Origin of the sequence: Amycolatopsis sp. NPDC049252 (assembly GCF_043197175.1) — a bacterium.
GTDB lineage: Bacteria > Actinomycetota > Actinomycetes > Mycobacteriales > Pseudonocardiaceae > Amycolatopsis.
The window spans coordinates 1-56,036 of record NZ_JBICSQ010000037.1 but is presented as its reverse complement, the minus strand read 5'-3'; the positions used below and the strand labels follow the sequence as shown (position 1 = coordinate 56,036).

At 72.0% G+C, this 56,036-nt stretch carries 51 protein-coding genes and 2 pseudogenes (1 of these 53 running past the window's edge); 24 read left to right on the top strand and 29 right to left on the bottom strand.

Annotated features, from left to right (window positions below):
• The 3 genes in view from ACGFMK_RS30250 to ACGFMK_RS30240 are tightly spaced (at most 9 nt apart) and all read right to left on the bottom strand, a layout consistent with a single transcriptional unit that may run on beyond the window.
• Positions 1 to 3,890: the 5' portion of a hypothetical protein gene (locus tag ACGFMK_RS30250; RefSeq protein WP_392770215.1), read on the bottom strand. 589 nt of this gene lie to the left of the window's left edge; only the first 3,890 of its 4,479 coding nucleotides appear in the window; its start codon is at positions 3,888 to 3,890; its stop codon lies beyond the left edge, outside the window.
• Positions 3,891 to 3,899: 9 nt separating this feature from the next.
• Entirely contained in the window at positions 3,900 to 4,700 is an 801-nt protein-coding gene (locus ACGFMK_RS30245) for a hypothetical protein (protein WP_392770212.1), read from the bottom strand.
• Positions 4,700 to 6,181 carry a hypothetical protein gene (locus tag ACGFMK_RS30240; RefSeq protein ID WP_392770210.1) on the bottom strand — a complete coding sequence of 494 codons (1,482 nt, stop codon included), beginning with the start codon at positions 6,179 to 6,181 and terminating at the stop codon, positions 4,700 to 4,702. The genes ACGFMK_RS30245 and ACGFMK_RS30240 overlap by 1 nt, the downstream gene beginning before the upstream one ends.
• 62 nt (positions 6,182 to 6,243) lie before the next feature.
• On the opposite strand from ACGFMK_RS30240, the gene ACGFMK_RS30235 reads away from it, so the two are divergent.
• From ACGFMK_RS30235 to ACGFMK_RS30225, 3 genes and pseudogenes are all read left to right on the top strand, one after another.
• Positions 6,244 to 6,681, top strand: a complete 438-nt coding sequence (locus ACGFMK_RS30235; RefSeq protein ID WP_392770207.1) for a PPOX class F420-dependent oxidoreductase — start codon at positions 6,244 to 6,246, stop codon at positions 6,679 to 6,681.
• A 60-nt stretch (positions 6,682 to 6,741) separates the two neighbouring features.
• Complete coding sequence (gene hemF, locus ACGFMK_RS30230; protein ID WP_392770205.1) at positions 6,742 to 7,686, top strand: oxygen-dependent coproporphyrinogen oxidase; 945 nt, start codon at positions 6,742 to 6,744, stop codon at positions 7,684 to 7,686.
• A gap of 365 nt (positions 7,687 to 8,051) precedes the next feature.
• Positions 8,052 to 10,073 (top strand): annotated as a pseudogene (locus ACGFMK_RS30225) (PQQ-dependent sugar dehydrogenase); the annotation flags it as partial.
• Between the two features lie 58 nt (positions 10,074 to 10,131).
• On the opposite strand, the gene ACGFMK_RS30220 reads toward ACGFMK_RS30225, so the two are convergent.
• Positions 10,132 to 10,506, bottom strand: a complete 375-nt coding sequence (locus tag ACGFMK_RS30220; RefSeq protein WP_392770202.1) for a hypothetical protein — start codon at positions 10,504 to 10,506, stop codon at positions 10,132 to 10,134.
• A 106-nt stretch (positions 10,507 to 10,612) separates the two neighbouring features.
• On the opposite strand from ACGFMK_RS30220, the gene ACGFMK_RS30215 reads away from it, so the two are divergent.
• Entirely contained in the window at positions 10,613 to 11,746 is a 1,134-nt protein-coding gene (locus ACGFMK_RS30215; protein WP_392770201.1) for a hypothetical protein, read from the top strand.
• On the opposite strand, the gene ACGFMK_RS30210 is transcribed toward ACGFMK_RS30215, so the two are convergent.
• Positions 11,721 to 12,329, bottom strand: a complete 609-nt coding sequence (locus ACGFMK_RS30210) for a TetR/AcrR family transcriptional regulator (RefSeq protein ID WP_392770198.1) — start codon at positions 12,327 to 12,329, stop codon at positions 11,721 to 11,723. The two genes, ACGFMK_RS30215 and ACGFMK_RS30210, sit on opposite strands and share 26 nt — an antisense overlap.
• A 74-nt stretch (positions 12,330 to 12,403) precedes the next feature.
• Here ACGFMK_RS30210 and ACGFMK_RS30205 point away from each other — a divergent pair, with 74 nt between their 5' ends.
• From ACGFMK_RS30205 to ACGFMK_RS30190, 4 genes are all read left to right on the top strand, one after another.
• On the top strand, positions 12,404 to 13,279 hold the full coding sequence (locus ACGFMK_RS30205; protein ID WP_392770196.1) for a sterol desaturase family protein: 876 nt from the start codon (positions 12,404 to 12,406) through the stop codon (positions 13,277 to 13,279).
• A gap of 95 nt (positions 13,280 to 13,374) precedes the next feature.
• Positions 13,375 to 13,746, top strand: a complete 372-nt coding sequence (locus tag ACGFMK_RS30200; RefSeq protein ID WP_392770193.1) for a hypothetical protein — start codon at positions 13,375 to 13,377, stop codon at positions 13,744 to 13,746.
• Positions 13,727 to 14,929: a caspase family protein gene (locus ACGFMK_RS30195; protein WP_392770190.1), complete on the top strand. Its 1,203-nt coding sequence runs from the start codon at positions 13,727 to 13,729 to the stop codon at positions 14,927 to 14,929. The genes ACGFMK_RS30200 and ACGFMK_RS30195 overlap by 20 nt, the downstream gene beginning before the upstream one ends.
• Positions 14,930 to 14,934: 5 nt before the next feature.
• Positions 14,935 to 15,858, top strand: a complete 924-nt coding sequence (locus tag ACGFMK_RS30190) for a transporter substrate-binding domain-containing protein (RefSeq protein ID WP_392770187.1) — start codon at positions 14,935 to 14,937, stop codon at positions 15,856 to 15,858.
• 64 nt (positions 15,859 to 15,922) lie between these two features.
• Here ACGFMK_RS30190 and ACGFMK_RS30185 read toward each other — a convergent pair whose 3' ends face one another.
• The gene (locus ACGFMK_RS30185; RefSeq protein ID WP_392770185.1) at positions 15,923 to 16,966 is read right to left on the bottom strand and encodes a glucosyl-3-phosphoglycerate synthase; all 1,044 of its coding nucleotides are present in this window, start codon (positions 16,964 to 16,966) and stop codon (positions 15,923 to 15,925) included.
• A gap of 182 nt (positions 16,967 to 17,148) precedes the next feature.
• On the opposite strand from ACGFMK_RS30185, the gene ACGFMK_RS30180 reads away from it, so the two are divergent.
• Positions 17,149 to 17,559 (top strand): DUF6086 family protein, encoded by a 411-nt coding sequence (locus ACGFMK_RS30180; RefSeq protein ID WP_392770183.1) that lies wholly within the window; start codon positions 17,149 to 17,151, stop codon positions 17,557 to 17,559.
• Complete coding sequence (locus ACGFMK_RS30175; protein WP_392770181.1) at positions 17,556 to 18,416, top strand: hypothetical protein; 861 nt, start codon at positions 17,556 to 17,558, stop codon at positions 18,414 to 18,416. The genes ACGFMK_RS30180 and ACGFMK_RS30175 overlap by 4 nt, the downstream gene beginning before the upstream one ends.
• On the opposite strand, the gene whiA is transcribed toward ACGFMK_RS30175, so the two are convergent.
• From whiA to uvrC, 4 genes are read right to left on the bottom strand one after another with little or no spacing between them, the layout of a single operon-like run.
• On the bottom strand, positions 18,379 to 19,374 hold the full coding sequence (gene whiA / locus ACGFMK_RS30170; RefSeq protein WP_392770180.1) for a DNA-binding protein WhiA: 996 nt from the start codon (positions 19,372 to 19,374) through the stop codon (positions 18,379 to 18,381). The genes ACGFMK_RS30175 and whiA overlap by 38 nt on opposite strands.
• Complete coding sequence (gene yvcK, locus ACGFMK_RS30165) at positions 19,374 to 20,366, bottom strand: uridine diphosphate-N-acetylglucosamine-binding protein YvcK (protein ID WP_392770283.1); 993 nt, start codon at positions 20,364 to 20,366, stop codon at positions 19,374 to 19,376. Before yvcK ends, whiA begins: the two co-directional genes overlap by 1 nt.
• Position 20,367: 1 nt before the next feature.
• On the bottom strand, positions 20,368 to 21,225 hold the full coding sequence (gene rapZ, locus ACGFMK_RS30160) for an RNase adapter RapZ (protein ID WP_003101350.1): 858 nt from the start codon (positions 21,223 to 21,225) through the stop codon (positions 20,368 to 20,370).
• Between the two features lie 42 nt (positions 21,226 to 21,267).
• Positions 21,268 to 23,241, bottom strand: coding sequence for an excinuclease ABC subunit UvrC (uvrC, locus tag ACGFMK_RS30155; protein ID WP_392770177.1), 1,974 nt, complete (start codon positions 23,239 to 23,241; stop codon positions 21,268 to 21,270).
• A 165-nt stretch (positions 23,242 to 23,406) separates the two neighbouring features.
• Between uvrC and ACGFMK_RS30150 the strand changes: the two genes are divergently transcribed.
• Positions 23,407 to 24,129 carry a S1 family peptidase gene (locus tag ACGFMK_RS30150; protein WP_392770175.1) on the top strand — a complete coding sequence of 241 codons (723 nt, stop codon included), beginning with the start codon at positions 23,407 to 23,409 and terminating at the stop codon, positions 24,127 to 24,129.
• A gap of 73 nt (positions 24,130 to 24,202) precedes the next feature.
• Positions 24,203 to 24,979: an exodeoxyribonuclease III gene (locus ACGFMK_RS30145; protein ID WP_392770173.1), complete on the top strand. Its 777-nt coding sequence runs from the start codon at positions 24,203 to 24,205 to the stop codon at positions 24,977 to 24,979.
• A gap of 83 nt (positions 24,980 to 25,062) precedes the next feature.
• Here ACGFMK_RS30145 and ACGFMK_RS30140 read toward each other — a convergent pair whose 3' ends face one another.
• The 5 genes from ACGFMK_RS30140 to rpe all read right to left on the bottom strand — a co-directional run bounded on the left by ACGFMK_RS30140 (position 25,063) and on the right by rpe (position 28,737).
• A complete protein-coding gene (locus ACGFMK_RS30140; RefSeq protein WP_392770281.1) occupies positions 25,063 to 25,458 on the bottom strand; it encodes a PH domain-containing protein in 396 nt (131 codons plus the stop codon).
• A 50-nt stretch (positions 25,459 to 25,508) separates the two neighbouring features.
• Complete coding sequence (gene ribH / locus ACGFMK_RS30135) at positions 25,509 to 26,015, bottom strand: 6,7-dimethyl-8-ribityllumazine synthase (RefSeq protein ID WP_392770171.1); 507 nt, start codon at positions 26,013 to 26,015, stop codon at positions 25,509 to 25,511.
• The gene (locus ACGFMK_RS30130; protein WP_392770278.1) at positions 26,012 to 27,331 is read right to left on the bottom strand and encodes a bifunctional 3,4-dihydroxy-2-butanone-4-phosphate synthase/GTP cyclohydrolase II; all 1,320 of its coding nucleotides are present in this window, start codon (positions 27,329 to 27,331) and stop codon (positions 26,012 to 26,014) included. The genes ribH and ACGFMK_RS30130 overlap by 4 nt, the downstream gene beginning before the upstream one ends.
• Before the next feature lie 11 nt (positions 27,332 to 27,342).
• Entirely contained in the window at positions 27,343 to 27,978 is a 636-nt protein-coding gene (locus ACGFMK_RS30125) for a riboflavin synthase (protein WP_392770168.1), read from the bottom strand.
• Positions 27,979 to 28,065: 87 nt separating this feature from the next.
• The gene (gene rpe / locus ACGFMK_RS30120; protein ID WP_392770275.1) at positions 28,066 to 28,737 is read right to left on the bottom strand and encodes a ribulose-phosphate 3-epimerase; all 672 of its coding nucleotides are present in this window, start codon (positions 28,735 to 28,737) and stop codon (positions 28,066 to 28,068) included.
• 120 nt (positions 28,738 to 28,857) lie between these two features.
• Here rpe and ACGFMK_RS30115 point away from each other — a divergent pair, with 120 nt between their 5' ends.
• From ACGFMK_RS30115 to ACGFMK_RS30095, 5 genes are all read left to right on the top strand, one after another.
• Positions 28,858 to 30,057 carry a sensor histidine kinase gene (locus ACGFMK_RS30115; RefSeq protein WP_392770165.1) on the top strand — a complete coding sequence of 400 codons (1,200 nt, stop codon included), beginning with the start codon at positions 28,858 to 28,860 and terminating at the stop codon, positions 30,055 to 30,057.
• A complete protein-coding gene (locus ACGFMK_RS30110; protein ID WP_392770162.1) occupies positions 30,054 to 30,713 on the top strand; it encodes a response regulator in 660 nt (219 codons plus the stop codon). Before ACGFMK_RS30115 ends, ACGFMK_RS30110 begins: the two co-directional genes overlap by 4 nt.
• Before the next feature lie 157 nt (positions 30,714 to 30,870).
• On the top strand, positions 30,871 to 32,262 hold the full coding sequence (phoA, locus tag ACGFMK_RS30105) for an alkaline phosphatase (protein WP_392770161.1): 1,392 nt from the start codon (positions 30,871 to 30,873) through the stop codon (positions 32,260 to 32,262).
• 118 nt (positions 32,263 to 32,380) lie between these two features.
• Positions 32,381 to 33,490, top strand: coding sequence for a serine hydrolase domain-containing protein (locus ACGFMK_RS30100; protein ID WP_392770159.1), 1,110 nt, complete (start codon positions 32,381 to 32,383; stop codon positions 33,488 to 33,490).
• A gap of 35 nt (positions 33,491 to 33,525) precedes the next feature.
• The gene (locus ACGFMK_RS30095; protein ID WP_392770156.1) at positions 33,526 to 34,650 is read left to right on the top strand and encodes a serine hydrolase domain-containing protein; all 1,125 of its coding nucleotides are present in this window, start codon (positions 33,526 to 33,528) and stop codon (positions 34,648 to 34,650) included.
• A gap of 52 nt (positions 34,651 to 34,702) precedes the next feature.
• On the opposite strand, the gene ACGFMK_RS30090 is transcribed toward ACGFMK_RS30095, so the two are convergent.
• The 4 genes from ACGFMK_RS30090 to ggt form a co-directional block, all read right to left on the bottom strand.
• The gene (locus tag ACGFMK_RS30090) at positions 34,703 to 35,200 is read right to left on the bottom strand and encodes a flavoprotein (protein ID WP_392770153.1); all 498 of its coding nucleotides are present in this window, start codon (positions 35,198 to 35,200) and stop codon (positions 34,703 to 34,705) included.
• Positions 35,197 to 36,621 (bottom strand): RsmB/NOP family class I SAM-dependent RNA methyltransferase, encoded by a 1,425-nt coding sequence (locus ACGFMK_RS30085; protein WP_392770150.1) that lies wholly within the window; start codon positions 36,619 to 36,621, stop codon positions 35,197 to 35,199. Before ACGFMK_RS30085 ends, ACGFMK_RS30090 begins: the two co-directional genes overlap by 4 nt.
• Positions 36,618 to 37,544, bottom strand: coding sequence for a methionyl-tRNA formyltransferase (fmt, locus tag ACGFMK_RS30080; RefSeq protein WP_392770147.1), 927 nt, complete (start codon positions 37,542 to 37,544; stop codon positions 36,618 to 36,620). The genes ACGFMK_RS30085 and fmt overlap by 4 nt, the downstream gene beginning before the upstream one ends.
• A gap of 607 nt (positions 37,545 to 38,151) precedes the next feature.
• Entirely contained in the window at positions 38,152 to 39,951 is a 1,800-nt protein-coding gene (gene ggt / locus ACGFMK_RS30075) for a gamma-glutamyltransferase (RefSeq protein WP_392770144.1), read from the bottom strand.
• 210 nt (positions 39,952 to 40,161) lie between these two features.
• Between ggt and ACGFMK_RS30070 the strand changes: the two genes are divergently transcribed.
• Positions 40,162 to 40,980 carry a GH25 family lysozyme gene (locus tag ACGFMK_RS30070; protein WP_392770142.1) on the top strand — a complete coding sequence of 273 codons (819 nt, stop codon included), beginning with the start codon at positions 40,162 to 40,164 and terminating at the stop codon, positions 40,978 to 40,980.
• Between the two features lie 369 nt (positions 40,981 to 41,349).
• Positions 41,350 to 41,757: pseudogene (locus tag ACGFMK_RS30065) on the top strand (substrate-binding domain-containing protein); the annotation flags it as partial.
• Positions 41,758 to 41,838: 81 nt separating this feature from the next.
• Here the strand turns inward: ACGFMK_RS30065 and ACGFMK_RS30060 are convergent.
• From ACGFMK_RS30060 to ACGFMK_RS30030, 7 genes are read right to left on the bottom strand one after another with little or no spacing between them, the layout of a single operon-like run.
• Positions 41,839 to 42,564: a GvpL/GvpF family gas vesicle protein gene (locus tag ACGFMK_RS30060; RefSeq protein WP_392770139.1), complete on the bottom strand. Its 726-nt coding sequence runs from the start codon at positions 42,562 to 42,564 to the stop codon at positions 41,839 to 41,841.
• Positions 42,561 to 42,938 (bottom strand): gas vesicle protein GvpJ, encoded by a 378-nt coding sequence (gene gvpJ, locus ACGFMK_RS30055; protein ID WP_392770137.1) that lies wholly within the window; start codon positions 42,936 to 42,938, stop codon positions 42,561 to 42,563. Before gvpJ (ACGFMK_RS30055) ends, ACGFMK_RS30060 begins: the two co-directional genes overlap by 4 nt.
• Positions 42,935 to 43,204 (bottom strand): gas vesicle protein K, encoded by a 270-nt coding sequence (locus ACGFMK_RS30050; protein ID WP_392770134.1) that lies wholly within the window; start codon positions 43,202 to 43,204, stop codon positions 42,935 to 42,937. Before ACGFMK_RS30050 ends, gvpJ (ACGFMK_RS30055) begins: the two co-directional genes overlap by 4 nt.
• A 12-nt stretch (positions 43,205 to 43,216) precedes the next feature.
• Positions 43,217 to 43,402 carry a gas vesicle protein GvpJ gene (gene gvpJ, locus ACGFMK_RS30045; RefSeq protein WP_392770132.1) on the bottom strand — a complete coding sequence of 62 codons (186 nt, stop codon included), beginning with the start codon at positions 43,400 to 43,402 and terminating at the stop codon, positions 43,217 to 43,219.
• A complete protein-coding gene (locus tag ACGFMK_RS30040) occupies positions 43,399 to 44,337 on the bottom strand; it encodes a GvpL/GvpF family gas vesicle protein (RefSeq protein ID WP_392770129.1) in 939 nt (312 codons plus the stop codon). The genes gvpJ (ACGFMK_RS30045) and ACGFMK_RS30040 overlap by 4 nt, the downstream gene beginning before the upstream one ends.
• Positions 44,334 to 44,684: a gas vesicle protein gene (locus ACGFMK_RS30035; protein WP_392770126.1), complete on the bottom strand. Its 351-nt coding sequence runs from the start codon at positions 44,682 to 44,684 to the stop codon at positions 44,334 to 44,336. The genes ACGFMK_RS30040 and ACGFMK_RS30035 overlap by 4 nt, the downstream gene beginning before the upstream one ends.
• Positions 44,685 to 44,705: 21 nt before the next feature.
• Complete coding sequence (locus tag ACGFMK_RS30030) at positions 44,706 to 45,047, bottom strand: gas vesicle protein (protein ID WP_392770123.1); 342 nt, start codon at positions 45,045 to 45,047, stop codon at positions 44,706 to 44,708.
• Between the two features lie 538 nt (positions 45,048 to 45,585).
• Between ACGFMK_RS30030 and ACGFMK_RS30025 the strand changes: the two genes are divergently transcribed.
• A complete protein-coding gene (locus tag ACGFMK_RS30025; protein WP_392770120.1) occupies positions 45,586 to 46,338 on the top strand; it encodes an alpha/beta fold hydrolase in 753 nt (250 codons plus the stop codon).
• A 221-nt stretch (positions 46,339 to 46,559) separates the two neighbouring features.
• A complete protein-coding gene (locus tag ACGFMK_RS30020) occupies positions 46,560 to 47,888 on the top strand; it encodes a jacalin-like lectin (protein ID WP_392770118.1) in 1,329 nt (442 codons plus the stop codon).
• A gap of 295 nt (positions 47,889 to 48,183) precedes the next feature.
• On the opposite strand, the gene ACGFMK_RS30015 is transcribed toward ACGFMK_RS30020, so the two are convergent.
• Positions 48,184 to 48,963: a class I SAM-dependent methyltransferase gene (locus tag ACGFMK_RS30015; RefSeq protein ID WP_392770117.1), complete on the bottom strand. Its 780-nt coding sequence runs from the start codon at positions 48,961 to 48,963 to the stop codon at positions 48,184 to 48,186.
• A 628-nt stretch (positions 48,964 to 49,591) separates the two neighbouring features.
• On the opposite strand from ACGFMK_RS30015, the gene ACGFMK_RS30010 reads away from it, so the two are divergent.
• The 3 genes from ACGFMK_RS30010 to ACGFMK_RS30000 are packed head-to-tail and all read left to right on the top strand — an operon-like array spanning position 49,592 to position 53,216.
• A complete protein-coding gene (locus ACGFMK_RS30010) occupies positions 49,592 to 51,334 on the top strand; it encodes a non-ribosomal peptide synthetase (RefSeq protein WP_392770115.1) in 1,743 nt (580 codons plus the stop codon).
• Positions 51,331 to 52,038 carry a thioesterase II family protein gene (locus ACGFMK_RS30005; RefSeq protein WP_392770113.1) on the top strand — a complete coding sequence of 236 codons (708 nt, stop codon included), beginning with the start codon at positions 51,331 to 51,333 and terminating at the stop codon, positions 52,036 to 52,038. Before ACGFMK_RS30010 ends, ACGFMK_RS30005 begins: the two co-directional genes overlap by 4 nt.
• Positions 52,038 to 53,216, top strand: coding sequence for a cytochrome P450 (locus ACGFMK_RS30000; RefSeq protein ID WP_392770272.1), 1,179 nt, complete (start codon positions 52,038 to 52,040; stop codon positions 53,214 to 53,216). Before ACGFMK_RS30005 ends, ACGFMK_RS30000 begins: the two co-directional genes overlap by 1 nt.
• A 181-nt stretch (positions 53,217 to 53,397) precedes the next feature.
• Here ACGFMK_RS30000 and ACGFMK_RS29995 read toward each other — a convergent pair whose 3' ends face one another.
• Positions 53,398 to 55,512, bottom strand: coding sequence for a primosomal protein N' (locus ACGFMK_RS29995; protein WP_392770111.1), 2,115 nt, complete (start codon positions 55,510 to 55,512; stop codon positions 53,398 to 53,400).
• A 116-nt stretch (positions 55,513 to 55,628) separates the two neighbouring features.
• Positions 55,629 to 56,036: methionine adenosyltransferase domain-containing protein (locus ACGFMK_RS29990; protein ID WP_392770108.1), on the bottom strand; the 408-nt coding region annotated here is incomplete at its 5' end.

The window sequence follows — 56,036 nt, the reverse complement described above, 5'->3', positions numbered from 1 at the left end:
TCGCGGCCGTCGGCGGTCTTGCCCACCGCGGCCTCGTCGACGACCTCGCCGAGCTTCTCGGTGAGCGCGTTGTCCTCCAGCTCGGTGAACCGGATGCGCAGGAACTCCTGCCCGGACCAGTCGCCGAGGCCGTCGGGCAGCCGCGAGACCCGCTGGGCCGAGCGCAGCTGCCGGAGCGCGCCGTCGACCATGCCCTGCAGGCGGGTGATGATGCCGCCGCGGTGCCGGTCGATCTGCGCGAGGTCGTCGGTGAGCGACCGCAGCCGCGGCCGCAGCGCCTCCGCCCACTCGGCGGCGTGCGCGGGCAGCTGGTCGCGCTTGACCGAGATGACCTGCTGGCGCACCGGCGTGCTCAGCTTCTCGAAGCGCTTCTCCGTCGCGTACTGGGCCAGCTGGTCCGCGGCTTCGCGCACCCGGCGGTCGCCCGCGTCGGCGGCGTCCTGCGCTTCGGTGAGCGTCGCGTTGAGCCGGGTGTGCTGGGCGCGCGCGGTGTCGACGTCGCCGTCGTAGGCGTCCGCGTCCTTGTCGGTGACCAGGTGGGCCAGGGAGTCGGCGAGCAGCGAGAACCCGGACGCGGAGTTCCGCGCGGAGTCCAGCGTCTCCTCGGCCGCCGCGCGGCGTTCCTGCAGCTCTTCCCACTTCCGCGCGGCGACGGAGACCTCCAGCCCGGCGGCGTCGATCAGCCCCAGGCCGTGCTCGATGTCGCGCGGCTTTTCCCCGTTGACGCCGTTCTGCAACGGCAGCGCGTCCAGTTCGGCGCGCCGCGTCGAGACGAGCCCGATCGCTTCCGTGCGTTCGTCTTCCAGGCTGTCGACGACCCGGCGGGCGCGCGCGAGGGCCGCCGCGCGGGCGGACGCGTCGGAGCCGTCGGGCGTCTCCAGCAGCTCGGCGGCGGCCGCGCGGACGGCCTCGTCCAGGGACTCGACGGCCGAGCCCGCAGCGGCTTCGGCCGACTCGGCCTGCTCCAGCTCGGCCCGCAGGTCGCTGCCGACCTCGACCTTCGCGTACGACTCGGACGCCGACAGGTAGGTCCGGCGCAGGGCGTCGACCGGCTCGGACGGCACCGGGCCGTCACCCGCATCGGCCGCGCCCGGCACCTCGGCGAGCTCGGCGCGGGCGGTGGTCGCCGTCCGGCGGTGCCCGTCGGCCGTGCGCTGCTCCTCCCCCGCCTGTTCCCGCAGCCGCGCGGCCTTGCCCGCGGCGTCGGACGCCTGCAGGTCGGCCCGCTCGGCCACCTCGGTGGCCCGCTCGACGTCCTCGGTCCACTCCGCGATCCGGGCGCTCCGCGTGGCGAGCTCGCCCAGCTTCCGCGCCCGCTCCTCGGCCTCGGCCGCCGCGGCCCGCAGCTCCGGGACGCGCTCGCGCAGCGACGCCGTCTTTTCGCTCAACCGCGCGAATTCCGCCTCGGCCTGCGCCAGCGCCGTGCGTGCGGTCTCGCGCGCGGTGCGGGCGGCTTGGGCCTGCTCGGCGAGCGTCGCGATCGCGCCGGGCGGGTAGTCCTCGCGCCAGGTCGTGAGCTTCCACGTCAGCGCGCCGTCCGCGGACAGCTTGGCGGACAACGTTTCCAGCCGCCGTTGCCGCTCGGTGTTGCGCCGGGCGACGGCTTCCCGCTCCGCGTCCGCGGCTTCTTCGTCGTACATCGCGGGGTTCGGCGGCACGAGGAACTCGACGCCGGGCGCGGCCGCCGCCTCGGCCAGCAGGGCCTCGGTGGTGCCGACGGCGATGATCGCGCTCGGCAGCAGCCGGCGCTTGGTCAGCACCTCACGCGCCCGGCCGGCGTGGGCGGCGTCGTTGAGCAGGACGCCGGAAACCAGCTGCGGCAGGTTTTCCAGCACCTCGGCGCGCCGGGCGGCGTCCAGTTTGGACAGATAACGCCAGCCGGACCACGCGGTGATCCCGGCTTCCTCCAGGGCGTCCAGCGCGGCCTGGACGTCCTGCGGTGGCGGCAGCAGCCCGCCGGAGCCGAGCGCGGACAGGGCCCGCTCGTCGGCGGACTCCTCCATCCGCAGCGCGGTCTGCTCCTTCTCGACGGACGCGCTCGCCTCGCGCAGCCGTTCCAGCAGCACCGGAAGGTCGCTCTCGAGGGCGACGTCGTCCGCGCCGAGCAGCTCGACCAAGCGGCCCTCGGCGGCGAGCGCGTCGGTGCGCCGGTGGGCGCGGTCGAGGTCCTCGGTGGCGCGCTCGAAGCGGTCCTGGGTGGTCCCGGCGAGCTGGTGGGCCTCGTTCACGGCCCGTTGCGCCGCTTGGAGATCCGCCGCGACGCGGTCGAGTTCCTGCTCACGCCGGGTCAGCTCGGCCGCCGCGGCTTCGGCGGCGGTCCGGGCCGCCCGCGAGGTGTCCGCGACGTCGGCGCCCGAGGGCAGCAGCCCGCCGCGGACGGCGTTCTGGACCTCTTCGCGCAGCTCGGTGATCCGCGTGGTCAGGCCGCGGGCCTCGGCGCGCCGGGACGCCGCGAGGTTGGCGGCCTCGTCGCGTTCGGTCTGTGCCTTCTCGGCTTCGGCGCGCAACGCGCCCGCGTGCGCCTCGGCCTTGTCGGCCTGGCGCTGGGCGTCCTGCGCCAGCGACTGCAGGCCCCTGGCCAGCGCGGCCGCGGCGGTGTTGCGTGCCTGCAGGGCCGGGCGCGCCTTCTCCTCGCGGCTGCCGACGAGCTCACGCAGGTCCTTCGCCTTACGGGCGGCGTTGAGCTGGTTGAGCACGGTCGCCGTCTCACGCCAGGCCTCGGCCGCCGTCTTCGCTTCGGCCAGCTCGGCGTCGACCCGCTTGCGGGCCTCCTGGGCCTCGTCCAAGCGCAGCACGGCGACCAGGCGGCGCAGCTCGGTGACCCCGGCCGCCAGACGCCGGTGGTCGCCCTCGGCGAGCTTCTCGGCGGTCTTGACCTCGGAGACGTGGTCCTCGAGCCCGGACAGCCGCGCGTTCTCCAGCTCGTTGCGCGCGACGACCCGGCCGGCCAGCGCGGCCATGTCGGCCTTCGCGGCTTCGGCGATCTTCCGCGACGCCGCGGCGACACCCTCTTCGGCGGCCAGCGGCCCCAGCAGATCGAGCGCGCCGGCGACGAAGTCGCGTTCCGACAACAGATCCCCGCGCTGGGCGAGGTTGTGCGAGTAGGTCGAGACGACCTCGGCGAGGTCCTTCGGCTCGTCTTCGGAGACTACGGCGCGCAGCAGGAACTCGACGAACGCCTCGTCGGTGCCGAACGCGAACGCGTCCGCCGCCTCGCCTTCGCCCGCGTTCATCGCGCGCTGGTAGCGGAACAGCTCGGTGTCGAGGCCGAGGGTGTCGAGGCGGCCGGTCCACTCGTGGTGGCGGCGGGTCCAGGACAGCTCCAGCTCGGGCTCGGCCAGCTGGGCCGCGGCGAGCTTGTCGTGGAAGCCGGACATGGTGAGCAGCCGGCCCTCCGCCGTCATCGGCAGGGAATCGAGGCCCAGCGCCGAGGTCGGGCGGAAGCAGTACCAGGAATCGGCCAGGTTCTCGGAGTCGGCGGAGACGACGTGGCCGCGCCACTCGGAGACCTTGCCGGTGATGATCCGGTGGCCGGTCTCGACGTGCAGCCACTCCAGCACGACGTGCGAGACGTCCTTGGCGGCGACGAACTTCTCGAGCACCTTCGTGCTGGTGGTGCCGACGACCTGGCGGCGGCCGGGCAGCATCACCGAGAAGATCAGCTTGATGAGGACGGACTTGCCGCCGCCGTTCTCCAGGAACAGCACGCTCGCCGGCGACGGGCGGCGCAGCTCGGCCGGGCCGGTCGCGTGGATGCCGGCGCTGAACAGCGCGTCCTGCTGGGGCGCGGTGATCTTGGCGCCGACGCCGCTGAAGTCGAGCACGACGTCCTGGTAGCGGGCACCCGCCGGGCCCACGGAATGCAGGCGGACCCGCGAAAGCTCGTACATCTACTCCCCTTAGAGCGTGTCGGAGGACGTCGCGCGCAGCGTGCCCCCGTCGTTCGCGACGGCCACGACGTCCAGCGCGAGCAGGTCGTCGAAGGCGGCGTCGGCGGCGAGTTCGCGGACCTGGATCTGGTAGCGCGGTGTGGTGCGGTAGGTGCCGCCCTGTTCGTCGCTCACCGGGACCAGGAAGCCCTGCTCGGCGAGGAACCGCAGCGCTCGCGACACCATGCCGCGGGTGGTGTCGGCGGCGAGGCGGCCGTCCTTGGTGGCGGCCGCGGCCGGCCGCCGGGTGTAAGCGCGCCACGCCTGTTCCAGCTCGGGCGCGTCGGCCAGGGGATCGTTGTTGGCCTCGGCCTGGGCGGCGCGTTCGTCGAGCATGCGGGCGGCTTCGCGGACCATCGCGTCGACCTGTTCGACGCTGACGCGGCCGATGTAGGTGTCGTTGGCGAGGTCGTCCGGGCGCGGGTAGCCGAGCGCGGCGGCGGCGAGGTGGATGAGGCCGTGCAGCACCTTCTCGGTGTCGCGGCGCTCGCGGATCTTGGCCTGGCGGGCGTAGGAGTCCATCTTGATCTCGAAGACGGACTCGTCGGTGGCCGCGAGCACCGCGCCGGCCTGCTGGTTGACCTCGAGGACCATCAGCCCGAGCCCGGAGGCGACGGCGTGGGTGAGCGCCTTGAACGCGTTGTCCTCGCCGTAGCGGCGCACGAGGTCGCCGTAGACGACGTCGCGGGCGGGCAGCTGTTTGGGCCGCATGCCGAAGGCGACCAGCCGGGCCGCGGCTTCGGCGTCCACGCTGCTGTGGGACAGCGCCATCAGGCGACCTCCTCGTTCTCTTCTTCGTCGGCGCGCTCGACGGCCGCGGTGGACAGGAGCAGGTCGGCGCCGCCGAAGTCCGGGTCGTCGAGCAGCGTGCCGTCGTCGACGGCGAGCAGCACCGAGCGGTCCCCCTGGCGCCGGGCGGCGCCGATCCCGGGACTGTATGCGTGGACCGCGCGCAGCGCGACCAGGGCCGGGAGCCCGGGCTGGCGGCTGCGGCGGGCCTCTTCGAGCAGGCCGGACAGCCGTCGGGGCACCTCGGGCAGGTGGAGCAGCTCGTCGGCGCGGCGCCAGACGTCGTCGCCGAACTTGTCGGTGACGTCGGCGGGCATCAGCTCCGGCTCCGGGATCTCGCCGACGAGCTGGTCGCGCTCGGGCGCGGGCCGCAGGAGCAGCGACACGAGCGACGACAGGGACGGCACGACCGGCGCGGAGATGCCCGCGACGGCGTGGAAGAAGTGCTCGGCCGGGGTGACGGCGTCGGCCAGCGGCAGGCCCAGGGTGGGCACCAGGAGCTGGCCGAACAGGTCGAGCGTCGCGCGCTGCGGCGGGCCGGAGAACTGCTGGCGGTCCTGCTCGGCGCGGAACACCGCGCCGGCGTCGGCCAGCCGGGACTGCAGGCGCGTGTGCCGGCGGATGCAGTCGCCGACGATGTCGACGAGCTCGGCCGCGCGGCGCTTGCGGTCGAGGTCCTCGGTCTCGTCGCGAGCGGTGGTGATGTTCTTGAGGATGGCGTTCTCGGCGCGGAAGCGGGCTTCGATGTGGCTCAGCGCGCTGTCGAGCAGCTCCGGGACCTCGCGTTCCCAGTCGACGGACCGGACGTCGCGGCGGGTCGCGTCGAGCTTCGCGCGCAGCACCTCGCCGTACTGGACGGTCCGGTAGCGGGCCTGCTCGGCGGCCAGCTTCGCGTCGGCGAGCCGGCCGCGGTTGATCAGGTTCTCGAGCTTCACCTCGGCGGCGATCTGCGCCGATTCGACGTCGGTGTCGAGGGCGCCGACGAGCACGTTGATCGCCTCGTCGGTGGCGCGCAGGTAGACCTCGCCGTCCGGGGCGGCCAGCTCGACGAGCAGCTTGAAGTCGAACTGGCGGCGCTGGTAGCCGCCCGGCCCCATCGAGCCGTAAACCCGGCGGAACCCGCGGTCGGTGGTGCCGACGTTGATCAGGTTGTCGAGCACCCACTTCGCGACGCGGACGTGCTCCTCCGGCATCCGCGACGGCGCCTGGGCCGCGATGAACGGCAGCAGCCGGTCGATGACCTCGTCGTGGCCGGCGCCGGTGTCGAAGTCCATGGCGATGGTGACCTGGTCGATCGTGTGCAGCGCGATCTCGGCCATCTGGTAGATCGTGGCGTCGGCCCAGTCGAGCTTCGCCTTCCGCGCGTCGAGGTCGTGCAGCGGCGCGGTGCAGGCCAGCGCCTTGAGGCGGCGCGTCAGCCCCTCGTCGGCCAGGCCCTGGCCCCCGGTCTCGTCGTCTCGCACAGCAGGCCAGGCTAGTCGGCCACCCTCTGCACACGCTCGGGTGACAGGTTAACGTCGCTCTCATGCGTGAGATGAGCCGTGAAGAGTGGTGGCAGTTCGCTTCCGAAGGCACCCGTACGGGCATGCTCGGCCTGGTCCGGAAGGACGGCGCCCCGATCGTGACGCCGATCTGGTTCCTGCTGAACGAAGGGCCGGACGGTGACGAGCTGGTCTTCAACACCGGCACCGAGACGCTGAAGGGCAAGGCCATCACGCGCGACGGGCGGATCTCGCTGGCCGTCGACGACCAGCGCCCGCCCTTCTCCTACGTCCAGTTCACCGCCGAGGCGCGGCTGACCCACGACCACGACGAGATGCTCGAGTGGGCGACACGGATCGGCGGCCGGTACATGGGCGCCGACCGCGCCGAGGAGTACGGCAAGCGCAACGCCGTCCCCGAGGAGGCACTCGTCCGGGCGAAGATCACGAAGGTGATCGCCCGGGCCGAGATCGCCGGCTGACCTCCCGGATTCCCGCCCCCACCTGCGGATCGCTGCTAATCTCGCGGTGGGGGTGGGTTCATGCTTTCAGGTGGGGACAGCAGACGCGAAGCCGTGACGGCGATGGTGAGCGCCGGGCAGCGGGAACTGGTGGCCGAGCTGGAACGGCTGGACGGCGGGGCCCGCTTCGGCCGGTCCGGCTGGGAGCGGCCCGGCGGGGGCGGCGGGCAGGCGCGGCTGCTGGAGGACGGCGACGTCTTCGAGCGGGCCGGCGTCAACTGCTCGGCGGTGCACGGCGAACGCCTGCCCGAGCTGGTCGCGCGCCAGCACGGGCTGGATCCGGAAAGCGGGTTCTTCGCGACCGGGCTGTCGGTGGTGATCCACCCGCGCAACCCGTACGTGCCGGCGTTCCACGCCAACTTCCGGTACTTCGAGTCCGGTGACACGTGGTGGTTCGGCGGCGGCGCGGACCTGACGCCGTGCTACGGATTCGCGGACGACGCGGCGCACTTCCACCGCACCCTCAAGGCGTACTGCGACACCTTCGACCCGGCCTTCCACGCGCAGGCCAAGCGCGCCTGCGACGAGTACTTCACGCTGCCGCACCGCGGCGAGACGCGCGGCGTCGGCGGCATCTTCTTCGACCACCTGCACCCCGAGGGCCCGGACGGCTGGCACCGCGCGGTGGCCTTCACCGCGGCGGGCATCGCCGCGATCGCGCCCGCGTACCTGCCGATCGTGCGGCGCCGCAAGGACCTCCCCCACGGCGAGCGCGAGCGGCAGTGGCAGCTCTACCGCCGCGGCCGCTACGTCGAGTTCAACCTGGTGCACGACCGCGGCACCCGGTTCGGGCTGCAGACCGGCGGTTACGTCGAGGCGATCCTGATGGCGCTGCCGCCGCTGGCGCGCTGGGAGTTCGAGCTGACGCCGGAGCCGGGCAGTCCCGAGGCGGCGCTCGCGGACTTCCTCGTGCCGCGGGACTGGGCGGGCGAAACCGCCGTCCCGGAGACCCGAGTCGCAGGCTGACAAGAGGTTCGCTGTTCCCGGGCACGGCTCCCCGAGCCGCACTTTCGCCGGGAAAGACGCGCGCTCCGGCCCCCGAGGCCGAGCTTTCGTCGAGAAAGACGAGTTTGGTGGAACCGGGGTTTCAGAATGTGGCGCGAGGGCCGGGCGCTTCCGGTGAGGCGCGCAACCCCGCCGCGCTGGGCCGTCCGGGGCATTCGGCCCGCTGAGCGGGAAGCCGGTTTACACCGTGGGTGAGGGCGTCTGTCCGGTATTGACACGACCCGCTCGCAGGGTGTGTGATCTGTCCCATAGATAGGAAACTTTCCTAACTATTCCTGGGAGGTCCCGTGACACCCCGCCCTTCGTGGCGCGCGGCCCTGGCCGGTATCGCCGTCGCGGCGCTCGCCGGCACCGCGATGTCGCCGGTAAGCGCTTACGCCGCAGCAGCTGTGGACTACGAATCCGAGAGCGCCGTGATCTCCCAAGGCGTCGTCGAATCGAACCACGCCGGGTACTCCGGCACCGGGTTCGTCAACTTCGACAACGTCGCCGGGAGCTACGTCGAGTACTCCGTGAACGCCGCGCAGGCGGGCACGCACACGCTGACCTTCCGCTACGCCAACGGAACCGCCGACAACCGGCCGGTGAAGCTGGTCGTCGACGGCGGCGACAAGGGCACCGTCGACTTCCCCGCCACCGGCGCCTGGACGACGTGGAAGACCGTCACCGCGACCGTGCAGCTGACCGCCGGGGTCAACAAGGTCCGGACCACCGCGACCACCGCCAACGGCGGGCCGAACGCGGACAAGCTCACCGACACCTTCACCGCGCCGACGGACAGCGAACCGCCCTCGCCGCCGTCGAACCTCGCGGCGAGCAACATCCTGCCGACCGCCGCGACGTTCACCTGGACCGCCGCGACCGACAACGTCGGCGTCGTGCGCTACGAGCTCAACCGCGGCGGCAACATCCTCAAGACCGTCGACGGGAACACCACTTCGGCGACCGTGGACAACCTGACGCCGAACACCGCCTACGACATCTCGGTGGGCGCGTACGACGCCGCGGGCAACCCGTCGCAGCAGAGCAACGTCGTCGCCTTCACCACCCCGCCGAGCAACGACACGACACCGCCGAGCGTGCCGGGCAACCTGCGCTCCACCGGTGTCACCGCGAACAGCGTTTCCTTGGCGTGGAACGCTTCCACGGACAACGGCGGCACGATCACGGCCTACGACGTCTTCCAGGGCGCCACGAAGGTCGCGTCGACGACGTCGCTCACCTCGACGGTCACGAACCTGAACCCGAACACGTCCTACACCTTCACGGTCAAGGCGCGGGACCCGAACGGGAACAGCTCGGCCGCCAGCAACGCGGTGACCGTCAAGACCAGCGCTCCGGGCGGCGCCGGGGGCATCCCGGAGTACGACAAGGACATCGCGAAGGTCGACCTCGGCTGGGCGGTGGACTTCCTGCCGAACGGCAACGCGCTGGTGACCGAGCGGGACCGGTTCGAGATCCTGCTCGTGACGCCGTCGGGCCAGAAGACCACGCTGGGCAAGGTGCCGGGCGCGGTGACCACCACCGGCGAAGGCGGCGTCCTCGGCCTGGCGATCTCGCCGAACTGGGCGAGCGACCACGCGATCTACGTCTACCACACGGCTTCCGGCGACAACCGGATCGTGAAGATGACTTACGACGGCACCACGTTGTCCTCGACGTCGACGCCGGTGCTGACCGGGATCGCGAAGAACCGCTACCACAACGGCGGCCGGATCAGGTTCGGCCCGGACGGCAAGCTCTACGCCACCGTCGGCGACGCGAAGAACAGCGACAACGCGCAGAACAAGAGCTCGCTCAACGGGAAGATCCTGCGGCTCAACAGCGACGGTTCGGCGCCGAGCGACAACCCGTTCTACGCCACCGGCGGCAACGCGCGGTACGTCTGGAGCTACGGCCACCGCAACCCGCAGGGCCTGGCCTGGGACTCGCGCGGTCAGCTGTGGGCGGCGGAGTTCGGCGAGAGCAGCCAGGACGAGCTCAACCTGATCCAGAAGGGCGGCAACTTCGGCTGGCCGAGCTGTGAAGGCACGCAGGGCAGCTGCAGCGGCTTCATCGCGCCGAAGAAGACGTGGCCGACTTCGCAGGCCGGGCCGTCCGGCGTGGAGATCGTCAACGACTGGATCTACATCGCCGGCGTCACCGGCGAGCAGCTGTTCGCGACGCAGATCAACGCGGCGGGCACCGGCATCGGCACGGTGTCGACGCTGTTCTCCGGCCGCTGGGGCCGGCTGCGCTCGGTGACGAAAACGCCGGACGGCGGGCTCTGGCTGACGTCCACGAACAACGACAAGAACGGCGGCACGCCGACGGTCCTGGACAACGTGATCGTCCGGCTGAAGTTCCCCGCCGCCCGCTGACCGCGGCTGGGGTGACCGGAGCGGCGCCGGTCACCCCAGCCGCGCTTCACCCCAGCTCGGCGGTGACCCGCTTGAGATGGGCGTCCACGTCGAAGCCGTGCTCCTCCAGCCGGCGGCGGGCGAGCAGGCGTTCGTCGGCGGTGAACAGCGGCTCGTACTCCGGCCGGAGCATCGTCGCCTCGGAGCTGCGGGCGAGCTGGTTCTTCTCCCAGAGCAAGGCGAAGCCGCCCGCGGTCCCGGCGCCGCGCAGCAGCCGCCGCGCGGTTTCGACACCACCGTGCTCGCGGACCATGCGTTCGAATTGGAGCGGCCGGTAGCCGTAGTCGGTGGCGAGGACGCGGCAGCCGTCGAGCAGGTCATCCGTGAACCGCCGGGCCAGCCGCCGGTCGGCGACGGGGGCGGTTTCGGGCAAGTCGGACATTCGACACCTCTCGACGGGACCTCTATCCCCTTTGAGTCGCGCGGGAACCCGGTTTCGCTACGCCGTGACGCCGGAAACCGTCGGTCCCTTCTGCAAAGGTGACCCCATGCGCACGGTGGTCCACGGCGAGGTACATGTCCACTATGGACAGATCTATGTGCACAGCGAAGGGGGTGATCCGTTCGAAGGCGACCTGACGGCGTGTTTCGCCGGGCAGCGCAACGGTCTGTGCGGCGCCGCGGTCCCCGGCACGTTGTGGCTGGTCACCGGACTGCACACCGGGAACGTCGGGTTCACCGCCGAGGTGCACGACACCGAGCCCCGGCCGCCTGGTTCCGGCTGGGAGGACGTCGTCGAGGCACCGTTGCGCGTGGTGGGCGCGGCCCGGATCGTGACCTGGGGCGGTGAGGACTGGTGGGACCTCGAACTGCCGCCGGGTGACTACCGCGTGCGCTACAGCGGATCCGGGATGGACGCGGGCCGCGACCGCGACACCCGGATGGACGGCGAACCTCCGCTGGACCGCTACCTGCTCCAGTTCTGGCCCGCCCCACCGGCGCCTGACATCGTTGTCCGGCAGCGCAGCGCGATCGCCGCGTACTGGCACGGTTTCGCGCGGGAGCAGCCGACGCCCGAGGCCCACGCGGCGGCCAAGGCGCGCGTCCGGGAGGCGCGTGAGCGCGAGGAAGTGGAGGCCCGCGCGAAGGCACAGCACGAGCGGCTGCTGCGGGAGTGGGGCGGTTCGCTGCCGCCCGAACGCATCCTGAACCTGCCGCACACCCTGCGTGAACTGGCCAAACAGGACCGCGGGTTCGTCGCGGACGCGACGAGCGCCGCGCCGGAAGTGCAGCACGCACTGGCGCGCCGGCTGGCCCGGCACGCGTTCTCGGTGGCCGGCCTGGACGCCGTCGCCTGGATCGCCAACGGGTTGCGCGCGCTCGACGAGGGCCGCGCGCTGCCGCCGCCGTTCGACGACCGGACGGCCGCGTGGGATCGCCTGCTGTCGGATCCCGACGTGCCGCACACCTTGGTCCGCACCCCGGACGGGCGGCACGACAACGCGTTGCAGCAGGCCATGGCGTTCCCGGCGCTCTTCGCCGCGGCGAAGCCGGATCCGTTGCCGGCGTTGAGCGAGACGCTGTCGGCGGCCTTGGTGACCTACGGCGGTGACAGCGCGGCGCTCTTCGCCTGGGCGCGGGAGGCACTCGCCGAGCTCACCAGCCGAACAGGCGGTCCATGATCCGGGCGCAGCGGGCGGTCATCGCCGTCGCGTCCTCGTCCGGGCGGTCGATCCACCAGCTGATCAGCGAGTCGACCACACCGGTCCAGACCTGCGCGATGGCTTCGATGTCGACCGGGTCGGCCAGGCCCCGGGACGTCATCAGCTGCGTCGCGCCGAGGAGGGCGAACGCGTCCAGCCGGCGCCGGTAGTCGCCGGCCGCGGCGGCGATGTCGCCGCTGCCCGGCACGGTCGCGTCGCGCAGGAGGCGCCAGGCGTACCGGTCGTGGTCGAAGGTCGTGAAGATCGCCGAAAGCACCTTGAGCGGCATCTGCTCGGGCTCGCCGCCGGAGGCCATGGTCGTCGCGACGCCCTCGGTCAGCCGGTCGCCCGCGCGGTGCAGGCAGGCGAGGTACAGGCCGTCCTTCGAGCCGAAGTACTGGTACAGCAAGGGTTTCGTGACGCCGACCCGGCGCGCGATCTCGACCATCGACGCACCCGCGTACCCCGCCCGGCCGAACTCCTCGGTCCCGGCGACGACGAGCTGTGCCTCGCGCTCTTCGCGGGGCATGCCCTTGGTCCCGACCGGTCTTGACTCCGTCACGGTCCAGACCCTACCGTGCGTGAAGTGACCCAAAGGTAAGTTACCATCGGGTCAGATCCGCTCTAGGAGGCGATGTGGCCGAGTTCCTGGCGCACCTGCGCGACCCGGTGCTGTTCGCGGTGCCGGTGTTCCTGCTGTTCGTGACGATCGAGATCGTCGCCGTGCACGTGCTCGGCCACGACGACGACGTCATCGGCTACAGCCCCGCCGACACCCGCACGAGCATGCTGATGGGCACGGTCGCGGTCGGCGTCAACGGGGTGTTCCGGCTGGTGATGCTGATCGTCTTCGCGGCGTTGTTCGAGCTCGCGCCGGTGCAGCTCGACCCGCGCGACTGGTGGACGTGGGTGCTCATGCTGCTGGGCCAGGAGCTGGTGTTCTACGCCTACCACCGGGCGAGCCACCGCGTCCGGCTGCTGTGGGCCGGGCACCAGGTCCACCACTCGAGTGAGCACTACAACTTCTCGACGGCCCTGCGCCAGAAGTGGACCCCGTACTTCCAGCTGCCGTTCTGGTCGGTGCTGGCGCTGTGCGGGATCCCGCCGTGGATGATCCTGACCGGCCTGTCGATCGACCTGGTGTACCAGTTCTTCGTGCACACCGAGAAGATCGGCAAGCTGCCGCGCTGGTTCGAGTACGTCTTCAACACCCCGTCCCACCACCGCGTCCACCACGGCAGCGACGCGGAATACCTGGATGCCAACTACGGCGGGATCTTCATCGTGTGGGACAGGCTGTTCGGCAGTTTCGTACCGGAGGGCAAGCGCCCGACTTACGGGCTGACGAAGAACATCGCCACGTACAACCTCCTGAAGGTCGGCTTCCACGAGTACGGCTCGATCCTGCGGGACCTGCGCGGGGCCCGGAATTGGCGCGAGCGCACGGGTTTCGTGCTCGGACCGCCCGGCTGGCAGCCCGCCGCAACCCGCGCGCTCGCGAACGCCGAGTGACCGCGCGGGTGTAACACCGTGGTCGGCCGTCCGACTGGAGGAGGTGCACCCCGCCGGAACCACGGCGGGCTCCGTCGAGACGATCCGGGAGCACAGTGACGATCGCCATCACCTTCGAGGGCCGCACCGGCCCCGACGACCTCCCCGGATGGCTGGCCCTGGAAGAGGAGCTGCGCGGCCGGCTCCGGACGATGCCCGGCCAGGCGGCGCCCGAGACCATGGGCTGGGACGTGGTCGTCGCGGCGGCGGTCGCCGCGGTGCCGGTTCTGGTGCGCTCGATCTGCGCCTACCTGGTCGAACGCGACCGGCTGCGGCTGGGCGACCTGCGCCTGTCCTACACCGAAGACGGCCGGGAGACGAGCGTCGACCTCACCCGGGTCACCGAACCGGCCGAGCTGACGCGAATCCTCCTGGCGCACCGGTCGGTGACCATCACCGGGGACGGCGATGCGCCTTCCCATTCCTGAGTCCTCGTACGCCGTCCTCATCGGCACGACCACGTACTCGGGCTCGTTCGCCGAGCGCCCGCTGCCCGCCGTGGCCGGCAACGTCACCGACCTGGCGGCCGTGCTCACCGATGAGCAGTACGGCGGCTTCCTCGCGGAGAACTGCACGTCGGTGCTGGACGAGGACGACCGCAACGTGATCCTGCGGACGGTCCGCGCCGCCGCGGCCCGGGCCACCGACGTCCTGCTGGTCTACCTCAGCGGGCACGCCGCGCCCAAGGAGCTGTCGAGCAACGAGCTCCTCCTGCCCCTGCCGGGCAGCGACGACCTGGGCGAGGACTTCTGGTGGAACCACGCCCTGCCGTACGGCGACATCCGCAAGATCGTCCGGGAAAGCCGGGCCGCGTGCCGGATGGTCGTCATCGACACCTGCTTCAGCGGCCGGGCGCTGGCCGAAGCGATGGGCAAGGCCGGCGGGGAGGCGTTTGTCGTCTCCGGCTCGTACGTCCTGGCTTCGGCCGGCAGCACCATGCACGCCGTCGCACCCGCCGGCGCCCGGCACACCGCGTTCACGGGTGTGCTCATCGACCTGCTGACCAACGGGATCGACGACCCGTCACCCGAGCTGTCGCTGCCCCGGATCTTCCCCCGGCTGCGCCAGGCCCTGCTGGCGGCCGGGTACCCGGAACCGGATCACACCACCACCAAGACGGTCGACCAGAAAGCACTGGTCCGCAACCGGTCCGCGCTCATCGCGCGGGACCTGGCGCCCGAGGTGATCACCGATCTGGGCAGCGACGTCAACACGATCATCGTGCGCGGCCTGCGCCGCCTGGAGGACCTCCACGACCAGGGCACCCGGTCGGTGCGCGACCGGGTCCGGTCGGAGGTCGTGCGGTTCCTCGACCACGACAGCAAGATCGTCTCGCAGGAGGCCGGGCGCCTCTACGACCTCATCCGCGCCTGGGAGGACGACCCGGGCGGGGACGTCGAGCAGAAGCGTCCCGAGCGCGTCCGCCGCGCGCTGGCCGACCCGTGGCTGGGCGCGTCCGCGGTGATCCTGGCGCTCCTCGCCGGCACGGTCCTGTGGTGGACCGGCCTGCCCGCCGGGCTCGCGTCCGCGGTGGCGGCCCCGCTCGCCGTGCTCGGCTACGCGGCCGCGATCGCGGTCGCCGTGTTCTCCACCCCTCCCGAGAAAGACTGACAGAGATGCGAAAACGCTCGCTCGCCCTGAGCTCGGCGGTGCTGGTGGTCGCGGTGGCCACGACCACCGCGGCGATCACGCTGCACCCCGGCCCCGGCCCGGCCCCGGAGCCCACGCCGGCCGCCGTGGCCCGGCCTTCGGTCGCGCCCCAGGCCGCGGTCTCCGGCGCCGAGCTGTGGCCGGTCAGCGGCAAGACGCTGCGGGTCGGTTTCAACGGTGAGATCCCGGGGTGGAGCTACCCGGACATCAACCCGACGGGTTTCGACGTCGACCTGGCGAACTACCTCGCCGAGCAGCTCGGCTTCACGATCGTGCCGGTGGCGCTCACCCCGTACGACCGGGAAGGCGCGCTGCTGCGCGGCGAAGTCGACCTGGTCATCGCGAACTACTCGATGGACGGGGCCAGCACGACCGACCCGGCGAAGCGCCGGAGGGACTTCGTCGACTTCGCCGGGCCCTACTTCGTCGACCGGTCCGGCCAGATGGTCGACCTCGGCAAGCTGGCGGCGATCACCGGCCAGACCAGGCTGCTCGACTCCGAGCACACCTGTGTGACCAAGGGCACCACGGCCGCGGACAAGCTCGGCGCCCGGGCGAAGGACACCCTCCGCGAGTGCCTGGACCCCTTCCTCACCGCCGACGACCGGCAGTTCGACGCCGTGGAGACGGACGAGGCGATCCTCCTCGCCGTCGCCAACTTCAGGAAGGCCGACGTCGACCCCGCCTACTGGGAAAGCGGGGGCCTGGTCAACCCGAAGGAGTTCTACGGGGTGGCCATGCGCAAGATCGACTCGAGGGCCTGCGACGAACTCACCACGAAGATCCACGACTTCGTGAACTCGCAGGCATGGGAAACGTCCTACGACGCCCTGCACATCAAGACGACCATTCCGCACAAGCCGGAGCGCACGGACCACCCGTACTGCTGACAGGCATGGCGATCGCCCGCCGCGCGCCCGAGGGCTCCCGCGGCGGGCGACCACCGGACAGCGCCTACGCGGTGTCCTGCAGGTCCAGCTCGTTCTCCGGGCGCAGCGTCACCGGCAGGCTCGCCAGGGGCGGGCGCTGCGGGGACGTCAGGTCCGTCAGCACCAGTTCGCGCTCGACGCCGTCCGTGGACGTGCCTCGCTGGAATTGGGCCAGGATGGTCGCCGGCGGGATGGCCGTCACCAGGCGGCCGTAGCGTTCCAGGCGGTCGAACAGGGTCTGCATGATCTGGCCCGACATCCGGCCCAGTGCCTGGGTGCTCTGGTGGCGGTGCACGCGGTGGCCGAGGTCGACCTGGGCGAGCGCGTCGAGGCCGCGCAGTTCCAGCAGGTCGATCAGGTGGCCGATCTCGACGCCGTAGTTCACGACGAACGGGATGCTCTCCAGCACCTCGCGCCGGCCCGCGTACTCGCCCGCCAGTGGCTGGACGAAGCCCGACAGCTCGGGCCAGAACATGTTGATCAGCGGCCGCGCGACGAGCTCGGTGACGCGGCCGCCGCCCTCGGGCTCGCTGCCCGCCGCGCCGTTGAGCGGGCGGTGGTAGAAGCCCTTGACGTAGGCCACCGACGGGTCGGTCAGCAGCGGGCCGAGCAGGCCCGTGACGTAGTCGGTGGTGAAGTCGTAGAGATCGCCGTCGACGAACACCACGAGGTCACCGGTCGTCGCCGCGACACCCTTCCACAGGGCCTCACCCTTGCCCTGCAGCCCGTCGAGGGCCGGGAACACGGCGTCCTGCGCGACGACACGTGCGCCCGCCGCCGCGGCCACTTCGGCGGTGGCGTCGGTCGAGTGGCTGTCGACGACCAGGATCTCGTCGACGAGCCGGTGGTGTTCGCGGAGTTCTTCGCGGATGGCGGTGACGATCGCGCCGACCGTCGTTTCCTCGTTGCGCGCGGGGATGACCACCGAGACGGTCGTGCCGCGTTTGGCCTCGACCAGCTGTTCCGCGGTCCAGTCGTCGGCCCTGCTGCTGCGCCGGGCGAGCCAGGTGCCGACCTCCGGCGACACCTGCAGCTGCGCGCGGTCATTGCTGTTCCGGCTCGTGCGCATGCGTTCCCCTTCCCTCGTTCGGCGTACTCCCTCCCGACCGAGGTTCGACGCGCCGCGTTTCGGCAACCACTCCCCCGTGCTACCGGGGTGTTACGAGTTGGCCCGGACGGCACCGATCCCGTTAACCGCGCCGGCCGAAAACCGGCTGACCAGCACGGCCCCGCGCTCTAGGCTCACCGCCGATGAGCCAGTACTTCACGATCGACGGCCACTGCGTGTGGAACCCGGCCAACGGACCCGGGCGGCTGTTCACGCGCCTGGCCGACGCGATGGTCGCGCATGCCGGGCGGCCGTCCGGGATCGGCGTGACGCCCGGCGACCCCGACGACCACCCGATCGACGGCCCGGTCTTCGCGGAGTTCGCCGACGTCCTGGTCGCCGGGTACCGCGCGACCTCGCACCCGGTCGACCGGGCGCTGCTCGAAGGGTTCGTGGCGACGGCCGCCGTCCTGGCCCGGCGCGGCGGCTGCGCGCTGCCCGCCCTCGACGGCCCGGCCGGGAGGTCGACGCGGGACATCCCGGGCGGCGGCGCGGCCGGACCGGACCGGCTGGCCGAGCTGATGGCCGAGTACGAACGGGCGATGCCGGTGTGATCGAGCCGAACCGGCCGTTCCGATGGGACCTCGTACGCCCGGACCACCTCGGCTCCCTCCTGGACGGGGTACCCGCGCCCGAGCTGTGGTTCCTCGACGACCTCGTCGACTGCGCCGCGAAGGTGCTCGCGCGGTCCGGGGACGGTGACCTGTACTTCGTCGGCCGGTCCGGGGACTCCGTGTTCGACCTGCTCGGCGGCGCGCTGCCCGAGCCGGCGCGGCTGCACCTGCTGCCGCTGTCCACCGGGCTCGTGGACCACCCTCTCTTCGGCCGCCTCCACCCGGCCGAGGTGGCGCAGCTGCGGGCGAACCTCGCCGCGCACGGGCTCACGCCCGGCCTGCTCGCCCGGGGGGCGAAGCCGGTCGTCCTCGTCGACGTGGTGTCGTCCGGCGGGACTTTCGGGAAGCTGCTGGACATCCTGCGGGACTGGGCCGCCGGCGAGCGCGCCGACTGGGCCGCGATCCGCCGCCGGCTCCGGATCGTCGGCCTGACCCGGCGGACGCACACCAGCCCGAACACCCGGCGGTGGCAGCAGCACGTCGGCTGGGCCCGGGACGTGACGATCCGGAACGTGTCCGTCGAGACCGCCCTGTTCAGCTACCTCGCGGACCACCAGCAGAAGCTCACGCGCTCGTTCGGCCGCGACCGGTGGGCCGCCGAAGCGGTCCGCTCACCCGCCCGCGATCCCCGCACCCGGCGGGCGCTGGCCGAGGCGCTCGCGATCGTCGAAGCCGGACGCTCACCGGCGGTGCGAACTCGGCTCGCCCGCGTGCTGCACCGCGAGCCCGCGATCGCCGAGCCCTGGCTGCGGGACCTCGTCAGGCGTCTTCCTCTTCTTCCAGCATCTCCGGGGTGACCGCGGACTCCGTGTCCGGGATGCTCAGGTCCTTCGCCCGCTTGTCCGCCATCGCCAGCAGCCGGCGGATGCGGCCGGCGACCGCGTCCTTCGTCATCTGCGGGTCCGACAGCTGGCCCAGCTCCTCCAGCGACGCCTGCCGGTTGGACAGCCGGAGCTTGCCCGCCGCCAGCAGGTGATCCGGGGCGGTGTCGCCGAGGATCTCCAGGGCGCGCTCGACCCGGGCCGCCGCCGCGACGGCCGCGCGGGCCGAGCGGCGCAGGTTCGCGTCGTCGAAGTTGGCCAGCCGGTTCGCCGTCGCGCGGACCTCGCGGCGCATGCGGCGTTCCTCCCACTGCAGCACGCTCGTGTGCGCGCCCAGGCGGGTCAGCAGCGCGCCGATCGCGTCGCCGTCGCGGACCACCACCCGGTCGGCGCCGCGGACCTCGCGCGACTTCGCCTGGATGCCCATCCGCCGGGCCGCGCCGACGAGCGCCAGCGCCGCCTCCGGGCCCGGGCACGTCACCTCGAGCGACGACGAGCGGCCCGGCTCCGTCAGGGAACCGTGGGCGAGGAACGCTCCCCGCCACGCCGCTTCCGCGTCGGCCACGCCGCCGGACACCACGGCCGCGGGCAGGCCGCGCACCGGGCGGCCGCGCTGGTCGATCAGCCCGGTCTGCCGGGCCAGTCCTTCGCCGTCCTTCACCACGCGCACCACGTACCGCGTTCCCTTGCGCAGCCCGCCGCTGGCGGTGATGACGTGGACGTCCGAATGGTGGCCGTAGAGTTCGTGGATCTCCTTGCGCAGCCGTCGCGCGACCGAGCCCGTGTCCAGCTCCGCCTCCACGACCACCCGGCCGGCCACGATGTGCAGCCCGCCGGCGAAGCGAAGCAGCGACGCGACCTCCGCCCGGCGCGGCCCGACCTTCGTGATCTCCAGCCGGCTCAGTTCGTCCTTCACCGCGGCGGTCATCGCCATTACTGCCCCTCCCTGCCTTTCGCTCCTCCCCCGTGCTCCCCGCCCCTGCCGAGACCGAGAGCCTCCCGCATGCATCGCGCGAGCGCATCAGGATCATGCCGTCCCGCCACTTCCGGGTCGCCCACCGCCCCCAGGTGGGCCCGCCCGCCGAGCCGCTGCGCCGCCCGCCGGAGATTCGCCGGGTCGGGGACCGAATCGCGGTCCGCGATCACCGCGTCCACCCGCAGATCCGGTGCGTGCTCGGAGAGTACGTCGAGGTGCCGCTCCGGCGAGAACCCCGCGGTTTCCCCCGGCTGGGGGACAAGGTTGAGCACGAGCACCTTCGTCGCCGACGTCTTCACGAGCGCGTCGTGCAGTCCGGGCACCAGCAGATGCGGTAAAACGCTCGTGAACCACGAGCCCGGGCCGAGGAAAACGACGTCGGCCGCCAGCACCGCCTCCACGGCTTCGGCGCACGCCACCGGCGGCCTTCCCGACCCGCCCGGCGCGCGCAGGCTGACGCGCTGCACCTGCCCCGGCGTCGACGCCACCGCGACCTGGCCGCGGATCGTGCGCAGCGCCGAGGGGTCTTCGCTGTCGAGGCCGCTGACCTGACCTTCGATCTCCAGTGGCTCCGGCGACATCGGCAGCACCCGGCCGGAGACGCCCATCAGCCGGCAGGCCTCGTCGAGCGCGGCGACCGGATCGCCGAGCACCTCGAACAGGCCCGCCAGCAGCAGGTTCCCGACCGCGTGCCCGGCCAGCGCGCCGTCACCGCCGAAGCGGTGCTGGAACACCTCGGCCCACAGCGTGCCGCCGTCCTCGGCGGCGAAGGCGGCGAACGCCTGCCGGAGGTCGCCCGGCGGCAGCAGGCCCAGTTCGCGCCGCAGCCGGCCGGACGACCCGCCGTCGTCGGCCACGGTGACGATCGCGGTGACGTCGGGGGTCACCCGCCGCACCGCGGACAACGTGGCGTGCAGTCCGTGGCCGCCCCCGAGGGCGACCGCCCGCACGTTATTCACGACCAAGGTCGCGGTGCACCACCTTCACGGCCATTCCGTCCTCTTTGGACAGACGCTGGGCGAGCTCGACCGACAGCGCCACACTGCGGTGCTTGCCGCCGGTGCAGCCGACGGCCAGCGTCAGGTACCGCTTGCCCTCGCGCTTGTAGCCGGCGCCGATGAGCCGCAGCAGCTGGTGGTAGCGGTCGAGGAACTCCTCGGCCCCCTCCTGCGAAAGGACGTAGTTGCGGACCTCGCCGTCGAGGCCCGTGTGCTCGCGCAGCTCCGGGATCCAGAACGGGTTCGGCAGGAACCGGACGTCCATCACCAGGTCCGCGTCCATCGGCAGGCCGTACTTGTAACCGAAGGACAGCACGGTGACGCGGGTCTGGGTGCTCGCCTCGGAGCCGAACGCGTCCTCGATCTTGGCGCGCAGGTCGTGCACCGACAGCGACGACGTGTCGAGCACCAGGTCGGCCTCTTCGCGCAGCGGCTCCAGCAGCGTCCGCTCCGCCGTGATGCCGTCGGCGAGCCGGCCGTCACCCTGCATCGGGTGCCCGCGGCGGACGGCCTCGAAGCGCCGGACCAGCACGGCGTCGGTCGCCTCCAGGAACAGCACGCGCGGCTTGTAGCCCCGGGCGTCCAGGTCCTTGATCACCGAGGCCAGGTCGTCGGTGAACGCGCGCGAACGCACGTCCATGACGACTGCCACTTTGGTGATCGCGCCGCGCGCCTGCGCGCCCAGCTCGACCATCGTGGCGATCAGCTCCGGGGGCAGGTTGTCCACGACGAACCAGCCCAGGTCCTCCAGGCACTTGGCCGCGGTGCTGCGGCCCGCTCCGGACAGCCCGGACACGACCGCGACCTCCATGCCGGACCCGCGGATCTCCTCTTGCGCACTCACAGTCTTTCCCTACTCCCCTGTCCTTGTGCCCGGGCCCGCGCCGGACTCCCCGGCCAGCGCGGCGACCACGGCCTCCGCGGTGCGCCTGCCGAAGCCGGGCACCGCCTCGATCTCCTCGACCCTGGCCTGCTTGAGCTTCTTCACCGAGCCGAAGTGCTTGATCAGCGCGGTGCGGCGAGCCTGCCCCAGCCCGGGCACACTGTCCAATTCGGACGCCTGCAGCCGCTTGGAGCGCTTCTCGCGGTGGTAGGTGATGGCGAAGCGATGCGCCTCGTCACGGAGCCGCTGCAGCAGGAACAGCCCCTCCGACGTCCGCGGCAGGATCACCGGATCGGGGTCGGCGGGCAGCCACACCTCTTCGAGCCGCTTCGCCAGCCCCACCACGGAAATGTCGGTGATGCCGAGCTCGGCCAGCACGTCCGCGGCCGCCGTGGCCTGCGGGCCGGCGCCGTCGACGACCAGCAGGTTCGGCGGGTAGGCGAACTTGCGCGGCCGGCCGGTCTCCGGGTCGAGGCCCGGCTTCGACGAGTCGATCGGGACGTCGGCCCCCTCGGCCGTTTCCTTGAGGTAGCGGTTGAACCGGCGCCGCACGACCTCGGCGATCGACGCGACGTCACCCTCTTCGGCCGCCTCGCGCAGCGCGAAGCGGCGGTACTCGGACTTGCGCGCCAGCCCGTCTTCGAAGACGACCAGCGACGCCACGACGTCACTGCCCTGGATGTGGCTGATGTCGATGCACTCGATGCGCAGCGGGGCGGTGTCCAGGGCCAGGAAGTCCTGCAGCTCGGTGAGCGCCGCCGACCGCGCGGTGAGGTCGCCGGCCCGGCGCAGCTTGTGCTGGGTGAACGCTTCGCCCGCGTTGCGCTCCACCGTCTCGGCCAGCGCCTTCTTGTCGCCGCGCTGCGGCACCCGCACCTGCACCCGCGAGCCGCGCAGGCCGGTCAGCCACTCCGAGAGCGCTTCGGCGTCCGCGGGCAGTTCCGGGACGAGGACCTCACGCGGGACGACCGGGCCGGCGTCGACGTCGTCACGGGCCTCGAGCTCGGCCTGCTCGCCGTAGAACTGCGTGATGAAGTGGTCGACCAGCGCCGGGACGTCCATCTCCTCGGCCTTGTCGATGACCCAGCCGCGCTGGCCGCGGACCCGGCCGCCGCGCACGTGGAAGACCTGGACGGCGGCCTCGAGGTCGTCGTGGGCGAACGCCACGACGTCGGCGTCCGTGCCGTCGCCGAACACCACGGCCTGCTTCTCCATCGCGCGGCGCAGCGCGCCGAGGTCGTCGCGCAGCCGGGCGGCGCGCTCGAACTCGAGTTCCTCGGACGCGGCCGCCATCTCGGCTTCGAGGCGCTTGATCATGACGTCGGTCTTGCCCGCCAGGAAGTCGCAGAAGTCCTCGACGATGTCGCGGTGCTCGTCGGCCGAGACCCGGCCCACGCACGGCGCCGAGCACTTCTCGATGTAGCCGAGCAGGCAGGGACGGCCGATCTGGCCGTGGCGCCGGAACACCCCGGCCGAGCAGGTGCGCGCCGGGAACACCCGCAGCAGCAGGTCGAGCGTCTCGCGGATGGCCCACGCGTGCGAGTAGGGCCCGAAGTACCGGACGCCCTTCTTGCGCGCGCCGCGGTAGACGAACAGGCGCGGGAACTCCTCGTTCAGCGTCACCGCGAGGACCGGGTAGCTCTTGTCGTCGCGGTAGCGGACGTTGAACCGCGGGTCGAACTCCTTGATCCAGTTGTACTCGAGCTGGAGCGCCTCGACCTCGGTGGTGACGACGGTCCATTCGACGCTCGCGGCGGTGGTGACCATCTGCCGGGTGCGCGGGTGCAGGCCCGAGAGGTCGGCGAAGTACGAGTTCAACCGGCTGCGCAGGCTTTTCGCCTTGCCCACGTAGATGACCCGCCTGGCCGAGTCGCGGAACTTGTACACGCCAGGGGCGTCCGGGATGCTCCCCGGCGAGGGACGGTAGGTGGTCGGGTCAGCCACGTACCCAGCCTATGGCTCGGCACCGACAGTTCTCGCACGCCCCCGGTTGCTCCGCCGGAAGTAGGGTGTTCGTCCGCTTCCGACCTTCGTCGGTGTCCCCCTCGGTGACGCGGTGGTTACTTTCCGGCCCAGCAGGTTCGGGTCCCATCCGAAAGGATCACCACCGTGAGCTCTCTCCGTGTCCTAGGTGCCGCTTCGGCGGCTGCCATCGCGCTGACCCTCGCGGGTGGCGCCGCCGCCTCGGCCGGCGTCCAGCCGAACATCGTCGGCGGGACGACCGCCCCGACCGTCTCGTGGGGCGCGCAGGTGTACGTCAACACCCCCGGCCGCGACTTCCAGGGCTTCAACTGCTCCGGCACGGTCATCGCCGCGCGCTGGGTGATGACCGCGGTGCACTGCCTCGACCAGGACGGCTCGGGCATGCACGTCAAGGTCGGCAGCAACACGCTGTTCTCCGGCACGCAGATCGCCGTCGACGGCGAGTACCAGTCCCCGAACGGCGACATCGCGCTGCTGCACCTGGCCTCGGCGACCAGCGCCGGCCCGATCTCGCTGGGCAGCGCCGACCCGTCGACCGGCAGCACCAACCAGCTCTACGGCTGGGGCCGCACCACGCCGACCGGCCCGCCGGCCTCGGCGCTGAAGGTGGCGAACGTCCAGGTCACCGGCCGCTCGTCGGACGCCTACGGCGGCCGCGCGATCCAGAGCGTCGGCATCAACGGCTCGGCCTGGAAGGGCGACTCGGGCGGCCCCGAGGTCTCGAACGGCGTCCAGGTCGGCGTCGCCTCGACGGTGCAGAACCAGAGCGGGACCAACACGCGCGGCACGAACAACTACGCGAGCGTGGCGTCGAGCCGGTCCTGGATCCGGTCGACCGCGGGCGTCTGAGGTTCGGCTCCGGAACGGGGCGGCGCAGCTGCGCCGCCCCGTTCCTGTCGGTGGCGTGTGGGAAACTCGCGGCATGCGGATCGCCACCTGGAACGTGAACTCCATCGTCCCCCGCCTGCCCCGGGTCCTGGAGTTCCTGGAGCAGACCGCGCCGGACGTGCTGTGCCTGCAGGAGCTGAAGAACACGACGGAGAAGTTCCCGGCCGCCGAGGTCGAGGCGCTCGGGTACGAGGTCGCCGCGTACGGGCTCGGGCGCTGGAACGGCGTCGGCATCGTGTCGCGGGTGGGCCTGTCGGACGTGGTGCGCGGCCTCCCGGACGAGCCGGCGTTCGAGGGCGCCGCCGAGGCGCGCGCGATCGGTGCGACGTGCGGCGGGGTGCGGGTGTGGTCGGTGTACGTGCCCAACGGGCGCGAGCCGGACAACCCGCACTACGCGTACAAGCTGGAGTGGCTGGAGTCGTTGCGGTCGATGGTTTCGTCGGAGCTGGCTTCCGGGCCGTTCGCGGTGCTCGGGGACTTCAACGTGGCCCCGACCGACGCGGACGTCTGGGACATCGCGGTGTTCGCGGAATCGACGCACGTGACACCCCCGGAGCGCGAAGCCCTGGCGCGGCTGCGCAAGCTGGGCCTGACGGACGTCTTCCCGAGGCCGCTGAAGTACGACCACCCGTTCACGTACTGGGACTACCGGGCGGGCAACTTCCCCAACAACAAGGGCATGCGGATCGACCTGGTGTACGGGAACGCGGCGTTCACGAACGCGGTGACGGACTCCTATGTGGACCGTGAGGCACGGAAGGGCAAGGGGCCTTCGGACCACGCGCCCATCGTGGTGGACCTGGACCTCTGATCCGGCCCGGGCTTGAAGTCCGTGAATGTCGCATTGAGGGACTCTAAGTCCCTCAATGCGACATTCACGGCTTTGTCGTCGAGTCAGCCGCCCGTCGCGGCGCGGTGCAGTTTTCGCAGTGCCCGTACCGCTTCCACCGCGCGGTCCCGGTCCACCGACTGGACGGCCATCACCGCGTGGTACTCGTCCTCCGGCAGTTCCAGCCTGGCCCACGACGCGCCGTCCGGGAAGCTCACCGAGAGCACCTCGCTCCACGCGAAGTGGCGGGTGATCAGCACGTTGCGGACCTCGATGCCCTCGTCGTCCGCCCGGACGCGGGCGATCGCGAACAGCATCACGCCGCACGCCAGCAGGATGCCGATGCCGACCATCGCCGCCTGGTCGGAGCGCTGGAAGCGGACGCCCGTGTCGCCGTTGCGCAGCAGCACCGCCACCACGACGAACACCGCCAGCAGCGCCACCGCCAGCACGCTGCACATGATCAGCGCACGCCGGGGACGGATCACCAACGTCTCGGAAGTACTCACGCTCACACGAAGCCCCGCTCGGTCCACGGCTGGCGCAGGCTCCGCAGCACGTGCGCGCTGTCCAGCGCCGCCACCGTCGCCTCGTAGCCCTTGTCCTCCTTGGCGCCCGGGCGGCCCGAGCGGTCCAGGGCCTGTTCCTCCGTGTCACACGTCAAGACGCCGTTGCCGACCGGGGTGCTCTCGTCGAGCGCCACCCGGGTCAGGCCGGCCGTCACCGCGTCGCACACGTACTCGAAGTGCGGGGTGCCGCCGCGGATGACCACGCCCAGCGCGACGACCGCGTCGTGGTTGCGGGCCAGCGCCTGCGCCACCACCGGGAGCTCGATCGCGCCGGCGACGCGGACGACCGTCGGCTCCTCCTCGAGTTCCGCTTCCTTGGCCGCGAACAGGGCCCGCTCCAGCAGGACGTCGGTGATGGCGGCGTTCCACTTGGTGGACACGATGCCGAGCTTCAGCGACTTGCAGTCGGAGAGGTCCAGCTTGAGGTCGGGACGGCCTTCGCCGCTCACAGCGCTCCTCCGTCGGGGTGCTCGGTGCCCGCGCCGACCTGGTCGTAGTGCTCCAGCTGGGCCAGGTCGTGGCCCATCCGGTCGCGCTTGGTCCGCAGGTAGCGCAGGTTCTCCGGGTTCGGCGAGATCGGCAGCGGCACCCGCCCGGTGACGCGCAGGCCGTACCCCTCCAGGCCGATCCGCTTGGCCGGGTTGTTCGACAGCAGCCGCATGGTGCGGACGCCGAGGTCGCAGAGGATCTGCGCGCCGGTGCCGTAGTCGCGGGCGTCGGCCGGGACGCCGAGGGCGAGGTTGGCGTCGACCGTGTCGGCGCCGTCGTCCTGCAGCTGGTAGGCCTGCAGCTTGTGCAGCAGGCCGATGCCGCGGCCCTCGTGGCCGCGGATGTAGAGCACGACGCCACGGCCTTCGGCGGCGACGGCGGCCAGCGCCGCGTCCAACTGAGGCCCGCAGTCGCAGCGCAGCGAGCCGAAGACGTCGCCGGTCAGGCACTCGGAGTGGACGCGGACCAGGATGTCCTGGCCGTCGCCGATCTCGCCGTAGACGAACGCGACGTGCTCGATGCCGTCCAGCAGCGAGTCGTAGCCGACCGCGCGGAACGTGCCCGCGGCCAGCGGGATGCGCGCTTCGGCGACCCGCTCGACCTGCTTCTCGGTGCGGCGGCGGTAGGCGATCAGGTCGGCGATGGTGATGATCGCCAGGTCGTGGTCGGCCGCGAAGACCTCGAGCTCGTCGCGGCGGGCCATGTCGCCCTCGTCCTTCTGCGACACGATCTCGCAGAGCACGCCGGCCGGCGCGAGGCCGGCCATCCGGGCCAGGTCGACCGACGCCTCGGTGTGCCCGGGACGGCGGAGCACGCCGCCCTCCTTCGCGCGCAGCGGGACGACGTGGCCGGGACGGCGGAAGTCCTTCGCGGTCGACGCCGGGTCGGCGAGCAGCCGGATCGTGTGCGCGCGGTCGGCGGCCGAGATGCCGGTGCTGATGCCCTCGGCGGCGTCCACCGTGACGCTGTACGCGGTGCCGCGCGCGTCCTGGTTCGTGTGGTACATCGGCGGCAGGTCCAGCCGGTCGGCCTCGGCCTCGGTCAGCGCCACGCAGACGTACCCCGAGGTGTAGCGGACCATGAACGCCAGCAGCTCCGGGGTCGCCTTCTCCGCCGCGAAGATGAGGTCGCCCTCGTTCTCGCGGTCTTCGTCGTCGACCACGACGACCGCGCGGCCCGCCGCGACGTCCGCGATCGCCCGCTCGATGGCGTCGGCGTCGAACACCGCCCCGGCACCGCACGGGGTCCAGCCCGCTTCGGGCTCGGCCGAACTCATCCCAGGCTCGCTCATGACCGCTCCTCCGTGCTGCCGCCGCCGTCCCGATTCTGCACCTGGTCGCGGATATGCGCCTCGGCCAGCTTTTCGACGTACTTCGCGACCACGTCGACCTCGAGGTTGACCAGGTCGCCGGCTTCCCGGCCGCCGAGTGTGGTCACCTCGAGGGTGGTCGGGATCAGCGCCACCTTGAACCGGTCGGCGGTGACCGCCGCGACGGTCAGGGAGATCCCGTCGACCGCGATCGACCCCTTCTCGACCACGTACCGGGCCAGGTGCCCCGGCAGCGCGAAGGTCGTGACGCCGGTTTCGTCGCGGGAGAGGAACACGCCCGTCCCGTCGACGTGCCCCTGCATGATGTGCCCGCCGAGCCGGCCGCCGGCCGGGGTGGCGCGCTCCAGGTTGACCCGGTCGCCGACGGCGACCTTGGCCAGGCTGGACCGCTGCAGCGTCTCGTGGACGACGTCGACGGTGAACTCGCCGTCGGCGACGTCGACCACCGTCAGGCAGACGCCGCTGACCGCGATCGAGTCGCCGTGGCCGGCGTCGCTCGTCACCAGCGGCCCGCGGACCCGCAGGCGCGCCGCGTTGGTCAGCTGCTCGACCGCGGTGACCTCGCCGATCTCCTCGACTATGCCGGTGAACACGTCCGCTGCCTCCTCATAACCGGGACCCTCTCCATCCAACACCCGAGACGACGGTGCGGCTTCTCCGCCCGCGCCTCGGTACCGGATTCAGCCCGCTCGGACGCGTGCGGCCTGCTCACGCAGGGCGGCGACCGCCTTGCCGGGGTCCGCGGCGCCGTAGACGGCGGACCCGGCGACGAAGCAGTCGACACCCGCTTCGGCCGCTTGCTCGATGGTGTCGGCGTTGATCCCGCCGTCGATCTCGACGACCAGCTTCAGGTGCCCGGTGTCGACCAGCCGCCGCGCGGTGCGGACCTTGTCCAGGACCTCGGCGATGAACGACTGCCCGCCGAAGCCCGGCTCGACCGACATGACCAGCAGCGTGTCGTAGTGCTTGAGCGCGTCGAGCCACGGCTCGAGCGCGGTGCCCGGCTTGACCGACAGCCCGGCCTTCGCGCCCGCGGCACGCAGGTTCTTGGCCAGCGCGACCGGGTCCTTCGCGGCTTCGGCGTGCACGGTGACGTTGTAGGCGCCGGCTTCGGCGTACCCGATCGCCCAGCGGTCCGGGTCGTCGATCATCAGGTGGCAGTCGATCGGCACGTCGGTGCTCTTGAGCAGCGCCTTGACCACGGGCAGGCCCAGGGTCAGGTTGGGGACGAAGTGCGCGTCCATGACGTCCACGTGCACCCAGTCGGCGCGGGTGTCGCCGCTGCCGGCCACGGCGGCGATCTCCTCGCCGAGCCGGGCGAAGTCCGCGGACAGGATGCTGGGGGCGATCAGGGGTCGGTCTGCCACGTCCCGAGTGTAGGAGGCCGCTGCTAACGGTCGCTAACCGGTTGTGACCAGAATCTGGCTCCCGAGAGGGAAGTCACCCGTCTCCGGCCGTCCTACGCTCGCCGCATGCCCGGATTCCTCCAGTCCCTGACGCGGATCGGCAGCTACCGCAGCCTGCTCCACGCCGCCGCGGGCGCCGCCATCGCGGCGCCGGTGGCCCCCTTCGCCCTCGCCGTCGCCGTGTCCGTCGAAGCCGATTCCCGGATCCGCGCGCTCCTCGCCCTGCTCGCCCTCGCCGTCCTGATGGGACTGCTGGGGTTGCTGGGACCGGTGCGGCGCCTCGGCGTCGGCCTGGCGAACACCCTGCTCGGCACCCGGATCCCGGCACCGGCGGGCCGCCCGGACGCCGAATCGCGGCTGCGGTCGGGCCTGTGGCTGGCGCTGCACACGGCGGCCAGCGGGATCCTCTTCACCGTGCTGGCCTTCCTGGGCCTCGGGATGCTCGTGCCCGCGGTGTGGCTGGTGGGCGGGCAGGACGAGATCTCGCTGTTCTGGTCCGGCGTCCCGCTCGGGGCGTGGACCATCCCGTTCGGGCTGGCCGCGGTCCTCGCGGCGCTCGCGCTGACCGCGGCCGCCACCCTCGGCCTCCGCGTCGGCGCGACGGCGCTGCTCGGCCCGTCCGCGGCCGAGCTCACGGCGCTGGCCGAGCGCCGCGCGGCCGTGCTGGCCCAGCGCAACCGGCTGGCCCGCGAGCTGCACGACTCGATCGGGCACACGCTGACGACGTCGACCCTGCACGCCGCGGCGGCGGTCGGCCTGGTCGAGACCGACCCGGCCCAGGTGCGGCGGGCACTGGGCACGATCGAAGAGTCCTCGCGCAGCGCGCTCGAAGACCTCGACCACGTCCTGGGCCTGCTGCGGGAGGAGCCGGCCGCCAAGGAGCCGACGCGCACGCTGACCGAGGTGGACGTCCTGGCCGTGCGCGCCCGCGAAGCCGGGCTCGACGTCCGGCTGACCGTCCGCGGCCCGGTCGCCGCGCTGCCCGCGACCGTGTCGCGCGAGGGCTACCGGATCGTCCAGGAGGGCCTGACCAACGCGCTGCGGCACGCGGGCCCCGGCGAGGTGGACGTCCGCGTCGAGGCCGGGCCGGACCGCCTGGAGATCGCGGTCGTCAACGCACTGGACGGGACCGGGCCGAGGTCGGGACGGCGCGGGCTGGCCGGGCTCGCCGAGCGCGTCGAGGCCCTGCGCGGCGAGCTGGACGCGGGTCCGGACGGGCCGCGGTGGCGGCTGAACGCGACCATCCCGCTGCGGGCGGGCGCGTGAGCCCGGCCGTCCTGCTGGCCGACGACGAACCCCTGGTCCGCGCCGGTCTGCGGGCCCTGCTGGAGCAGCAGGGCCTGACCGTGGTCGGCGAGGCGGCCGACGGCGCCGGAGTACTGCCCGCCGTGCGCCGGACCGCGCCCGACGTCGTGCTGATGGACGTCCGGATGCCCGGCGTGGACGGCATCGAGGCCACCCGGCAGCTGCTGACCGCCCTGGCCGAGCCGCCGAAGGTCCTCGTCGTCACGACGTTCGACAACGACGACTACGTGCACGAGGCGCTGCTGGCCGGGGCCAGCGGGTTCATCCTGAAGCGGGCGCGCAAGGAGGAGCTCGCGCACGCCGTGCGGACCGTCGCGGCCGGCGAGTCGCTGCTGTTCCCCGAGGCGATCCGGCGGCTGGTCAGCGGGCGGACGGCCGGCGGCGCGCACGCGCGGGCGGCGAAGACGCTGACCCGGCGCGAGGCCGAGGTGCTGCGGCTGATCGCGACCGGACTGTCCAACCAGGACATCGCGGCCGCGCTGGTGATCAGCCTCGAGACCGTGAAGACCCACGTCGGGAACGTCTTCGGGAAGCTCGGCGCGGCCAACCGCAGCCAGGCCGTCGTCATCGCCTACGAGGCGGGTGTCGTCCGGCCGGGACACCTCGCCGGTCAATAACCGACGTGCTCCCGGTCACCTCGGGGAAGTGATGAGTTCGGTCACCGGACACCTGGTGCTCACCTGCCGTCCGTCCACGGCACACATGCACCGGAACTAATGACCCATGTCCGAAATCCGGGCTCGAAACCCCCGAAGTCCCCCGAAGAGGAGAAACATGGCTTCGCTGTTCACCGGCCGTCGCCGGTGGCTGGTCGCCGGCGCGCTCGGCGCCGCGCTGGTCGCCGCCGCCCCGGTCGCACTGGCCGCCAACGGCTCCGGCAACGCCGACGCGCGCTCCGCCGGCTCCGGTGACCGCACCAACGACGTCCGCTCCGCGATCCAGGGCGGCTCCGCCCGCAACGTGATCCTGTTCCTCGGCGACGGCATGGGCCAGTCCGAGATCACCTCCGCGCGCAACTACGAGCGCGGCGCCGCCGGCCGGCTCGCGATGGACGAGCTGCCGCTGACCGGCGACTACACCACCTACGCCGTCGAGAAGGACAACCCCGGCAAGCCGAACTACGTGACCGACTCGGCCGCGTCCGGCACCGGCTGGGCCACCGGCGTCAAGACCTACAACGGCGCGATCTCGGTCGACGCGTACGGCAACCCCGTGCCGACGATCCTCGAGCTGGCCAAGCGCGGCGGCCTGCGCACCGGCGACGTCACCACCGCCGAGGTCCAGGACGCCACCCCGGCCGTGCTCGGCGCGCACGTCGTCAGCCGCGACTGCAAGGGCCCGGTCGAGACGACGGCCAAGTGCGCGGTCAACGCCAAGGAGAAGGGCGGCGCCGGCTCGATCTCCGAGCAGCTCGTCCAGACCCGCCCCGACGTCCTGCTGGGCGGCGGCGCGGCGTACTTCGACCAGACCGTCACGGCCGGCAAGTTCCAGGGCAAGACCGTCCTGGACCAGGCCAAGGCGGCCGGCTACAGCGTCGTGAACACCGCGGCGGACCTGGCGGCGGCGAAGAAGGGCAAGCCGGTCCTCGGCCTGTTCGCCAAGAACAACATGCCGGTGAACTGGACCGGGCCGGCCGCGGTCCACGGCGGCACCGCGCCGTCGCGCTGCACGCCGAACCCGGCCCTGCCGAAGACCCAGCCGAAGCTGGCCGACCAGACCCGCAAGGCGCTGGAGCTGCTGGACGACCGGCACTCGGACAAGGGCTTCTTCCTGCAGGTCGAGGGCGCGAGCATCGACAAGCAGGACCACGCGGCCGACCCGTGCGGCCAGATCGGCGAGGTGATCGACTTCGACGCGGCGATCGCGGCGGGCACGGCGTTCGCCCGCAGCCACCCCGACACGCTGGTGCTGGTGACCGCCGACCACGGCCACAGCAGCCAGATCGTCGAGCCGACGGCCACCCCGGGCCTGACCGCGACGCTCGTCACCAACGAGGGCGCGAACATGACCCTGGCCTACGGCACCGCCGAGACGGGCGGCTCGCAGTCGCACACCGGCACCCAGGTCCGCATCGCGGCCATGGGCCCGCAGGCGGCGAACGTCGTCGGCCTGACCAACCAGACCGACCTGTTCGGCACGCTGAAGCGGGCCCTGCGCCTGCGCTGACCCGCTTTCGGGCTCTGGAGGTGGGGCTGGCCCCCGGAACCTTCGGGCGGTCTGCCCCAATGCCCCCTGGTGTCGGGCTCCCTAGGTTGGGGAGCACCACGACACCAGGGGGTTCTTCATGCGGAAGTCCTTGCGCGGCAGGCGGATCGTCGCCTGCGGCACGCTCGTCGCGCTCCTCGCGGCGACCACCGCGGCACCGGCGCTCGCCGCCACGAGCCCGCTCCAGGGCGCGCTCGACACCCTGACCGCCCAGGACGGTGTGCCGGGCGCCGAAGCCGTCGTCCAGGACGGCTTCCGGACGCGCGTCACGCGCAGCGGCACCGGGGACGTCACCACCGGGAAACCGTTCCCGCGCAACGGTTCCTTCCGCGTGGGCAGCGTCACGAAGTCGTTCGTCGCGACCGTCGTGCTCCAGCTCGCCGGCGAGGGCCGGGTGAAGCTGGACGCGCCGGTCGAGCGGTACCTGCCGGGCCTGCTGCCGGACCGGCGGATCACCGTGCGGCAGCTGCTGCAGCACACCAGCGGGCTGTACAACTACACCGACGACCTGGACCTGTCCGATCCGGAGGCACTGCGCCACCGCGGCGCGGACCCGGCCGAGCTGGTGGCGATGGCGGTGAAGCACCCCGCGTTGTTCCCACCCGGCACGAGCTGGTCGTACTCGAACACCAACTACATCGTCGCGGGGATGCTCGCCGAACGCGTGACCGGGCACGCGCTGGGCGACGAGATCGCCCACCGGATCACCCGCCCGCTGGGCCTGCGCGACACGTACCTCCCACGCCGCGGTGACGAGAAGCTGCCCGCGCCGCACGCCGTCGGTTACGTGCCGATCGACGGAAACCTGGTCGACTTCAGCGACTACGACGCCACGATCGCGGGAGCGGCGGGCGGGCTCGTGTCCACCCCGGCCGACCTCGACCGGTTCTACGGCGCCCTCCTCAGCGGGCAGCTGCTGCGTCCCGCCGAGCTGGCCGAGATGCGGCGCACGGTCCCGGCCGACCTCGGCGTCCCGGGCGCCCGCTACGGCCTGGGGCTGGGCCGCATCCCGCTGTCGTGCGGGGAGTTCTGGGGCCACGAAGGCGGGGTCCTCGGCTTCACCAACGTCGCCGGCGTCGGCCCGGGCGGCCGGCGCGCGACGGTCGTCTTCAACCAGAACCCGGCACCGGAGGCCGCGAACGCGCACCTGCTCGCCGCGACGGACGCGGCCCTCTGCTCCGGCCGGTAGATCCAGGGAACACCGAAACCCCAGGGGGTTGTTTCATGCGGAAGTCTTTACCCGGCAAGCGGATCGTCGCGTGCGGCACGCTCGTCGCGCTCCTCGCGGCGACCACCGCGGCACCGGCGCTCGCCGTCGCGGCGAATCCGGTGCGGCAGGCGCTGGACCGGGTCACCGCCCAGGGCGGCGCGCCCGGCGTCGAAGCCGTCGTCACCGACCACGGCCGCGTCACCGAGACGCGCAGCGGGGCCGGCGACCTGGCCACCGGGAAGCCGTACCCGCGGGACGCGAAGTTCCGCGTCGGCAGCATCACCAAGACGTTCGTCGCGACGGTGGTGCTGCAGCTCGTCGCCGAAGGGAAGGTCAAGCTCGACGAGCCGATCGAGCGGTACCTGCCGGGCCTGATCACCGGCAACGGGAACGACGGCCGGAAGATCACCGTGCGGAACCTGCTGCAGCACACCAGTGGGCTCTACAACTACACCGACGACGTGCTGACGGCGGACCCTGAGTCCCTACGCCATCGCGGCGCCGAACCCGGCGAACTGGTCGCGATCGCGCTGAAGCACCCGCCTCTGTTCGCACCCGGCGGTTCCTGGTCCTACTCGAACACCGACTACATCGTCGCCGGGATGCTCGTCGAGAAGGTCACCGGCCACGGTCTCGCCACCGAGATCGACCGGCGGATCGCCCGGCCGCTCGGCCTGCGCGACACGGCACTGCCCGGCCGTGGCGACGAACAGCTGCCGGCGCCGCACCCGCGCGGGTACGTGTCGCTCGGCGGGCCCCCGACCGACTTCACCGACTTCGACCCGACGATCGCCGGAGCCGCGGGCGCCCTCGTGTCGAGTGGCCGGGACCTGGACACGTTCTACACCGCGTTGCTCGCCGGCCGGCTGCTGCCCGCCGAGCAGCTCGCGCAGATGCGGCGCACGGTCCCGGCCCCGAGCGAGCCCGGCGCCGACTACGGCCTCGGCCTGATCCGCCGGACCCTGCCGGACGGCACGCCGTACTGGGGCCACGACGGGGGGATCTTCGGCTTCGCCACGCTGGCCGGCGCCCTCGACGGCGGCCCGGCCGCCGCCGTGTCGGTCAACGAGCTTCCCGCGCCCGACGGCGTGCAGCAGAACACCGAGACGGCGTTCGAGGTCGCGCTGGCCCGGAAGTAGCCAGAACTGTCGGTGCCCACCGGTAGCGTGGAGATCGGGGGGCGCCGCCCGCTCAGGGCAGCAGGTCCAGGGCTTCGGTCCACGGCCGCCGCGGATCCAGGCGGTGCAGCGTCACCCCGGCGCCCGCGAGGGTGTCGAGGTGGCGCTGCCACGCCGGGTGGTGCACCCGGGTGTCCTGGATCTGGTAGGCCACCACGACCGTGATCCCGGGCGCGCCCAGGACGTCGCCGAGCACGGTCAGCGCCTGGTTGTCCGCGATCCCGAGCGCCAGCTTCGCGACGGAGTTGGCCGACGCCGGGGCGAACAGGAACACCGCCGGGTCCGGGTGCGGCCGCGGCTCCCCCGGCAGCCGGGACACACCGCGCACCGGCAGGTCGGTCGCCGCCTCGACGTCGGCCAGCGCGCCGGTCGACTCCAGCCAGCGCATCGCCGTCGGGGTCAGCGTGATCGCCGTCCGCCAGCCGCGGGCGGCGGCGGGCCGGGCCAGCTCGGCGGCGAACCGGACGTCCAGCCCGCCGCACGAGCCGGCCACCAGCCCGAGGTCCCTCACGGCTTGCGGAGCACGGCGCAGAACATCGCGTCGGTGCCGTGGCGGTGCGGCCACAGCTGCACGTACGGCCCGTCACCGAGCTCCGGCACGCCGGGGAAGAACTCCCGCGAGTCCAGCACTTCGGCCTTGAGCCGCCGCGCCGTCTCGCCGAAGACGCCCTCGGTCTCGGCCAGGTGCGGCGAGCAGACGACGTAGGTGAGCGCGCCGCCGGGGCGCAGCAGGGCGTAGGCCGCGTTGAGCAGCTCACCCTGCAGCTTCGTCAGGTCCGCGACGTCGGAGGGCTGGCGCCGCCAGCGTGCCTCCGGCCGCCGTCGCAGCGCGCCGAGCCCGCTGCAGGGAGCGTCGACGAGGATCCGGTCGTAGCCCGGTTCGAGGCCGGATTCGCGGCCGTCGGCGACGAACACCTTCACCGGCAGGTTGATCGTGGCCTTCTCGACCAGCTTCGCGCGGTGCGGCGCCTTCTCGACGGCGTCCACGGTCGCGCCGCTCAACGCCGCGAGCGAACCGAGCAGGGCCGCCTTGCCACCGGGACCGGCGCACAGGTCGAGCCAGCGCTCGTCCGAGCCGTCGACCGGCACCTTCGTCGCGGCGATCGCGCAGAGCTGGCTGCCCTCGTCCTGCACCGCGGCCAGCCGCTCGCGGATCGGCTCGGCGTCGGCCGGGTCGCCGGCGCCCGCGGGCAGGCGCACGCCGTAGGGCGAGTACGGCGCGGGGTCGCCGCCGGTGATGGCGGCCAGCTCGTCGGCGGTGATCTCGCCCGGGCGGGCGACCAGGTGCACCTCCGGACGCGCGTCGTCGGCCTCGAGGGCGGCCTTCAGGCCGGCGCCCTTGTCCCCCAGCGCTTCGGCGAACGACCGGGCGATCCACCGCGGGTGCGCGGTGCGCAGCGCGTAGGCGCCGATCGGGTCGGTCGCGTCGTCCGGGGCCAGCTCGTCGAGCCAGGCGGCTTCGTCCTTTTCGGACGCCTTGCGCATGATGGCGTTCGCGAAACCCGTGGCCCACGAACCGGCTTCGGCGCGCACCAGGTCCACAGTGGACGTCACGGCGGCGTGCTCCGGGATGCGCGTGCGCAGCAGCTGGTAGACGCCGAGGCGCAACGCGTCGAGCACCGTGGGGTCGGTCTTGGCGATCGGCCGCTCGGCGTTGGCCTCGATGACGGCGTCGAGCAGGCCCTGCGCCCGCGACGTGCCGTAGGCCAGCTCGGTGGCCAGCGCCGCGTCCCGGCCGCTGATCCGCCGCTCGCGCAGCAGGTCCGGCAGGACGAGGTTGGCGTAGGCGTCCTTCTCGCGCACGGCGCGCAGGACGTCGAACGCGGCCTGGCGGGCGGGATCCACCTCCGGCGGGCGGCGCGGGCCTTCCTTGCGCGGGGCCGGGCGGCCCCGCATCGGCCGCGACGGCCGGCGTTCCCTGTTGTCGTTCACCGGAGGCGTTCTCCCTGCTCGATCCGTGTTCCGCGAGCCCAGTCGGTGGCCGCCATCCGTTTCTTGCCGGGTGCCTGGACATCGCCGAGCCGCAACGGCTTCGTCGCCGTCCCGACCAGCACCCGTTTGCGCTCCAGCACGAGCTCGCCCGGCGGCGGGCCGGGTTCGTCGAGCACCGTGACCGGGCCGAGCTTCAGCCGTTCCCCGCGGAACTCCGCCCACGCGCCCGGGTCCGGGGTGACCGACCGGATCTGGCGGTCGACCGCCGCGGCCGGGTCGGCGAAGGACACACGCGCGTCGTCGACCGTCACCTTCGGCGCGTAACTGACGCCTTCGGCGGGCTGCTCCTGCGCGCGCAGGGTGCCGTCGGCGAGCCCGTCCATGGTCGACAGCAGCAGCTTGGCGCCGGACTCCGCGAGCCGGCCGAGCAGCTCGCCCGACGTGTCGGTCGCGGCGATGGTCTCGGTGACCACGCCGAAGACCGGGCCCGCGTCGAGCTCCTTGACGATCCGGAACGTCGAGGCGCCGGTGATCTCGTCACCGGCGCGGATCGCGGCCTGCACCGGCGCGGCCCCGCGCCAGGCGGGCAGCAGCGAGAAGTGCAGGTTCACCCAGCCGAGCGACGGGATGTCGAGGGCGGACTGCGGCAGCAGCGCCCCGTAGGCGACGACCGGGCAGGCGTCCGGCGCGAGCTCGGACAGCCGCGCGAGGAAGGCCGGGTCGCCGGCACGGGCGGGCGTCAGCACCTCGATGCCGTGCTCGTCGGCGAGCGCGCCGACGGGTGAGCGGACGACGTGGCGGCCGCGCCCGGCCTGGGCGTCGGGGCGGGTGACGACGGCCACGACCTCGTGCCGGCCGGAGTCGAGCAGGGCACGCAGGGCGGGGACCGCCGGCTCGGGGGTGCCGGCGAAGACGAGCTTCATCGGCCCACCCCCGGCAGGAGCAGGGATTCAGGTGGCTGGAACATCGGGGCTGAGTCTAGAAGGCCCCCCTGATCGCGGCGCGCTGCGGTTGTCCACAACCCGGCCGTGATGTGGACAGCCGGGTCCGGCCGCGGGCCTTGCCCCGCCCTTTCGTCGGCAGCCCCCGATACGCTGGACTGGGGACGCCCCCCGGAGAGGGTGGGGGCTGCGGCGCGGTGCCGATACCAGCGGACCTGTGGCGGAACAAGATCACCAACCAGACGTTCCGGCCGGACGTCAGCTTCCTGTTCCGGGACGCGACCGGGGTGCCGGCGCGGCTGCTGGTGACGATGTCCTGGGACGCCGGCACCGCGGCGACCGGCATCCGCGACGCGCACTTCATGGTCGTCGGGACGGTGCCGGAGCACCGACGGCGCAGCTTCGCCAGTGCGCTGCTGGCCCACGCGTTGCGCGTGGCAGCCGACCAGGGTTACGACCAGGCGAGCCTGGTCGTAACCCTCCGCAAGCCCGTCCGGGGCCTCCGGCGGTCTTCGCGAAGGCCGGATTCGTGCCGACGACGCGGTACGTCCGCTCGGCGCTCGAAGCCTGAACCGGAGCGGGCGGAGCGCTACCAGTGCGTGGGCCACACCACCTGGGCCGAGCCGATGCCGCGGCGGACCGGTTCGGCCGCGGCCAGCCAGCGGCCGTCACGCAGGCGCTCGACCCCGGTGGCCGCGCCGATCTCCGCCGGCGCGGTCGAGAAGCCCTGGCCGCGCGCCTTGAGCGTGGCCGTCTCGGGCAGGTCCAGGAACCCCTGCTCGACCTGGGCCTGCGCCGAGTTCCGCTGCGACGCGCGTGGCGCCGCGATGGCGTCCTCCAGCGACAGGCCGCGGTCGATCCGGCCGGTCAGCACCTGCAGCACCGTCGTGATGATCGACGCGCCGCCCGGCGAGCCGGTGGCGAAGAACGGGCGGCCGTCCTTGAGCACGATCGTCGGCGCCATCGAGGAGCGCGGCCGCTTGCCGGGGCCGGGCAGGTTCGGGTCGGGCACGCCCGGCGTCACCGGGGTGAAGGAGAAGTCGGTCAGCTCGTTGTTGAGCAGGAACCCGCGGCCCGGCACGACGATGCCGCTGCCGCCCTCCTGCTCGATGGTCAGCGTGTAGGCGACGACGTTGCCCCACTTGTCGGCGACCGTGAGGTGGGTGGTGTTCTCCCCCTCGTACGGCGTCGGCGCGCCCGTGGTCCCGGCCTGACACGGCGTCGGGTGCCTCGGGTCGGCCGGCGCGACCGGGCTGGTCGCGGCCTTGTCCTTCGAGATCAGGCAGGCGCGGGTGTCGGCGAAGCGCTGGCTCAGCAGTTCCCTGGCCGGGACGTCGATCACGGCCGGGTCGCCGATCCAGCGGTTGCGGTCGGCGAAGGCGAACCGCGTCGACTCCAGGAAGTACTGCAGGTAGTCGGCCTTGCTCGCGTGCTTGAGGTCGTAGTTCTCGAGGATGTTGAGCGCCTCGCCGACGGTGAGCCCGCCCGAGGACGGCGCCGGCATGCCGTAGACGTCCAGGCCGCGGTACTCGGCGTGGGTCGGCGTGCGCTCGATCGCCCGGTAGTCGGCGATGTCGCGGGCGGTCAGCTTGCCGGGACGCACGTTGAGCGTCGAGGCGGGATCCTTCGGCGGCTGCTGCACGGTCTTCGCGATGTCCGCGCCGATCGGGCCCTTGTAGAGCGCGTCGACACCGCCGCGCTCCAGCTGCGCGTACGTCGCGGCGAGGTCGGGGTTCTTGAAGACGGTGCCGGGCGCGGGCGGCGCGCCGTCCGGCAGGTACAGCGAGCGCGTCGAGGGGAACGCGGAGAACCGCGCGGCGTTGTTCGCGATCTGCGTCTGGAACGTCGGGTCGACGACGAATCCCTTGCGCGCCAGGTTTTCCGCGGGCTTCAGGGACTTCGCGAGCGAGCGCGTCCCCCACTTGCGGAGGGCCTCGGACCACGTCGCGGGCGTGCCGGGCACGCCGACGCTCAGGCCGCTCGTGACGGCGTCGTTGAACGGCAGCGGCTGGCCGTTTTCGACGAAGAGGTTCGCGTCGGCGGACTTCGGCGCGGTCTCGCGGCCGTCGAGGGTGTGGACGCGGCCGGTCTTGGCGTCGTAGTAGACGAAGAACCCGCCGCCGCCGACCCCGGCGGAGAACGGGTCGGTGACCCCGAGCGCGGCGGCGACGGCGACGGCCGCGTCGACGGCGTTCCCGCCTTCGCGCAGGACCTGGGTGCCGATCGCGGTGGCGTCGGCGTCGATGCTGGCCACGGCGCCGCCGAAACCGGTGGCGACCGGGGTCTTCGGGGTGGGCGTGGCGGCGGTGGCGGGTCCGGTCGCGACGGTCGTGAGGAGCGCGGCCGTGGCGGCGATGACGAGGGTTCGGCGACTCCGGAGCGCGGGCATGCGGGCGAGTCTGCCCCCTCGGCCAGGCCGCTTCAAGCGCCGGACGTCCCTTTCGTCCGGTCCGTTACCGATTCACGGGCTCGGCCACAGCGAGAAATTGAATCACATGGAGCAGTGACATGACCTGCATAGATGTAACAGACTCATCCCGCGCGGCCCTGCACAGCCGCGCATCGCGAGGGCAACCGAAAGGACACATCGATGAGATCGATGACAGCACCACGACGGGGGTGGCGGCGCCTGTTCGCCGCCGCGCTCGCGGTCTCGGCCTCCCTGCTGGTCGTGACCGCCGCCGGCGCCTCGGCGTCGCCGGGCCTCCCGGACCAGGACGTCACCGGCAACCACGAGATGGGCGCGGCGATCCGCGCCCACGACGGGGTCGCCCCGGCCGGCCTGGCCCCGGCGTCGGTGGACGCGAGCGTCCCCGGCATCGACGTCAGCTCGTACCAGGGCAACGTCAACTGGGCGTCGTACTGGAGCGCGGGCAAGAAGTTCGCCTACGTCAAGGCGACCGAGGGCACCGGCTACCAGAACGCGTACTTCAGCCAGCAGTACACGGGTTCGTACAACGTGGGCATGATCCGCGGCGCTTACCACTACGGCCGCCCGGACCTGACGGGCGGCGCGGCCCAGGCCGACTACTTCGTCGCCCACGGCGGCAACTGGTCCAAGGACGGCAAGACGCTGCCGGGCACGCTCGACATCGAGTGGGGCCCGAACAACGCGTGCTACGGCAAGACGCCGGCGCAGATGGTCGCGTGGATCAAGGCGTTCAGCGACGAATACCACGCGAAGACCACCCGCTGGCCGGTGATCTACACGGCGACGAGCTGGTGGAGCCAGTGCACCGGCAACACGGGCGACTTCAGCTCGACGAACCCGCTGTGGGTGGCGCGCTACGCGTCGACGGTGGGGACGCTGCCGTACAACTGGGGCTTCTACACGTTCTGGCAGTACAGCTCTTCGCCCATCGACCAGGACCAGTTCAGCGCGGACATCTCGCGCCTGAAGGTGCTGGCGACCGGCTGATCCCGACAGGTTCCGTGGGTGGCGCGGCCGAGGGGAAGACTCGGCCGCGTCACCCACGCCGTGGAAGGAAACCGTTGCACCTGAACGCTCGGCGGCCCCGCGGTCGGCCCCGAGCTCTGATGGGTACAGCAGTTCGTCACCACAGCGCCGGCGCAACCGCGCCGGAGTCCGGTTGGGTGGTTGACCGCGCACCGCTTCGCCGCCTGACTTGCCGCCGAGCGCGAACCGTTTCAAGCACGGCAACGCATTCCGCGGTCAGCGATTCCCGAGAAGCACCGAGGTGCCGACCAGTGCCGAGACCGACGATCACAGCGGCACCCTTGCGCAGCCGGTCCGGACGACGAAGCCTCTGCCGACGATGCCGGTCGTCATCGCGCCGTGTGGCACGTCGGCGGCCCGGAGCCGCCACTGCTTCGCGGAGACTGGAGATCTCACTCCGGATATCTCGCGGGTTCGCTGCTCGCACACGAACCAGGCCTCGACGCCGTTTTCGTGGCGAACGACCAGATGGCCTTCGGCGTGATTCGCGCGTTCACCGAATCCGGCATTGCCGTACCGCGCGACATTCACGTCGTCGGATTCGACGACGTACCCGAGGCAGCTTGTGCACCACCGTCGCTGACCACGGTGCGCCAAGACTTCGCCGAACTCGGCAAGCGGGCGCTTCACGCCCTTCTGGCGAGAATCGGCGGGAGTTCTGCCGTTCACCTCGTCGCTCGCCGGGACAGGCGCGGCTTTGCCGCTCCGCCACCACTGTGGACGGAATCCGACCGGTAGCCACATCACCGCAAAGGAGCGTTCGTTGTGTCCACAGCGGCGATCCGGCGCCGAGGAGCTCCCCCGGGCGGACGATGGTGCCTACCAGCCCCACCGCGACGCTTGGCCACGATCGTTCGGCGCCTTCGGCACAGCTCGCAGGAAAGTGAACGCCGGGAGCGGACCGACGAACCTGCAGTCCACGTCGTCCACAACGATCGAGCCGATCATCTCCTGCACGGCGAGCAAATCCTCCCGTCGCACGAGAAGAGCCCGGCGTTCCTCCAGATGCTCCTGCTCTTCCAGGGCCCGGACTTCTTCCGCGTACCGCATGACCGGCCCCAGCAGTTCGTCGGACCGGCCTTGCCGCCAGGACACGACACGTCGCGCGATCGCTTCGCCCGCTTTGATCCGATCGGTCAGGCCGCTGCCGCCGCGGCTTCTCCACCCGGCCGGATCATCCGCCACGGCCTGCAACGCCGTCTCCTCGTCGAACCGCAAGTACACGTGCGCTTCGACGAATCCGTCCAGCCGGTCGAGTTCGGCCCGCAGGTGGTGCGCGAGGGGACGGATGACCGCTGTCCGGGCCGACTCGTCGTCCTCGGCGACCGTCCCCCATCGCAACGGGACCACCGGCCCCTGCCGCACCAGTGCGGACAGCGTCAGGAGATGCTGCGTGGCGTCGTGCGGAGTCACGTCCTGGTCCGCCGGCCGCGGGCTGACCGCCAGCGCGAGATCTTCCCAGACGACAAGCCTGGTGGCGCCGGACCCGGCCGGGCCGGGCAGCGGATGCCCGGCCCGGACGACGCCGTGCAGGTTCAGCCTCATCGCTCGCCTTCGCCGGCACCCGAGGGCGCTGACGCGGCCTGGGCGAATCCCGGCGTGACGACCGCCGGCTGGGCGAAGCCGGCCGGGATGGGGGCAGCCACCGGGAGCAGGCCGTACGTCCCGGCGATCCCTTGAGTGCCCGGCGCGGGCACGGTGCCCGGAGGCAGAGCCTGCCGTTGCGCCTCGATGCGCTGCATCGCCTCGAGGTACCGGATGTACGTGTCGACGCTGGCGATGACGATCTTGGCCTCGATGGTCAGGATCTCGATGCCGATCACGGAGACCCGGATCGTCGCTTCGATGACGAGTCCCTTGTCCAGCAGGATGTTCAGGGCCTCGGCAAGACCACCGGCGGTGGGCGCGGGAGCGCTCATGGCTGAATCCTCTCGGGTTGGTCGGATCGTGTCGCGTCTGTTGTGCGCTCCGGTGCGTCCAAAGCAGCGCGGAGTTCTTCGAACTGACGTCGAAGGGACAGCAGCCCCTGCCCCAGCCGCTCGACCTCGGCGGCGGACAAGCTTCCCGCCGCCATCCTCCGCAGTGCTTGCCGCTCAAGCAGTTCTGCGACGACCTCGAGGATCGCGAGGACGACTCGCCCGAGTCCTTGCCCGGTGTCGGCACTTATCCGTCTCGGTGCGTCCACGGCAGTCCTCTCCTACTCCGCGATCTCGTCGACGGCGGCGAGCAACAGGCGTAGATCGAGCCGGATCAGGTCGATGCCGGCCAACGTGATGATCACGTCGCCGTTCACCACGGCGCCGCGGGTCACCACGCGGTCCAGCAGATCCACCAGGCTCGTCAGCGCAGCACCATCGGGGGCAAGCGCGGGAAGATCGTTCACGACCCGACCACCAGCTGCGGCGGGGTGAACGAGTACGGCGGCCAAGGGCCGGTGCTGCGCAGGGTCGCCCCGGCGGCCGCGAGGTCGTCTTCGACGCGCCGGAGCAGTGCCTGGAACGTCTCTTCCTGATCCTGCCGAACCAGGTAGGAGGCATCGAAGAGAGCCGGCGGCTGCTCCCGTCGAGCGTCGGCGGCCGAGCAGCGGCTGAGCGAGTCGTGCAGGGTGCTCACCACACTGCGCGCGTGCGTTTGCAGCCGCTGCGCTCCATTCAGCTCCCGAGCTCGTGCGTTCAGGTAGCCGGTACCCGAGATTCCGTCCGGCGGGGGCTTCCGGGCCGGCGCCGGCTCCGGCAGGGCGACACGCACTCCCCACTCGCGGTGACCGTCGGTCCTCGAGAGCCATTCCGACACGTCGGCCCGGTGGTCTTCGAGCAGAAGAACGGCCGCCCGGTCGTCGCGAACGACGGTGCCGAACCTGAGCGGTAGCACCGGGTAAGCCTCGAACACCGCACGGACCACCGCGTCGTGCTGCCGGGCGAGCACGGCGAGCCGGCTGCCGGGATCAACGCTGTCCGGCGGGCCGGCCTCCTTTTCCAGATCGGCGAACATCCCGACGTCGACCTGGGCGACCACGACCGCGAGGTCTTCGTGCGCGAGCAGGCGCAGTGCCGGTGTGGCGCCGGTTTCCGGCACCTCGGCGTGCGACCAGGTAATGGCATAGGCACAGAGGCCTGGACCTGGGTCCGGGATGACCGGATCGGGAGCCTCTGTGGACCGAGGACCGGTGGCGCTGGTCAAGATCGCCTCGGTCAGCCGGCGCGTGAGCACTTCGACAGCCGCGCTCTTGGCCGCTTGCAAGGCAGCGTCCCACACCTCCGGGGCGTGCCGCCGAGCCAACGCCGTCACTTCCGGATCGAACTCCGCGGCGGCGGTCACGAGCTCTCACTCCGACTGACCGGTTCCCTCGTCGCGACGGAGGTGGCCACCTGCAGCGCCGTCTCGAGCTGCTGCACTCGGGAACGGAGTTCGTCCAGTTCCCCGGGCGGCCGAGCGTCGGCCTGCAGACGCTCGGCGCGAGCCGCACCGGGTGCGAAGAAGGGATCGTTCGTCCACCAGTCCATCCCCATCTCGCGGGCCGTCTGCGCGGAGGCGATGAAGAGCCTGAGCCGCAAGGTGAGGAGTTCGATGTCGACGACGTTCACCGCGATGTCGCCGACGATGACCACACCCTTGTCCAGCACACGTTCCAGCACATCGGCAAGCGAACTCGACTGACTGTCCACCCGGAACACTCCTGCTCTTCGCTACAGATCGGTGGTACCACGGGTAAAACGGCGAATTCGCTCGTACGAGACGAGTTCACCGGTGCTGTCGACATCGACCCGGTAGGTGCCGATGACGCTTGTGGTGGCGGGTATCCGTTCCAGCTCGACGACGTCGACGAGCACGGACCAGCCCCCGTCGGCGGTAGGACGCGCTCCCGGCACGCCGTCCGGCTGCCGGCCGGTGATCGCCGTGAAAACCTCTGTGGCAGCACGAATCGCGCGCGAAGCGGTCGACGCTGACGTCGTCGGCGGGGCAGCGGGCGTGGGATTTACGGGTGGGTTATGCGGGAAATCCGAGGTTCCCGATGATGGCACAGTCATCGCTGGTAGGCATCCGAGGCGAACGCATCGGTGTTACAGCGGATCCGGCGTTCGTCGGACGCCGGCCGACTCGTGGTGATAGCCGTTCACGGATCCCTGGGGTGTTCGGATCAGCACAGAGCGCCACCCGGACCAGTTGACGATGGGCCAACAAGGTGGCCGGGCTACCGAAACGCCAAAAACAACGAAAAGATAACGCTTGGGCTCGTGGTCGCCGAGTCACGACAAGCGAGTCCCCCTGGCGATCCACCCGCGACACCAACGACTTGACACTCACCACAGTGGACCGGACGAAACCGGGTGCGCTTCGCCGCCGCAGCCGGTTGACTATTGACGCTCTGCCAGTAACCATGCGGACATGGACGACGCGGTCCGCGCCCTGCGACAGCGGCTTTTCGCCGCCCTCAGACCGACCCGCGCCCCGGTGGGCGACCGGACCGCGGCTCCATCGCTGCCACCGGGCCGGCTGATCACCTTGCCCGGCCGAGGCGAGTTGTTCGTGCGCGATCATCGACCCCCCGACGCGGCCGATCCACCGGTGCTCCTGCTGCACGGCTGGTCCTGGTCGCTGGACGTCAACTACTTCGGCGTGATGCCCAGGCTCGTCGCGGACCGGGTCGGCTTCCTGGGCTACGACCAACGAGGACACGGACGAGGACTGCCCGCCGACCGCCCGTTCGAAATCGAAGACCTTGCCGCGGACGCCCTGGCCCTGCTCGATCTGCTCGGTATCGGCAAGGTCATCGTGTCCGGGTATTCCCTGGGCGGTCCTGTCGCCCTCCACCTCGCGCTCTCCCATCCGGACCGGGTCGCCGGACTGGCCTTGGCCGCCACCGCGCTGAACTACCGTCAGACGCTCCGCGACCGGACGGTGTGGCGTGTCCTCACCGCCGCGACACCACTGGCCCGGCTCGGTGTCGGTTCCTCGATTTCCGCCCGCTACTTCGGCTTGAGCCGCCGGACGTCACCGGATCTCGCCGCGATGTGGCCGTGGCTCTTCGGCGAACTGGCCCGCACTCCGGTCAGCGGGGTCTTCGCGACCGGACGCGCGGTCAGCCGGTACGACCTGCGCCACCGGGTCGCCGGGCTCCGCCGGATACCCGCGGCGGTCGTGATCACGACTCGCGACACGGTCTGCCACCCCCGCACCCAGCAGCAGCTCGCCGACCAGCTCGAAGCCAGGTCGTTCGCACTCCCGGCCGACCACGACGCTCCGGTCGTCCGCCCCGCGGAGTTCGCCGCGGCCGTCATGGCCGCGATTGCCCACGTCCGATCGTCACCACCGAAATGACCCAGGGGGCACGGCTCCTCATCCCGTCTCACGCACGACCGCCGGAAGGCTTCAAAAGCCGGAAGCTCGCACGACAGAAGCAAAGACGGACCGGGTGACACGCAATGTTCGCGTTAACAATCCACAAATATGAAGAATGTTCGCGATAGCGCCGCTGCTGTGGCACAGTGTGCCGGGCTCGGCACTCCCCCTGCCGTCCATGATCAGCAGAAGGGTCCGTCATGCGCAGAACCCTCGCCGCCCTGACCGCGGTCGCGATCACCACGTCCGTGCTCACCGGCACCTCCGAAGCCGCGGGCACCGACTCCGGGACGCTCTCCGTCCTGTCGTACAACGTCGCCGGCCTCCCGGAAGGACTCTCGAGCGCGCCCACCCCGCGCGCGTCGAGCACCACCACCATCGGCGGGCGGCTCGGTTCCTACGACTTCGTCCACGTCCAGGAAGACTTCAACTACCACGCCAACCTCTACGCGGCCGACAGCCACCCCTACCGGACGCCCACCAGCGGCGGCGCGGGGATCGGCAGCGGCCTGAACTCCTTGTCTTCGCTGCCCTACGACTCCGACGACTTCGAACGCGTCCGGTGGAACTCCTGCCAGCTCGACTCCGGCGACTGCCTGACCCCGAAAGGCTTCACCTTCATGCGGCTCCGGCTGGCCGAAGGGGTGTACATCGACGTCTACAACCTGCACACCAACGCCGGCACCTCCGCCGGCGACCTGGCCTCCCGCGCGGACAACCTCAACCAGCTGTCGTCCTTCATCGCCGGCCACTCGGCAGGCAACGCCGTACTGGTCGTGGGCGACACCAACACCCGCTACACCCGCGCAGCGGACACCATCCGGGACTTCGCCGCCCGCAACGGGCTCACCGACGCCTGGGTGCAGCTCCAGCGGGGCGGCGTGCCCCCGGCCGCCGGGAGCGACGCCCTGGTGTGCGACGAGAACGCGGTCACCAACGACTGCGAAGTCGTCGACAAGGTGCTTTACCGCGGCAACCGGCTGGTGAACCTCGGCGCGACGTTCTACGACAACGAGCACGGGAAGTTCCTCGACTCCGCCGGAGCCATGCTGTCCGACCACGACCCGATCACCGTCCGGTTCAGCTGGACCCGCAACCCCGCCTATCAGCTCAGCGATCAGTTCGGCGGACCACACGGCGACTACTACACCGATCTCGGCCGGGTTCCCGCCGGCGGGCGCGCGACCGCACTGACGATCCGCGCCGGCTCCCGCGTCGACCAGGTAGGACTCATCCTGGCCGACGGCACGGCACTGAACCACGGTGGCAGCGGTGGCACCGCGAAGACGTTGACGCTGGCGGCCGGCGAATACGCCACGACCGCCTATCTGTGCCGGGGCAGCTACAACGGACACGCCCGGATCTTCTACGCCCGGTTCACCACCAACACCGGGAAAACCCTCGAAGGCGGAACGACGACGTCGGACTGCACCACCTACACCGCACCGGCGGGCCGGCAGATCGCCGGCTTCCACGGCCGAGCCGGCGCCGAGGTCGACAAGCTGGGCCTCGTCTTCACCGCACGCTGACGAGCTCGGCCGGAGACGTCCGCGCCGCGTTCGGACCAGCACTGGCGGCACACAGGCGTCCTCGACCCGATCGCTCACGGTCTGGGACGTGACCGCTACCGCTGCACTTCGGAACCTCGACGCCAGCCCGAACTGGTGATTCGTTCTGCCCACGCCGACCACGCCGCCGAGCAGGCACTTGAACAAGGCTGGAAACCGCGCTCAGCCGGCGAAGGCGCGAAAGGGCGACGACTCCACGGCCGAGCAGCGGTGTCCCGCCGGCGCACCGCGCCGCCGCCGCGGTGAGGCGGAGTGCTCAGCTTCGCCTGCCGCGCGCCCCGACGGTCATCCAGCTGTAGTCCACAAAGGACGACGTCTCGTACTTCGCGTACGCCTCGTCGAGCACCTCCCGGGTGACCAGGCCGGTGGCGAGCGCGTGCTCCTCGACGAGCTTCGTCGTGTTCTTGAGCCAGCCCGCCAGCGGCTGCCCGCCCCGCGCCGGCAGGACCACGCCCTCCGCGGCGCAGTCGACCAGACCGGCCGCCTCCAGCGGGACCGGCAGGGTGCGGGCCCACTCCGGGGCGGTGCCGACCCGGTCCGCCATGACCCGCGCGAGCGCCGCCATGGTCTGGCGGGTCGCCGGGTGCGAGGACAACTCGGGCAGCGTGGCGCCGATCTCGATGAGCAGCCACCCACCGGGCTTGAGCCACGAGGACAACCGCTTGATCACGGCCTCGCGCTCGGGCAGGTGCTCCAGCACGAACCGGGTGTGGATGACGTCGAACTCCCCGGGCGCGTCGTCCGAGGTGACGTCGTGGTGCAGCACGGTCACCCCGAGATCGGCGAGCGGGCCGAGGAACGCGAGGCTGAGGTCCGTCGCCACCACGTTCTCCGGGCCGGCCAGTTCGGCCATCCTGGCCGCCACCGAACCCGCCCCGGCGCCGACCTCCAGGCACCGCCACCCCGGCCGCACCCCGAGTCCTTCGAGCTGCCGGAAGCTGAACGGATCGAAGCTCTCCTCCAGCAGGCGGAGCCGGCGGTGCTCGGCCTGTGCCTTGGTGTCGACGAAACTGTTCCAGCCGATGGTCTGCGACATCCGGTGTTTCCTCATTCGATCAGATCGGGCGACGACGCATCGTACGGCTCGCCGCGCCACGTCCGACAGGGCTGGAACCCCCTGTTTTTGCCGCGTTCCGACAAAGCCGGGCGGGCGAACGCGCCGCCGATCACAAAAGCCGTCGTCGCGGTCCGCCGTCGTCCCTCCGAATTGGACCGACTGGCGTAGTCACACCGCCGGACGTGACGGGAATCACGGGCGTGGAGCCGATTCCGGAGCTGGGGACCATCCGCCGTCGGTCCGCACGGCCGTCGGCCGATCTCTGTTACAGGCAGTCACAAAACCCCTGGAGTGCGAGCTGCGGATAGCCACTTTTCGCAATTGTGTCAAATCATCGGTGAATCTGAAGGCTCTTACGCTGATCGGCTTATCCACCCTGCCACGAACGGTCGCACACCACGCCCGGCCGTCGCGTTCGGAGCAGTTGCGCTGCGTACAGTCCGACTCGGCGAAGCGGGTCGACCCCCTTCGAGTGGTATTGCTTCGGACGCGATCTCACCGGTAACTTCTCCAGCGATCAGCCACCCTCCCCCGGTACTGCCGCATCACCCCGGTCGACGAACGCGCCGGGCCGCGCTTTGTCGGTTTCATTGTCGCGTCCGAAAGAATGGATTCCAGCACGATGACGGATCTCGCGTTGCCGGTGAACGCCGCCCGAAGCAGGAGCATCGGGTTGCTGGAGGCCGTGGTCGAGCGGTGGGCCACCGACCGGCCCACGGCCACCGCGTGCTCCGCGCCGGACGGCGTGCTCGACTTCGCGGGCCTGGCCGAGCGGACGACGGCGATCGCCGGGGCGCTGGCGGCCGCCGGGGCGGGGCCGGGCACCACGGTAGGGCTGACCACCGGACGGTCCCGGCTGGCCGTGGCGAGCCTGCTCGCCGTGTGGCGCCTCGGCGCGACGGCGGCGCCGCTGGACGAGCGGCACCCGCCCGCCCGGATCGCCGAGGTGCTCGACGACGCCGACGTGTCCTTGATCCTCGGACAGCGGCCCCCAGGCGCGCCGGCGGACCTGCCCGTGCTCGACCCGGAGATCGCCCGGGGCGAGCCGTTCGCCGCGGCCGGGGGTGAAATCGCCTACCTCGTTCACACTTCGGGCAGCGCGGGTAAGCCGAAGGGAGTCGAGGTCACTTACGCGGGCCTGGAAACGGCGCTGGGCGCCATGAGCACCATCCACATCGGACCGGGCGGCCTGGGGATCAACCCCCTTTCGCCCGCGTTCGACGGCTGGCTCTGGTGCGTGCTGCTGCACCTGCTGAACGGCATCGGCACGGCGATCCTCGACCTCGCCGACGACGGCGAGCACGTCGACCTCGCCGGCCGGATCGCCGCGGTCGCGCCGCGCACGGCCAGCCTCACTCCCTCCCTTCTGGCTTCCTGCGCTGACGCGCTCGCCGGTGCCGAGGTCGTGGTGGTCGCCGGGGAACACTGCCCGCGCGGACTGCTCGAGCTGCTGCTGGCCCGGCACCGGGTGCTGAACGTCTACGGCCCCACCGAGGCCACGATCGCCGCGACCTGCGCCGACAGCGCCCGCGGCGACGACGTCACGACCATCGGGCGCCCGCTGCCCGGCTACGTGGCCCGGGTGCTCGACGCCGAGCTGCGGCCGGTGCCCGCGGGCACCCGCGGCGAGTTGTGCCTCGGCGGGACCGCGCTCGCCAGGGGCTACCGCGGCGACCCCGACCTCACCGCGCGCCGGTTCGTCACCGTGGACGGGGCGCGGCTGTTCCGCACCGGCGACGAGGTGCTCGCCCGCCCGGACGGGCAGCTCGAGTTCCTCGGCCGGCTCGACACCCAGGTCAAGGTGCGCGGGTTCCGGATCGAGCTCGGCGAACTCGAGCGGGTCGTGGAGCAGTTGCCGGCCGTGATCGCGGCCACGGCGTTCGTGCGGACCGCGGGCGGCACTCTCGGCGTCGCCGCCGTGCTCGCCGACGGGCACGACCCGGTCGCCGGCGCCCTGCTCGTGCGCGAGCACTGCCGGACGTTCCTGCCCGACCACCTGCTCCCGTCCACAGTGGACTTCGTACCCGCGCTGCCCTACGACGACCGCGGCAAGGTCGACCGGGCGGCGCTCGCGCTGGCCGCCGACGCGGCCCGGCCCGCGGGCCGGGCGCCGGCCACCGCCCGCGAACACGAGGTCTGCGCCGTCTTCGCCGAGGTGCTGGACCAGCCGGTGGCCGACGTGGCCGCCGACTTCTTCGAGCTCGGCGGGCACTCGCTGCTCGCCGCCCGGATGGTCGCCACGCTGCGCAAGCGGACCGGGCTGCGGGCGTCGATCCCGTTGCTGCTGGGCAACCCCAATCCGGCCGCGCTGGCCGCGGAGCTGGACCGGCTCGCGGAGGTGTCCGCTTGAGCGCCTGGGTGGTGCCGTGGCACCCGTCCCCCGCCGGCCGCCCGACCCTGGTCTGCGCGCCTCCCGGTGGCTCCGGCTGCAACCGCTTCCGCGGCTGGCAGGCCCGGCTCGGGCTGTCCGTTTCGGTGGTCGGCGTGCAGCTGCCCGGCCGGGAGAACCGGTTCGCCGAGGAGCATCCGGCGACCTTCGCCGAGGCCGTCGCCGCCGTCGCCGCGGACCTCGCCGAACTCCGTGCGGGCGCGCCGCTCGTCATCGTCGGCGAGAGCTTCGGGGGTCTGCTCGCCTACGAACTCGCGCGGGCGACCGGACCGGACGCGCTGGTGCTCGCCGCGACCGAACCCCCGGGCAACCGGTCGGCCGCCGAGCACCTGGTCATCGACGAGCGGATCCTGCGCGACCTGTTCGTCTCCGGCCCGCCCGAACTCCGCGATCTCGACGAGGACAGCCAGGAGTTCCTGCTCGACGTGCTGCGCCGCGACGACAAGCTCGCCGACACCCACGTGCTCGCCGAACGGTTCCAGGTGGACTGCCCGATCCACGCCTGGTCCGGCGACCTGGACGCGGTGGTGCCCGGGCACCTGCTCGACGGCTGGGCCGGCTACAGCACCACCGGCACCACCCGGCGCTCCTTCGCCGGGAGCCACACCTTCCTGACCGACCTCGCCGAGGAGACCGTGCCCGCACTGGGGAGCCTGCTGTGCTGATGGACCTGACCGACGACCTGAGCTTCGCCGGCACCGAGTTCTGGCCGCACTTCGCGTGGCTGCGCGAGCACGAACCCGTGAGCCGGCACCCCGACGAACACGGCGGCTTCTGGGTGGTCACGCGCTACGCCGACGTGCTGTCGGTCTACCGCGACGCGGCCGGGTTCAGCTCCCGGCACGGGATGCGGCTGGGCACCAACCCGACCGCGGTGGACGCCGTGACCGGGCAGATGCTGATCGTCTCCGACCAGCCGGACCACGCGCAGCTGAAGACGGTGCTGGCCAAGGGTTTCTCGCCCGCCGCGATCCCGCACGCGGAGGACCTGGTGCGCACCGTGGTGCGCGGCCTGCTCGACGACGCCCTCGCCGCGGGCGAGGTGGATGTCGTGGAGACGGCGCGCCGGCTGCCGACTCGCGTGGTGTGCGCCCTGATGGGCGTGCCGCGCGAGGAGTGGGACTGGCTCGGCGGCACGATGAACGACGCCTTCGAAGGCGCGGACGAACAGAGCAGGCTCGCCGCGCACGCGGAGATCTTCCTGTACTTCTCGGAACTGGTGCTCGACCGCCGGGAAAACCCGGGCGACGACTTCGTCAGCCGCATCGCCGCCGACCGGCGGTCCACAGCGGACGGTACGAAGCGGCCGCTGACCGACACCGAAATCGTGGTGAACTGCAACGGTGTTCTCGCGGGTGGCAACGAAACCACGCGCTACTCCGCGGCCGGCGCCGTGCTGGCGCTGATCGAGCACCCCGACCAGTGGGCCGCGCTGCGCGCCGACCGCGCGCTGCTGCCGGGCGCGGTGGAGGAGGTCCTGCGCTGGACCACCCCCGGCGTGCACGTGCTGCGCACCGCGACCGCGCCCACCACGATCGGCGGCGTCGGCATCGCCGCGGGCGACCGGGTGACCCTGTGGAACGTCTCGGCCAACCGCGACGACGCCGAGTTCGGCGACGCCGGACGCTTCCGGGTGGACCGCACGCCCAACCGCCACCTCGCCTTCGGCGGCGGCCGCCACCAGTGCCTGGGGGCGCGCCTCGCCCGCCTGGAACTGACGGTGTTCCTGGACGAACTGCTGAACCGGGTGGCCACTGTGGACATCGTCGGCGAGCCCCGCTACACGGCGTCGAACTTCACCTGGGGCGTGCGCGAACTGCCCGTGCGCCTGCACTCCGCCTGACCGGCCGGCCCTGCGCCGTCGGTCCGGCCGGGTTCGGTGTGCATCACCGTCGTACGAACACGTCGTGTTCGTTTCCTCGGTCTTCGAGAACGTACCGAACACCGCCGCCGACCACATCGCGGTGCCCTCGGATGCGTGATCCAGCGGGCATCACTCGTGATGGGAGGGTCGACACGAACTGCTAGATGAGTTCCATCGGGTCCAGCTGGATGCGGATCGGTTCCGTGGCCTTCCGGGCGTCTCGCCGGGCGGCGGCCGCGTGGATTGCCGCGGCCAGCGCCTTTCCTTCGGCTCGGGAAACCCGGACCAAGGCGCGTTCCCGCTCCGCGTTGCCTTCTTCGTCGACCTCGCCGAGCGGGACCGGGCCCAGGACTTCGCCCGACTCAGGGAGCGGGAGGTCGTCCAGCAGGGCCGCGACGGCGTCCGGGGTGCCCTCGACGCTCGCCATCCGCATCGCCGGGGGGAAGCCCAGTTCTTGACGCTCGGCCAGTTCCTGCGAGGCGTGCCACGCCGGGTCCCAGCGGACCAGGGCCTGGACCACCGCCATGCCCGCCTCGGCGCCGACGATCACGCGGCCGCCCGAAGAAGCCGGGCGCACGAGGGCCGCGGCGGCCATCCAGCGGCGGAGGGTTTCTTCGCCCGCTCGCAGGTCCTGGCGGCCCAGCAACGCCCAGCCGTCCAACAGCAAGGCCGCGCCGTAGCCGCCTTCCGCCACCGGTTCCGCTCCTGGGGTGCACACCACCAGCGCCGGTTTGCCCGGCACCGAAGCGAGAACCTCCGCCGCGCCGGAAGTGCGTACCGGAATGCCGGGAAAAGCCCGGCCCAGTTCTTCCGCCGTGCGCTTCGCGCCGACGATCACCGCGCGCAGGCGGACCGAGCCGCACGCCGAGCAGCGGAACGCCGTTTCCGGGACGCCGCACCAGCGGCACGCCGGTGGCTTCGGCCGGCCGTCGATCGAGCCGCCCGGCAGGGCCAGCGGGCCGGCGCAGCGGCGGCAGTGGGCGGGTGTGCGGCAGTTCCCGCACGCCAGGCCGGGGACGTAGCCCCGACGGGGTACCTGGATCAGGGTCGGGACGCCCGCCGCGAACGCCTGGCGCGCCGCTTCGAACGCCACCGCCGGCAGCCGGGCGACGCGGGCGGCCTCGTCGCGGGCGACGTCGAAGTCCTCGCCGACCGGGGTGACGCGCGGGGCCGCCGCGCGCAGCACCGTGCGGTCCGCCAGTACCGGGGCCGCCCAGCCGGACTCGACGAGCAGCTGGGCCTCCGCGGTGCGGGCGAACCCGCCGACCAGCAGCGACGCCTTCGCCGTGTGCGCGCGGTCCATCAGCACGTCCCGGACGTGCGGGTAGGGCGCGTGCTGGTCGAGGTGCAGGTCGTCGCCGTCGTCCCAGACTACGAACAGGCCCGGCTCGGCGACCGGCGCGAACATCGCCGCCCGCGTGCCGACCACCACCCGCACCGCGCCGCGCAGCACCGCGAGCCAGCGCCGGTACCGCTCGGCGGGCCCGAGCCCGGCGATCAGCGCGACGACGCCCTCTTCCCCCACCAGCGACACGCAGGCCTCGTGCACCCGCGTCAGGTCGCGGTGGTCCGGCACGACCAGCACGGCGCCGTGCCCGGCCGCGGCGGCCGTCGCCGCGGCTTCGGCCAGCCGGCGCGGCCAGTCCTCACCCGGCAGGGCCTGCCAGACGGCGTTCGCGGGCTTCCCCTCGGCCAGCGCCTCCAGGAACGCCGGGCCGCGCTGGTAGCGCGCCCAGGCGTCGCCGTCCGGCGCTTCCGGGAACGCCGCGAGCGGAGCGGGCGGCTCCGCCTCGACCTTCGCGTGCCGGGGCGGGATCGCGAGCCGCAGGACGTCCGACAGCGTGCCGCCGTAGCGGTCGGCCACCGCGCGGCACAGCGCGTGCAGCGACGGCGTCAGCACCGGCTCGACGGAGGTGACGCGGTCCAGGAAGGCCAGCTTGCTGCCGTAGTCGCTCGTCTCGGCGCGCTCGACGAGGTACCCGTCGACCAGCTGCCCGGCGAACCGGACGCGGACCCGGCAGCCCGGCACGGCCGTCTCGTGCAGCTTCTCCGGCACGCGGTAGTCGAAGGTGCGGTCGAGGTGGGCCAGCGGGATGTCGACGACGATCCGCGCGACCGACAGCTCGGGCGCGGGCTGCTGGGCGCCCTTCGCCTTCTCCCCCGGCTTCGGCGCCTTCGACGGCTTCCGGGCACGCGACGGCACCGCGGCTTTCGCGGCGGCGGGCGGCGGCTCCTCGGGAAGCTCCCAGAGGGCGGCGGGCTCGGAACTGCTCACCCCGAGATCTCTACCAGACCCCATTGACAGACTCCGACACCCCTGACGCCAGAACGCCGTGAAGGCCACCTTGAGGGACATGGAGTCCCTTGAGGTGGCCTTCACGGACGGGTGAATCAGGCTCCCGCGGCGGCCTTCAGGTCCGCCGCGCGGGCCGTGCTCTCCCACGGCAGACCCAGCTCCGGACGACCGAAGTGACCGTACGCGGCGGTCGGGGCGTAGATCGGGCGCAACAGGTCCAGATCACGGATGATCGCGGCCGGACGCAGGTCGAACACCTCGGTGATCGCCTGCTGGATCTTCGACGGATCCACCGTCTCCGTCCCGAACGTCTCCACGAACAAACCCACCGGAGCCGCCTTACCGATCGCGTACGCGACCTGCACCTCGGTCCGTGTGGCCAAGCCCGCGGCGACGACGTTCTTCGCGACCCACCGCATGGCGTACGCGGCGGAGCGGTCGACCTTCGACGGGTCCTTGCCCGAGAACGCGCCACCACCGTGGCGGGCCATCCCACCGTAGGT

What these genes read in the sequence shown, in the direction of transcription:
- ACGFMK_RS30245 (WP_392770212.1), bottom strand. Translation starts at nt 4,700, where the DNA reads ATGGCGCTGTCCCACAGCAGCGTGGACGCCGAAGCCGCGGCCCGGCTG.
- ACGFMK_RS30235 (WP_392770207.1), top strand. Translation starts at nt 6,244, where the DNA reads ATGCGTGAGATGAGCCGTGAAGAGTGGTGGCAGTTCGCTTCCGAAGGC.
- hemF (WP_392770205.1), top strand. Translation starts at nt 6,742, where the DNA reads ATGCTTTCAGGTGGGGACAGCAGACGCGAAGCCGTGACGGCGATGGTG.
- ACGFMK_RS30220 (WP_392770202.1), bottom strand. Translation starts at nt 10,506, where the DNA reads ATGTCCGACTTGCCCGAAACCGCCCCCGTCGCCGACCGGCGGCTGGCC.
- ACGFMK_RS30215 (WP_392770201.1), top strand. Translation starts at nt 10,613, where the DNA reads ATGCGCACGGTGGTCCACGGCGAGGTACATGTCCACTATGGACAGATC.
- ACGFMK_RS30195 (WP_392770190.1), top strand. Translation starts at nt 13,727, where the DNA reads ATGCGCCTTCCCATTCCTGAGTCCTCGTACGCCGTCCTCATCGGCACG.
- ACGFMK_RS30190 (WP_392770187.1), top strand. Translation starts at nt 14,935, where the DNA reads ATGCGAAAACGCTCGCTCGCCCTGAGCTCGGCGGTGCTGGTGGTCGCG.
- ACGFMK_RS30185 (WP_392770185.1), bottom strand. Translation starts at nt 16,966, where the DNA reads ATGCGCACGAGCCGGAACAGCAATGACCGCGCGCAGCTGCAGGTGTCG.
- ACGFMK_RS30180 (WP_392770183.1), top strand. Translation starts at nt 17,149, where the DNA reads ATGAGCCAGTACTTCACGATCGACGGCCACTGCGTGTGGAACCCGGCC.
- whiA (WP_392770180.1), bottom strand. Translation starts at nt 19,374, where the DNA reads ATGGCGATGACCGCCGCGGTGAAGGACGAACTGAGCCGGCTGGAGATC.
- rapZ (WP_003101350.1), bottom strand. Translation starts at nt 21,225, where the DNA reads ATGGAGGTCGCGGTCGTGTCCGGGCTGTCCGGAGCGGGCCGCAGCACC.
- ACGFMK_RS30145 (WP_392770173.1), top strand. Translation starts at nt 24,203, where the DNA reads ATGCGGATCGCCACCTGGAACGTGAACTCCATCGTCCCCCGCCTGCCC.
- ACGFMK_RS30140 (WP_392770281.1), bottom strand. Translation starts at nt 25,458, where the DNA reads ATGTGCAGCGTGCTGGCGGTGGCGCTGCTGGCGGTGTTCGTCGTGGTG.
- ACGFMK_RS30130 (WP_392770278.1), bottom strand. Translation starts at nt 27,331, where the DNA reads ATGAGTTCGGCCGAGCCCGAAGCGGGCTGGACCCCGTGCGGTGCCGGG.
- ACGFMK_RS30115 (WP_392770165.1), top strand. Translation starts at nt 28,858, where the DNA reads ATGCCCGGATTCCTCCAGTCCCTGACGCGGATCGGCAGCTACCGCAGC.
- phoA (WP_392770161.1), top strand. Translation starts at nt 30,871, where the DNA reads ATGGCTTCGCTGTTCACCGGCCGTCGCCGGTGGCTGGTCGCCGGCGCG.
- ACGFMK_RS30100 (WP_392770159.1), top strand. Translation starts at nt 32,381, where the DNA reads ATGCGGAAGTCCTTGCGCGGCAGGCGGATCGTCGCCTGCGGCACGCTC.
- ACGFMK_RS30095 (WP_392770156.1), top strand. Translation starts at nt 33,526, where the DNA reads ATGCGGAAGTCTTTACCCGGCAAGCGGATCGTCGCGTGCGGCACGCTC.
- fmt (WP_392770147.1), bottom strand. Translation starts at nt 37,544, where the DNA reads ATGAAGCTCGTCTTCGCCGGCACCCCCGAGCCGGCGGTCCCCGCCCTG.
- ggt (WP_392770144.1), bottom strand. Translation starts at nt 39,951, where the DNA reads ATGCCCGCGCTCCGGAGTCGCCGAACCCTCGTCATCGCCGCCACGGCC.
- ACGFMK_RS30070 (WP_392770142.1), top strand. Translation starts at nt 40,162, where the DNA reads ATGACAGCACCACGACGGGGGTGGCGGCGCCTGTTCGCCGCCGCGCTC.
- ACGFMK_RS30060 (WP_392770139.1), bottom strand. Translation starts at nt 42,564, where the DNA reads ATGAGGCTGAACCTGCACGGCGTCGTCCGGGCCGGGCATCCGCTGCCC.
- gvpJ (WP_392770137.1), bottom strand. Translation starts at nt 42,938, where the DNA reads ATGAGCGCTCCCGCGCCCACCGCCGGTGGTCTTGCCGAGGCCCTGAAC.
- ACGFMK_RS30030 (WP_392770123.1), bottom strand. Translation starts at nt 45,047, where the DNA reads ATGACTGTGCCATCATCGGGAACCTCGGATTTCCCGCATAACCCACCC.
- ACGFMK_RS30020 (WP_392770118.1), top strand. Translation starts at nt 46,560, where the DNA reads ATGCGCAGAACCCTCGCCGCCCTGACCGCGGTCGCGATCACCACGTCC.
- ACGFMK_RS30015 (WP_392770117.1), bottom strand. Translation starts at nt 48,963, where the DNA reads ATGTCGCAGACCATCGGCTGGAACAGTTTCGTCGACACCAAGGCACAG.
- ACGFMK_RS30010 (WP_392770115.1), top strand. Translation starts at nt 49,592, where the DNA reads ATGGATTCCAGCACGATGACGGATCTCGCGTTGCCGGTGAACGCCGCC.
- ACGFMK_RS30000 (WP_392770272.1), top strand. Translation starts at nt 52,038, where the DNA reads ATGGACCTGACCGACGACCTGAGCTTCGCCGGCACCGAGTTCTGGCCG.